This is a genomic window from Polynucleobacter finlandensis (genome assembly GCF_018881755.1).
GTDB classification, from domain to species: Bacteria; Pseudomonadota; Gammaproteobacteria; order Burkholderiales; family Burkholderiaceae; genus Polynucleobacter; species Polynucleobacter finlandensis.
This window is the reverse complement of sequence record NZ_JACVPS010000012.1, coordinates 1-54,009: the sequence shown is the minus strand read 5'-3', so window position 1 is coordinate 54,009 and position 54,009 is coordinate 1. Positions and strand designations below refer to the sequence as shown.

Annotated in this window: 60 protein-coding genes and 4 tRNA genes (1 of these 64 only partly in view); 32 read left to right on the top strand and 32 right to left on the bottom strand. The window is 45.3% G+C overall.

Annotation, left to right across the window (positions count from 1 at the left end):
* Window positions 1-333, top strand: partial view of a type II toxin-antitoxin system RelE/ParE family toxin gene (locus tag ICN49_RS09015; protein ID WP_216167695.1) — the 3' portion only. Its footprint begins 3 nt before the window's first position; only the last 333 of its 336 coding nucleotides appear in the window; its start codon lies off the left edge, out of view; its stop codon occupies window positions 331-333.
* 22 nt (window positions 334-355) lie between these two features.
* On the top strand, window positions 356-625 hold the full coding sequence (locus tag ICN49_RS09010; RefSeq protein ID WP_216167750.1) for a helix-turn-helix domain-containing protein: 270 nt from the start codon (window positions 356-358) through the stop codon (window positions 623-625).
* Window positions 626-658: 33 nt separating this feature from the next.
* Here the strand turns inward: ICN49_RS09010 and ICN49_RS09005 are convergent, their stop codons facing one another.
* The 3 genes from ICN49_RS09005 to ICN49_RS08995 form a co-directional block, all read right to left on the bottom strand.
* Window positions 659-1,051: a hypothetical protein gene (locus ICN49_RS09005; protein ID WP_216167693.1), complete on the bottom strand. Its 393-nt coding sequence runs from the start codon at window positions 1,049-1,051 to the stop codon at window positions 659-661.
* Entirely contained in the window at window positions 1,032-1,442 is a 411-nt protein-coding gene (locus ICN49_RS09000) for a surface-adhesin E family protein (protein ID WP_216167692.1), read from the bottom strand. Before ICN49_RS09000 ends, ICN49_RS09005 begins: the two co-directional genes overlap by 20 nt.
* A 65-nt stretch (window positions 1,443-1,507) precedes the next feature.
* Window positions 1,508-3,982 (bottom strand): penicillin acylase family protein, encoded by a 2,475-nt coding sequence (locus tag ICN49_RS08995; RefSeq protein ID WP_216167690.1) that lies wholly within the window; start codon window positions 3,980-3,982, stop codon window positions 1,508-1,510.
* Between the two features lie 133 nt (window positions 3,983-4,115).
* On the opposite strand from ICN49_RS08995, the gene ICN49_RS08990 reads away from it, so the two are divergent.
* Window positions 4,116-4,204: transfer RNA gene (locus ICN49_RS08990), tRNA-Leu, on the top strand.
* A gap of 46 nt (window positions 4,205-4,250) precedes the next feature.
* Window positions 4,251-4,694, top strand: coding sequence for a hypothetical protein (locus ICN49_RS08985; RefSeq protein ID WP_216167688.1), 444 nt, complete (start codon window positions 4,251-4,253; stop codon window positions 4,692-4,694).
* Window positions 4,695-4,706: 12 nt separating this feature from the next.
* On the opposite strand, the gene ICN49_RS08980 is transcribed toward ICN49_RS08985, so the two are convergent.
* The 5 genes from ICN49_RS08980 to ICN49_RS08960 are packed head-to-tail and all read right to left on the bottom strand — an operon-like array spanning window position 4,707 to window position 8,853.
* Window positions 4,707-5,120 carry an ExbD/TolR family protein gene (locus ICN49_RS08980; protein WP_216167686.1) on the bottom strand — a complete coding sequence of 138 codons (414 nt, stop codon included), beginning with the start codon at window positions 5,118-5,120 and terminating at the stop codon, window positions 4,707-4,709.
* Window positions 5,121-5,122: 2 nt separating this feature from the next.
* Window positions 5,123-5,815, bottom strand: a complete 693-nt coding sequence (locus ICN49_RS08975) for a MotA/TolQ/ExbB proton channel family protein (protein WP_216167684.1) — start codon at window positions 5,813-5,815, stop codon at window positions 5,123-5,125.
* 1 nt (window position 5,816) lies between these two features.
* Window positions 5,817-6,512: a TonB family protein gene (locus ICN49_RS08970; RefSeq protein WP_216167682.1), complete on the bottom strand. Its 696-nt coding sequence runs from the start codon at window positions 6,510-6,512 to the stop codon at window positions 5,817-5,819.
* The gene (gene murI, locus ICN49_RS08965; RefSeq protein WP_216167681.1) at window positions 6,509-7,315 is read right to left on the bottom strand and encodes a glutamate racemase; all 807 of its coding nucleotides are present in this window, start codon (window positions 7,313-7,315) and stop codon (window positions 6,509-6,511) included. Before murI ends, ICN49_RS08970 begins: the two co-directional genes overlap by 4 nt.
* 14 nt (window positions 7,316-7,329) lie before the next feature.
* Window positions 7,330-8,853, bottom strand: a complete 1,524-nt coding sequence (locus ICN49_RS08960; protein WP_216167679.1) for a fumarate hydratase — start codon at window positions 8,851-8,853, stop codon at window positions 7,330-7,332.
* A gap of 167 nt (window positions 8,854-9,020) precedes the next feature.
* Here ICN49_RS08960 and acs point away from each other — a divergent pair, with 167 nt between their 5' ends.
* The 5 genes from acs (at window position 9,021) to ICN49_RS08935 (ending at window position 12,342) form a co-directional block, all read left to right on the top strand.
* A complete protein-coding gene (gene acs / locus ICN49_RS08955) occupies window positions 9,021-10,994 on the top strand; it encodes an acetate--CoA ligase (protein ID WP_216167677.1) in 1,974 nt (657 codons plus the stop codon).
* Window positions 10,995-11,041: 47 nt separating this feature from the next.
* Window positions 11,042-11,132 (top strand) — tRNA-Ser (locus tag ICN49_RS08950).
* 125 nt (window positions 11,133-11,257) lie between these two features.
* A complete protein-coding gene (locus ICN49_RS08945) occupies window positions 11,258-11,560 on the top strand; it encodes a YciI family protein (RefSeq protein ID WP_216167675.1) in 303 nt (100 codons plus the stop codon).
* 81 nt (window positions 11,561-11,641) lie between these two features.
* The gene (locus ICN49_RS08940; RefSeq protein ID WP_216167673.1) at window positions 11,642-11,995 is read left to right on the top strand and encodes a toxin-antitoxin system TumE family protein; all 354 of its coding nucleotides are present in this window, start codon (window positions 11,642-11,644) and stop codon (window positions 11,993-11,995) included.
* The gene (locus tag ICN49_RS08935) at window positions 11,992-12,342 is read left to right on the top strand and encodes an HVO_A0114 family putative DNA-binding protein (protein ID WP_255535481.1); all 351 of its coding nucleotides are present in this window, start codon (window positions 11,992-11,994) and stop codon (window positions 12,340-12,342) included. The genes ICN49_RS08940 and ICN49_RS08935 overlap by 4 nt, the downstream gene beginning before the upstream one ends.
* Before the next feature lie 4 nt (window positions 12,343-12,346).
* On the opposite strand, the gene ICN49_RS08930 is transcribed toward ICN49_RS08935, so the two are convergent.
* Window positions 12,347-12,940 carry a 3-keto-disaccharide hydrolase gene (locus ICN49_RS08930; protein WP_216167671.1) on the bottom strand — a complete coding sequence of 198 codons (594 nt, stop codon included), beginning with the start codon at window positions 12,938-12,940 and terminating at the stop codon, window positions 12,347-12,349.
* Window positions 12,941-13,063: 123 nt separating this feature from the next.
* Between ICN49_RS08930 and ICN49_RS08925 the strand changes: the two genes are divergently transcribed.
* The 4 genes from ICN49_RS08925 to nadB all read left to right on the top strand — a co-directional run bounded on the left by ICN49_RS08925 (window position 13,064) and on the right by nadB (window position 19,939).
* Window positions 13,064-13,288 (top strand): hypothetical protein, encoded by a 225-nt coding sequence (locus ICN49_RS08925; protein ID WP_216167669.1) that lies wholly within the window; start codon window positions 13,064-13,066, stop codon window positions 13,286-13,288.
* A 160-nt stretch (window positions 13,289-13,448) separates the two neighbouring features.
* The gene (locus ICN49_RS08920) at window positions 13,449-15,251 is read left to right on the top strand and encodes an NAD(P)H-dependent oxidoreductase subunit E (RefSeq protein WP_216167667.1); all 1,803 of its coding nucleotides are present in this window, start codon (window positions 13,449-13,451) and stop codon (window positions 15,249-15,251) included.
* A 27-nt stretch (window positions 15,252-15,278) separates the two neighbouring features.
* Window positions 15,279-18,173, top strand: coding sequence for a formate dehydrogenase subunit alpha (gene fdhF, locus ICN49_RS08915; protein WP_216167665.1), 2,895 nt, complete (start codon window positions 15,279-15,281; stop codon window positions 18,171-18,173).
* Between the two features lie 104 nt (window positions 18,174-18,277).
* Window positions 18,278-19,939, top strand: coding sequence for an L-aspartate oxidase (gene nadB / locus ICN49_RS08910; RefSeq protein ID WP_216167663.1), 1,662 nt, complete (start codon window positions 18,278-18,280; stop codon window positions 19,937-19,939).
* A 6-nt stretch (window positions 19,940-19,945) separates the two neighbouring features.
* Here the strand turns inward: nadB and ICN49_RS08905 are convergent, their stop codons facing one another.
* Window positions 19,946-20,218: a BrnA antitoxin family protein gene (locus ICN49_RS08905; protein ID WP_255535480.1), complete on the bottom strand. Its 273-nt coding sequence runs from the start codon at window positions 20,216-20,218 to the stop codon at window positions 19,946-19,948.
* A gap of 129 nt (window positions 20,219-20,347) precedes the next feature.
* Here ICN49_RS08905 and ICN49_RS08900 point away from each other — a divergent pair, with 129 nt between their 5' ends.
* Window positions 20,348-20,728, top strand: coding sequence for a type II toxin-antitoxin system RelE/ParE family toxin (locus ICN49_RS08900; protein ID WP_216167661.1), 381 nt, complete (start codon window positions 20,348-20,350; stop codon window positions 20,726-20,728).
* On the top strand, window positions 20,721-21,059 hold the full coding sequence (locus ICN49_RS08895; protein WP_255535479.1) for a helix-turn-helix domain-containing protein: 339 nt from the start codon (window positions 20,721-20,723) through the stop codon (window positions 21,057-21,059). Before ICN49_RS08900 ends, ICN49_RS08895 begins: the two co-directional genes overlap by 8 nt.
* Before the next feature lie 17 nt (window positions 21,060-21,076).
* Here ICN49_RS08895 and nadC read toward each other — a convergent pair whose 3' ends face one another.
* The 4 genes from nadC to pgi form a co-directional block, all read right to left on the bottom strand.
* A complete protein-coding gene (gene nadC / locus ICN49_RS08890; protein WP_216167653.1) occupies window positions 21,077-21,931 on the bottom strand; it encodes a carboxylating nicotinate-nucleotide diphosphorylase in 855 nt (284 codons plus the stop codon).
* Window positions 21,932-21,936: 5 nt separating this feature from the next.
* The gene (gene nadA, locus ICN49_RS08885; protein ID WP_216167651.1) at window positions 21,937-23,064 is read right to left on the bottom strand and encodes a quinolinate synthase NadA; all 1,128 of its coding nucleotides are present in this window, start codon (window positions 23,062-23,064) and stop codon (window positions 21,937-21,939) included.
* A 302-nt stretch (window positions 23,065-23,366) separates the two neighbouring features.
* Complete coding sequence (locus ICN49_RS08880; RefSeq protein WP_216167649.1) at window positions 23,367-24,752, bottom strand: phosphomannomutase/phosphoglucomutase; 1,386 nt, start codon at window positions 24,750-24,752, stop codon at window positions 23,367-23,369.
* 39 nt (window positions 24,753-24,791) lie between these two features.
* Window positions 24,792-26,300: a glucose-6-phosphate isomerase gene (gene pgi / locus ICN49_RS08875; RefSeq protein WP_216167647.1), complete on the bottom strand. Its 1,509-nt coding sequence runs from the start codon at window positions 26,298-26,300 to the stop codon at window positions 24,792-24,794.
* 100 nt (window positions 26,301-26,400) lie between these two features.
* On the opposite strand from pgi, the gene ICN49_RS08870 reads away from it, so the two are divergent.
* Window positions 26,401-27,537, top strand: a complete 1,137-nt coding sequence (locus ICN49_RS08870; RefSeq protein ID WP_216167646.1) for an NAD(P)/FAD-dependent oxidoreductase — start codon at window positions 26,401-26,403, stop codon at window positions 27,535-27,537.
* A gap of 5 nt (window positions 27,538-27,542) precedes the next feature.
* Here the strand turns inward: ICN49_RS08870 and ICN49_RS08865 are convergent, their stop codons facing one another.
* Both ICN49_RS08865 and ICN49_RS08860 read right to left on the bottom strand, forming a co-directional pair.
* A complete protein-coding gene (locus ICN49_RS08865; protein WP_216167644.1) occupies window positions 27,543-27,953 on the bottom strand; it encodes a type II toxin-antitoxin system VapC family toxin in 411 nt (136 codons plus the stop codon).
* A gap of 8 nt (window positions 27,954-27,961) precedes the next feature.
* The gene (locus ICN49_RS08860) at window positions 27,962-28,219 is read right to left on the bottom strand and encodes a type II toxin-antitoxin system Phd/YefM family antitoxin (RefSeq protein ID WP_216167642.1); all 258 of its coding nucleotides are present in this window, start codon (window positions 28,217-28,219) and stop codon (window positions 27,962-27,964) included.
* A 156-nt stretch (window positions 28,220-28,375) separates the two neighbouring features.
* On the opposite strand from ICN49_RS08860, the gene ICN49_RS08855 reads away from it, so the two are divergent.
* A tRNA-Ser gene (locus tag ICN49_RS08855) sits at window positions 28,376-28,465 on the top strand.
* 68 nt (window positions 28,466-28,533) lie between these two features.
* Here ICN49_RS08855 and ICN49_RS08850 read toward each other — a convergent pair.
* A complete protein-coding gene (locus tag ICN49_RS08850; RefSeq protein WP_216167641.1) occupies window positions 28,534-29,250 on the bottom strand; it encodes a hypothetical protein in 717 nt (238 codons plus the stop codon).
* A gap of 78 nt (window positions 29,251-29,328) precedes the next feature.
* Here ICN49_RS08850 and ICN49_RS08845 point away from each other — a divergent pair, with 78 nt between their 5' ends.
* From ICN49_RS08845 to ICN49_RS08820, 6 genes are all read left to right on the top strand, one after another.
* The gene (locus ICN49_RS08845) at window positions 29,329-29,568 is read left to right on the top strand and encodes a helix-turn-helix domain-containing protein (protein ID WP_216167639.1); all 240 of its coding nucleotides are present in this window, start codon (window positions 29,329-29,331) and stop codon (window positions 29,566-29,568) included.
* 59 nt (window positions 29,569-29,627) lie between these two features.
* Window positions 29,628-30,023, top strand: coding sequence for a hypothetical protein (locus ICN49_RS08840; RefSeq protein WP_216167637.1), 396 nt, complete (start codon window positions 29,628-29,630; stop codon window positions 30,021-30,023).
* A gap of 380 nt (window positions 30,024-30,403) precedes the next feature.
* Window positions 30,404-30,877 carry a hypothetical protein gene (locus tag ICN49_RS08835; RefSeq protein ID WP_216167635.1) on the top strand — a complete coding sequence of 158 codons (474 nt, stop codon included), beginning with the start codon at window positions 30,404-30,406 and terminating at the stop codon, window positions 30,875-30,877.
* A 100-nt stretch (window positions 30,878-30,977) separates the two neighbouring features.
* A complete protein-coding gene (locus tag ICN49_RS08830; RefSeq protein WP_216167633.1) occupies window positions 30,978-31,265 on the top strand; it encodes a hypothetical protein in 288 nt (95 codons plus the stop codon).
* A gap of 128 nt (window positions 31,266-31,393) precedes the next feature.
* Window positions 31,394-31,828, top strand: a complete 435-nt coding sequence (locus ICN49_RS08825) for a hypothetical protein (RefSeq protein WP_216167631.1) — start codon at window positions 31,394-31,396, stop codon at window positions 31,826-31,828.
* 43 nt (window positions 31,829-31,871) lie between these two features.
* Window positions 31,872-32,681, top strand: a complete 810-nt coding sequence (locus tag ICN49_RS08820) for a hypothetical protein (protein WP_216167629.1) — start codon at window positions 31,872-31,874, stop codon at window positions 32,679-32,681.
* Window positions 32,682-32,696: 15 nt separating this feature from the next.
* On the opposite strand, the gene ICN49_RS08815 is transcribed toward ICN49_RS08820, so the two are convergent.
* A complete protein-coding gene (locus ICN49_RS08815; protein WP_216167627.1) occupies window positions 32,697-33,485 on the bottom strand; it encodes a hypothetical protein in 789 nt (262 codons plus the stop codon).
* Between the two features lie 132 nt (window positions 33,486-33,617).
* Here ICN49_RS08815 and ICN49_RS08810 point away from each other — a divergent pair, with 132 nt between their 5' ends.
* Window positions 33,618-34,487, top strand: a complete 870-nt coding sequence (locus ICN49_RS08810; RefSeq protein WP_216167625.1) for a hypothetical protein — start codon at window positions 33,618-33,620, stop codon at window positions 34,485-34,487.
* Here ICN49_RS08810 and ICN49_RS11745 read toward each other — a convergent pair.
* From ICN49_RS11745 to ICN49_RS08785, 6 genes are all read right to left on the bottom strand, one after another.
* Entirely contained in the window at window positions 34,476-34,664 is a 189-nt protein-coding gene (locus ICN49_RS11745; RefSeq protein ID WP_369411525.1) for an HGGxSTG domain-containing protein, read from the bottom strand. The two genes, ICN49_RS08810 and ICN49_RS11745, sit on opposite strands and share 12 nt — an antisense overlap.
* Before the next feature lie 22 nt (window positions 34,665-34,686).
* Complete coding sequence (locus ICN49_RS08805) at window positions 34,687-35,310, bottom strand: hypothetical protein (RefSeq protein WP_216167623.1); 624 nt, start codon at window positions 35,308-35,310, stop codon at window positions 34,687-34,689.
* A gap of 124 nt (window positions 35,311-35,434) precedes the next feature.
* Window positions 35,435-35,893 (bottom strand): hypothetical protein, encoded by a 459-nt coding sequence (locus tag ICN49_RS08800; protein ID WP_216167621.1) that lies wholly within the window; start codon window positions 35,891-35,893, stop codon window positions 35,435-35,437.
* Window positions 35,878-36,075 carry a helix-turn-helix transcriptional regulator gene (locus ICN49_RS11740; RefSeq protein WP_216167620.1) on the bottom strand — a complete coding sequence of 66 codons (198 nt, stop codon included), beginning with the start codon at window positions 36,073-36,075 and terminating at the stop codon, window positions 35,878-35,880. The genes ICN49_RS08800 and ICN49_RS11740 overlap by 16 nt, the downstream gene beginning before the upstream one ends.
* Window positions 36,076-36,136: 61 nt before the next feature.
* Entirely contained in the window at window positions 36,137-36,571 is a 435-nt protein-coding gene (locus ICN49_RS08790) for a hypothetical protein (protein WP_216167618.1), read from the bottom strand.
* An 11-nt stretch (window positions 36,572-36,582) separates the two neighbouring features.
* Window positions 36,583-37,782, bottom strand: coding sequence for a tyrosine-type recombinase/integrase (locus ICN49_RS08785; RefSeq protein ID WP_216167616.1), 1,200 nt, complete (start codon window positions 37,780-37,782; stop codon window positions 36,583-36,585).
* A 283-nt stretch (window positions 37,783-38,065) separates the two neighbouring features.
* Between ICN49_RS08785 and ICN49_RS08780 the strand changes: the two genes are divergently transcribed.
* Window positions 38,066-39,517, top strand: coding sequence for a sensor histidine kinase (locus ICN49_RS08780; protein WP_216167614.1), 1,452 nt, complete (start codon window positions 38,066-38,068; stop codon window positions 39,515-39,517).
* Window positions 39,518-39,526: 9 nt separating this feature from the next.
* On the opposite strand, the gene ICN49_RS08775 is transcribed toward ICN49_RS08780, so the two are convergent.
* Window positions 39,527-40,744: a CaiB/BaiF CoA transferase family protein gene (locus ICN49_RS08775; protein ID WP_216167612.1), complete on the bottom strand. Its 1,218-nt coding sequence runs from the start codon at window positions 40,742-40,744 to the stop codon at window positions 39,527-39,529.
* Window positions 40,745-40,847: 103 nt separating this feature from the next.
* Between ICN49_RS08775 and ICN49_RS08770 the strand changes: the two genes are divergently transcribed.
* Both ICN49_RS08770 and ICN49_RS08765 read left to right on the top strand, forming a co-directional pair.
* Window positions 40,848-41,846: a Bug family tripartite tricarboxylate transporter substrate binding protein gene (locus ICN49_RS08770; protein ID WP_216167610.1), complete on the top strand. Its 999-nt coding sequence runs from the start codon at window positions 40,848-40,850 to the stop codon at window positions 41,844-41,846.
* Between the two features lie 9 nt (window positions 41,847-41,855).
* On the top strand, window positions 41,856-42,629 hold the full coding sequence (locus tag ICN49_RS08765; protein ID WP_216167608.1) for an enoyl-CoA hydratase/isomerase family protein: 774 nt from the start codon (window positions 41,856-41,858) through the stop codon (window positions 42,627-42,629).
* A gap of 28 nt (window positions 42,630-42,657) precedes the next feature.
* Here ICN49_RS08765 and hemW read toward each other — a convergent pair whose 3' ends face one another.
* Genes hemW through rph form a run of 3 tightly spaced genes read right to left on the bottom strand, consistent with a single transcriptional unit; the run spans window position 42,658 to window position 45,201 of the window.
* Window positions 42,658-43,815 carry a radical SAM family heme chaperone HemW gene (gene hemW, locus ICN49_RS08760; protein ID WP_216167606.1) on the bottom strand — a complete coding sequence of 386 codons (1,158 nt, stop codon included), beginning with the start codon at window positions 43,813-43,815 and terminating at the stop codon, window positions 42,658-42,660.
* 39 nt (window positions 43,816-43,854) lie between these two features.
* A complete protein-coding gene (gene rdgB / locus ICN49_RS08755; RefSeq protein WP_216167599.1) occupies window positions 43,855-44,445 on the bottom strand; it encodes an RdgB/HAM1 family non-canonical purine NTP pyrophosphatase in 591 nt (196 codons plus the stop codon).
* 24 nt (window positions 44,446-44,469) lie between these two features.
* Window positions 44,470-45,201 carry a ribonuclease PH gene (gene rph, locus ICN49_RS08750; protein ID WP_216167597.1) on the bottom strand — a complete coding sequence of 244 codons (732 nt, stop codon included), beginning with the start codon at window positions 45,199-45,201 and terminating at the stop codon, window positions 44,470-44,472.
* Between the two features lie 52 nt (window positions 45,202-45,253).
* Here rph and ICN49_RS08745 point away from each other — a divergent pair, with 52 nt between their 5' ends.
* From ICN49_RS08745 to ICN49_RS08730, 4 genes are read left to right on the top strand one after another with little or no spacing between them, the layout of a single operon-like run.
* Complete coding sequence (locus ICN49_RS08745; RefSeq protein WP_216167595.1) at window positions 45,254-46,183, top strand: YicC/YloC family endoribonuclease; 930 nt, start codon at window positions 45,254-45,256, stop codon at window positions 46,181-46,183.
* A gap of 17 nt (window positions 46,184-46,200) precedes the next feature.
* Window positions 46,201-46,839, top strand: a complete 639-nt coding sequence (gene gmk, locus ICN49_RS08740) for a guanylate kinase (RefSeq protein WP_216167593.1) — start codon at window positions 46,201-46,203, stop codon at window positions 46,837-46,839.
* 45 nt (window positions 46,840-46,884) lie between these two features.
* Window positions 46,885-47,088 carry a DNA-directed RNA polymerase subunit omega gene (rpoZ, locus tag ICN49_RS08735; RefSeq protein ID WP_088527738.1) on the top strand — a complete coding sequence of 68 codons (204 nt, stop codon included), beginning with the start codon at window positions 46,885-46,887 and terminating at the stop codon, window positions 47,086-47,088.
* A gap of 15 nt (window positions 47,089-47,103) precedes the next feature.
* A complete protein-coding gene (locus ICN49_RS08730; RefSeq protein WP_369411523.1) occupies window positions 47,104-49,458 on the top strand; it encodes a RelA/SpoT family protein in 2,355 nt (784 codons plus the stop codon).
* A gap of 12 nt (window positions 49,459-49,470) precedes the next feature.
* On the opposite strand, the gene greB is transcribed toward ICN49_RS08730, so the two are convergent.
* A complete protein-coding gene (greB, locus tag ICN49_RS08725; RefSeq protein ID WP_216167591.1) occupies window positions 49,471-49,971 on the bottom strand; it encodes a transcription elongation factor GreB in 501 nt (166 codons plus the stop codon).
* A gap of 18 nt (window positions 49,972-49,989) precedes the next feature.
* Here greB and ICN49_RS08720 point away from each other — a divergent pair.
* Window positions 49,990-50,066, top strand: a tRNA-Arg gene (locus ICN49_RS08720).
* Window positions 50,067-50,139: 73 nt separating this feature from the next.
* On the opposite strand, the gene ICN49_RS08715 is transcribed toward ICN49_RS08720, so the two are convergent.
* The 3 genes from ICN49_RS08715 to ICN49_RS11665 form a co-directional block, all read right to left on the bottom strand.
* On the bottom strand, window positions 50,140-51,240 hold the full coding sequence (locus ICN49_RS08715; RefSeq protein ID WP_216167589.1) for a tyrosine-type recombinase/integrase: 1,101 nt from the start codon (window positions 51,238-51,240) through the stop codon (window positions 50,140-50,142).
* Window positions 51,241-51,453, bottom strand: a complete 213-nt coding sequence (locus ICN49_RS11735) for a DUF4224 domain-containing protein (RefSeq protein WP_216167588.1) — start codon at window positions 51,451-51,453, stop codon at window positions 51,241-51,243.
* A gap of 2,072 nt (window positions 51,454-53,525) precedes the next feature.
* The gene (locus ICN49_RS11665; protein WP_255535478.1) at window positions 53,526-53,651 is read right to left on the bottom strand and encodes a hypothetical protein; all 126 of its coding nucleotides are present in this window, start codon (window positions 53,649-53,651) and stop codon (window positions 53,526-53,528) included.
* Between the last annotated feature and the right edge of the window lie 358 nt (window positions 53,652-54,009).

Sequence of the window (54,009 nt, the reverse complement as noted above, 5' to 3'; positions counted from 1 at the left end):
GCATATTTAATCGAGTACTACAGCAAAGGAATTCAAGACGATATCTTAAATTTGCCAGTAACACTCCAAGCTCGCTATATTGGTTTGACTGATCGAATGATGGAGCATGGCCCACATTTGGGTCTGCCACATACCGATGCTTTTGGTGGCGGCTTATTTGAATTAAGGCTAAAGGGTGCCGAGGGAGTTGCGAGAGTCTTTTTTTGTACGATGTCAGGTCAAAAAATTGTAATGCTTCATAGTTTTATTAAGAAGACTCAAAAGACGCCAGAAAAAGAACTGAAGATTGCCAAGCAACGCATGAAGGAAATAAAAAATGACAACAAAAACTAACAAAACATTGAACCATAAACAGATGGTCGCCAAGATGCTGAAGAACTCTGCCGTTAAGGCCGAGGTGGATAAGCTCAATCGTGAAGAGTTCGCGATTTTAGATGAAATTCTTGCTGCGAGGAAAGAGGCAGGCCTATCACAGGCTCAAATTGCTAAGCGTATGGGGACTCAAGCTCCTGCGATTGCAAGACTCGAAAGTGCGCTGGCCACAGGAAAGCACTCTCCAAGTCTGAATACCCTAAGAAAGTATGCGGCGGCCTTGGGTAAAAGAGTCGAACTTCATTTGGTATAAAAAATATCCAAAGGGAGTATTCATAAAGGACCTCTATTTAATGGGTGCATCAGTCTTATCAGCTGGCCCTATATAAACCTCACTCTTATCGTTAATCGTTGGAATGGGAATATCTTCGCAGATGGGTTTTGGGCCGACAACATTGATAAAGCTACATTCCTTCTTAGTTGCTGCCGACGCTGCGTGCTCCAAAGGGGATTTGCCTGTCGTGGCTGTTGAAATAATGCTGGTCGCTGTCATAGGGTTGGCAACTGCAACTGTGGTGGCGGTAGTGCCAACAGAACTTGCTGCTGCGGTACCTGAGGCGCCTAGTGCTGCAAGTGGTGCAGCACAGCTAGATAAAAGCAGTGGACAAAAAATAAGAGGCCAAACCCAAAGGCTTGACCTCTTAAAGAGTGGGGCGAACTTATTTAGCTTTGCAAGCAAGGTTAAATACTCCAGCAGTCCAGGAGCCACTAACTACGGGTTCGAATGGGGCATCAGGAGATTTGTTATCTGTCACCACTTTACCGCTGCCCTTGTTTCCAGAAAATTCTTTAAATTCAATTGGACGGTAAGTTGCATTGGAGCAGTTGTATTCGTTAAGACCAATCAGGGAATTCACCACCTGTTTTGATGTTGGGTTAACTCCTGGTTTTTTTAAATCCAACATCGAAAGAATCTGGGCTTTATCCCCATCTTTTCTTAGGGTGGCCGTATCAACCAAAACACTCATAGCATCATTGGAGCCGAGTTCTGTCCAAGCTGCCAACGCATTCGTTGCTGGAAGAGCCATCAGGCCGACTGTGATTGTGATCAGGGCGGAGAGTTTTTTCATTGGTACTGTATTCCTATTGGTATCTATAGCTAATGTACTAGTAAATCATTCTAAACGGCTTGAGTCTATTTTTGTTTAGTGGTGAGATCAAGTTGGCGATTAATATTTTCTGGCTTCATTTGTAGTGGCAAGTACTCGTTTTTTGCCCATAAAGGCAGCATGTTCCGGTAGAGCTTGCTCTGGACCCAACCAGATTGACCAGACTGATAGATGAAGACGGATTTTTCGAGGTCGGATAGGTCGTAAACCGTGCGCAGGCTTGGTGCTTGTTTTGTTTCAAAAGGATTGCCCGCTTGGAGTAATTCAAGCCTTCCTACATTAACAGTGAAGCTATCCCCTGGGAAAGGAGCTTCTAAATTGAAGAAGCTCCCTAGCAGGGGCACCTTACTCAACGGGCGATGTTCTGAAATAGCCACATGCCCTTTGCCCCAAGACCATTTACTTGGCTCGTTGCCATAGCGCGAGCTTAATTCGTCAAGAGCTTTTGCATAAGCTTCATTTGAAGATTCTGCGCAAGTTTCTACTTTTTCTGTGCCGGGGTTATCGCACCAAGGACTATTGGGGTTGGTTAACTGCAAAATCAGTGGAGACCTAAAATTTCTAGCACCATAGTTTTCGGTAAATAAATAGCTCAGACGTGAGAAAAGATTGCGCGTCAGTTGATCAGCCCAAGCATTAAAGATGAGTGCTGCTGCACTATCAACGCGCATGTCGCCATCAAAATCTTTGCTAACTTCTAAAGCCTGTGGACCGAGCTTGTGATTGGGTATGCTTGCCTTAAAAAGTTCTAGTAAGGGCTTCGCTCCAAGCGATAAGGTATCGCCTTGCATAGTTTTCATGGAGTTGAAATCATGCTGACTCTTTGCCTGTATGAGATCCACAATGCGGTCGTAGCGGGTTGGCAGGTCCCAGTCAGCTGTGAGTGGATTGGCGTCATTACTGGCGATGATGGGTTGGTTTGCTGTTGCTATCCAACCCTGCTCAGGATTATTACTCGCTGGCAGTTGTTCAAAAGGCACGTATCCGGTCCAGTCATATTGCTTCTCCCAGCCTAGAGCCGGGGCGACGCCATACAGACCTTGATGCAGAATTCTCTTAGGTGCCATACCAGCAGCTTGGTATGAGATGTTGCCTTCTACATCAGCCATCACTACGTTTTGCATGGGCGCATAGTTTTTACGCAACGCCTTTTTAAAACCATCTAGATCCTCTGCGCGATTCATTTCTAATAGGCCTGCTACTGATTGATTTTCAATATCAAGAGCGGTCCAGCGTAATGCTAGTGCAAATTTTTCAGTATTAATCGCGCGTTTTGCACGTGAGTAGGCATCTGATATTACTGGACCATGCCTCGTCTCTTTTACCAAGAAGCGCAATGGTGCAGCATCTTTGATGTCGATGATTTCTTGGCGAACTTTAAAGGGTAGCGGGCCATCCGGTCCGCGATACATGCCCGGAGATTTGCTGTCTAGTTGCTCGATATATAAATCTTGTACATCAGGATTGGTGTTGGTGAAGGACCAGGCGTATTTATCTGTTCTACCTAAAACAACTGCTGGTATTCCAGGGAGTGTTCCCCCAATGACATTTATTCCGGGCGCTTCTAGGTGAGCAAAATACCAAACGGCTGGGGCAGATAGGCCTAGGTGAGGATCATTTGCCAGCAAAGGTTTCCCGCTGACGGTACGCTTACCGCCGAGCGCCCAATTGTTTGAGCCAATACCATCTTTACCACCTGGCAGGTCATTGGTAGACAGTTCAGATAGCTCATTAGTTGGCAGCTTATTTGATTTGCTTTCGCCTGCAGACGGTGCCGTATTAAATACTTTGTTATCCCGATACATTTTTGCAAAGTCCATCCGCGTTACTGGATCACCAGCAACAAATGGCGGTAGCACTTGCCAAACTTGTTCGGTTGTTAAGAATTGGGATAACTCTAAGCGTTGCAATTCTTTTTGCCAGTTACCACCCAAATCTAAGGCCATCATCAACATCCAAGCTACGCTGTCTGATGGTGACCAGTAGCCAGGCTTTGAACCGGTGAGGAAGTATTCAACAGGGAGCGCCCAACCCAAGTGTTGATTACCGGCATTCACGCCATCTGCATAAGATTGCAGCAAGCGTTTGGCAGCAATGGGATAGTGATCAAACTGATTTTCAGCGGCATGTTTAATGCCAAGTGTGCGCATAAAGCGATCAATCGCAACTGTTTCCGAACCAAGGATTTCTGAAAGTCGTCCACTGGCTAGACGACGATTGACTTCCATCTGCCAAGAACGTTCACTAGCGTGTAAATAACCTAGAGCGAAGAGGGCGTCAGTAGAGCTCTTGGCTTTAATGTGGGGGATGCCACTCTCATCAAAAGTGATCACCACGGCATCACCAAGACTTTGAATGGTTTGCTTGCCGGAGAGCGTAGTCTTTGCAGAGAATAGATAGATTAAGCAGGTGATGCCAATGACCAGTGAAAGACCGCCGCCAACCCAGAGGATGCCCCGTATCACTGGGCGCAGCCCTTGGATTTTGCTTATAAACTTCATGGGAATATTTTAGCCGTTTTGGACATTTCCCTCTTGGCGCCCCAATGGACCGAGTTCCAGGGCAATCATGCCCTCACATGTTAAAATTTCGCTTGTCTTGATTTATATAGCGCGGCAGTTACTGTTAGTGCGAGCCCGAGTGGTGAAATCGGTAGACACAGCAGATTTAAAATCTGCCGACTCAAAAAAGTCGTGCCGGTTCGATTCCGGCCTCGGGCACCAAGTTTTAATGATATTTACACATCCATTCCACTCATCGCGCCGGTTAATGTCCTTTGTGGGCTTAGCCATTTTCTCGGCTGCTATCAGCGCTGAAACGCTTTCTTTCAATTGTATTCGGGTTGAAAGAGACATGACTGAAGAGTATGTCTTAAAAGTAGCCTCGCCAACAGAGGGCTCTAAAAGCACAAAAGGCAAAGTATATTTTGATGAACGTGATTTAGATCAGGTGAGTAGTGGAGGCCTTCAAGAAATTAAAAATGTCTCTATCACTAGAGATAAGATTTCATTTTTGACAGACACATCTTTCCCGCCTGAAGAATTCGATGGTGTGCGCTATGGCGTTGGGACTGTGGTGTCAGTAACCACGATTAATCGAGTAACGGGTGAACTGAAAAAGATTGAAACGATTAAAGGTGGCATCTTGGCTTCCACCATGGGTGAGGGCACGAAGTCTTATACCGAGAAGTGCTCGGCGATCAAGGGCAATTAGACCGCCCCCAATTTAGTCTGGCTCAGTGACAAACCCTAACTTAGTAAGACCAGCACGGCGTGATGCCGCGAGCACTTGTGCGACATATTCATACTTCACAGACTTGTCGGCACGTAAATTAATTTCAGGCTGAGGATCTTTCTCCGCTGCTTTTTGAGCATAGCCATCAAAAGTCTTTAAGTCGATCGCCGAGCTATTCCAAAAGATTTGACCTTTGGCATCAATTGAGAGCTGCACTGATTCAGGTTTAACTTCATTGCGCACGCTATTGGCTTTAGGTAATTCCACCTTCACTGCTTGCTGGATCACCGGCAAAGTAATCATAAAGATAATCAGCAAGACCAACATGACATCCACCATGGGTGTCATGTTGATTTCGGCCATAATGCCGTCGTCGCTCTGGTCGTCTTGAATATGAAAAGACATGCTTATTCTCCGGAATCTACGCGAGCACCAGTCACAAAATACGCCAATAGATCATTGCCAAAGCGATTGAGATCGGCCACAAACAATTTATTAGCGCGATTGATGGCGTTAAAACCAAGCACTGCTGGAATAGCCACGGCCAAACCTAAGGCAGTCATGATTAAGGCCTCTCCAATTGGGCCGGCCACTTGGTCAAGCTGTGCGCTGCCAGAGCTGCTGATAGAAATTAAAGCATGGTAGATGCCCCAAACTGTCCCAAACAAACCAATAAATGGGGCGGTAGCGCCAGTTGATCCGAGGAAGGTCAACCCTTTTTGTAATTTGGCGGCGACCCCATCAATGCTGTACTTGAGACTTCTGGCCATCCACTCTGAGTAGTTCAATGTTTGCAAAAGCTCGCGATGATTGGTGGATTGGCTTTGGTGATGCGCGGATGCATCCAAGGCTGATTTTGCAATATGATAGTAAGGGTTCGTTCCATGATTTGTCAGGGAGTAGAGGCCTTGATCAAATGAAGTAGCGCGCCAAAACTTGTCTAGTTCTGGGCTAAGCTTACGGAGATTGCGCAGATCCCAAAAACGGGAAAGCAAAATCACCCAGGTGACGATTGAGCAGAGTAAGAGCGCCAGCGCTACAAAGCGGGTGATTGAATCCCCCTCGAGCCACAAATTTGCTAAGCCAAATGGTGTATTCATATTATTGGGTCTTTAGATTAAATTTAATTAACAGGTTGGTTGAAATTCGAGCGGGCGAACCGTTCACTAAAAATGGCTTGAAGCGATAACGTCTGCCAATGTCGGAGGCAGCGCGATCTAGTCGCGGGAATGTGCTCGATTTTAATAAAGCAATATCCTCAACGTTGCCACCTTCATCAATAATCAATCGCACTACTACTTCACCTTGCTCGCCTGATCTCTTCGAGAATGAGGGGTAATAGGCATCGGCATCCGGTTGGTATACGACGACCAGTTTACCAATATCGGTCTGAATAGGTGTGCCGCTAGCTCCCCCATTGGTGGCAGGGGCAACAGCAGCATTTGGGGTGGGTGCATCAGATTTGCTGGGCTGCTGACTGGGCGGTGTAGCGGCTTGTTGTTGAGACTGCGGGGGTGTTGGTGCTTGAGTGGATTTCTCGTTGACGGTCTTCTTTTTCTCTTCTTGCTTTGGCTTGGGTGGTGGTGGCGCTGGAGGCTGAGCTGGTTTTGCTGCTTCAGGGCTCACTAGATTGGCCATCACGCGGGAATCGTCTAGATTGTCAGGGGTGTTAGGCTGCATGCTCTTATGAAAGCCAATAAAAAAGATGGCATGCATTAGCAGAACAATACCAATGATGGTACGTTCGGTTTTATCAAACGGAAGGTAGTGATCTAGACGAGATATAAAAGTGTTCACTGGAGATCACCTAGATATTTAGCTGATATAGCATACGCACTTAAATCGCTAGACATCAGTTCTTGAGCCATGCGCAAGAGTGTAACTTCATCTTTGCTGCTCATGAAGAGCACGGAGCCACAAGTATCTTCAGAATGTGCAGTCTCCTTATCCTCTAACTGGCGCTTGAGTTGTCGTACTACTGCCTCGCTCGTATCAATCAGGGTAATGCTGTCACCTAGTAACTTTCGTATCGCTTTGCGAAGAAAAGGGTAGTGAGTGCAACCCAAAACTAAGGTGTCAGCACCCGCATCCTGAATCGGCTCTAAATGCTTGGCCAATAACTCTAGCGTTTCTTCACCATCCGCCTCTCCTGATTCAATTAATGGCACTAAGCCAGCACCCGCTTGCTTGATAAATTGGCAGTTGGCAGGAAGCGTTGCTAGTAGGGCATTGAACTTATCACTATTAAGTGTGGCTTCGGTGGCGAGTACACCCACAATCCCGTTCTGCGTTTGCATTGCTGCTGGCTTGATCCCTGGCTCAACGCCAATAATTGGAATATTCAATTTCTGGCGAATGTCTTTAATCGCTTCTGCGGTGGCGGTGTTGCAAGCCACCACAATCGCGTCGCAACCTTCTTCGGCAAGGTATTGGCATAAGGCAAGACTGCGAGCGGCAATCCATTCGCTCGACTTTTCACCATAGGGGGCATTTGCAGAGTCCGCAAGATAGATGTAATCGTGCTCGGGAAGTTGGTCTAGGGCCTCATCCAAGATGGATAAGCCCCCAACGCCAGAATCAAAAACCCCGATCAGTGCCAAGTAGTCAGCTGCGCTTAAACAATCTTGACCGGAATATTTCCGATCTTAGCTTGCCATTCTTTAGGGCCAGTCTCATGCATTGAGATGCCTTCAGAGTTGACCGCTACTGTGACTGGCATGTCTTTGACATCAAACTCATAAATCGCTTCCATGCCTAAGTCAGCAAAGCCAACCACTTTAGAAGTTTGGATCGCTTTAGAGACCAAGTAAGCAGCGCCACCAACAGCCATTAAGTAAGCAGACTTATGTTTCTTAATTGCTTCAATCGCAACCGGACCACGCTCTGCTTTACCAATCATGGAAATCAAACCCGTTTTTGCCAACATCATCTCAGTAAACTTATCCATCCGAGTAGAAGTAGTTGGACCTGCTGGACCAACAACTTCATTACGCACTGGATCGACTGGACCGACGTAATAGATCACACGATTCTTAAAGCTCACCGGTAACTCTTCGCCTTTAGCGAGCATGTCCTGAATGCGCTTATGAGCAGCATCACGACCAGTCAGAATTTTGCCGTTGAGCAACAGTGTTTCGCCTGGTTTCCAGCTCGCGACTTCTGCGGCAGTCAAGGTATCCAAATTGATCCGCTTGGATTTTTTGGTGTCTGGGGTCCAAGTGACATCTGGCCAGTCAGCTAGGGAAGGGATTTCTAATTTGGCTGGACCATCGCCGTGCAAATGGAAGTGGATGTGGCGAGTTGCAGCGCAGTTCGGGATCATTGCGACAGGGAGCGAGGCTGCATGGGTTGGGTAATCCAAAATCTTGACGTCCAGGACAGTGGCTAAGCCACCAAGGCCTTGGGCACCAATCCCCAATTGATTCACCTTTTCATAGAGCTCAAGGCGCAATTCTTCCACTTTGTTTTTTGGTCCGCGAGCAATGAGTTCCTGAATGTCTACAGGACCCATTAAAGACTCTTTAGCCATCAACATGGCTTTTTCAGGAGTACCGCCGATACCAATCCCGAGGATACCGGGTGGACACCAGCCCGCACCCATGGTGGGAACAGTTTTGAGAACCCAGTCGACGATGGAGTCAGAAGGGTTGAGCATGACCATCTTGGCCTTGTTCTCTGAACCACCACCTTTGGCGGCGCAGATCACTTCAACATCATCACCAGGGACGATTTCATAATGAATAACAGCCGGTGTGTTATCACCAGTATTTTTACGTTTACCTGCTGGATCAGTCAACACGGAAGCGCGGAGCATATTTTCTGGGTTGAGATAAGCACGGCGCACGCCTTCATTGACCATCTCGCTCACGCTCATCGTGGCATCCGACCATTGCACGTTCATGCCAATTTTGAGGAAAACGACTGCAATACCAGTGTCTTGGCAAAGAGGGCGATGTCCCTCGGCACACATGCGGCTATTGGTCAGAATTTGGGCGATCGAATCCTTAGCGGCTACGCCTTGTTCTAGCTCATAAGCCTTGCCCATCGCATCAATAAAATCCTTGGGATGGTAGTAGGAGATGAACTGGAAGGCATCCGCTACGCTTTGAATCAGGTCATTTTGTTTAATGTTTGTCATGTTTTTGGACTTAATTAGTAAAGGTTTGCCCTATTTTAAGGGTTTGCCATAGAGCAAATCCCCCGTGTTTTCACTTATCTTATTAGCTCTTGAGGGTGTAACCCCGTCATTCTGTGTTCATTATGCAGAAAATGAGTGGCTGATTATTAAAAAGAGGGCTGTAAAGCATGGAACCATTAAAGCAAGAAAACCGCGTATTTAACCCACCCGCAGACTTTGTTAAGGGTGCTGCTATTCCTGGAATGGAAGCCTATAACAAGCTTTGCGCAGAAGCCGAAAAGGACTATGAGGGTTTTTGGGGACGCCTTGCTAAAGAGAATATCTATTGGAAGAAGCCTTTCAGCAAGGTTCTTGATGAATCTAAGGCGCCTTTCTATAAGTGGTTTGAAGATGGTTTAACCAATGCTTCTTACAACTGCTTAGATCGCCAAATTGAAAATGGCTTGGGTGATAAGGTCGCTATCATTTTTGAAGCTGACGACGGTCAGGTGACCAACGTTACTTACAAAGACATGCTTGATCGTGTTTGCAAAATGGCAAATGCATTGCGCAAGATGGGCATCAAGTCTGGTGACCGCGTCATTATTTACATGTCAATGTCAGTTGAAGGCATTGTTGCCATGCAAGCTTGTGCTCGTATTGGTGCAACACACTCAGTAGTATTCGGCGGTTTCTCTGCTAAATCATTACAAGAGCGCATTGTTGACGTTGGCGCAGTAGCGGTGATTACTGCTGATGAACAAATGCGCGGTGGCAAAGCTTTACCACTGAAAGTAATTGTTGATGAGGCGCTTGCTTTAGGCGAATGTGAAAAAATCAAAAATGTCGTTGTGTACAAGCGTACCGGCGGCAATATTCCCATGACTACTGGTCGCGATTCTTGGATGCACGATGTTGTTGCTAATGAATCTTCCACTTGCGAGCCAGAGTGGGTGAGTGCAGAACATCCACTCTTTGTTCTCTATACCTCAGGTTCTACAGGCAAGCCAAAGGGTGTTCAGCACTCTACCGGCGGTTACCTGTTGTGGGCTATTTTGACCATGAAGTGGACCTTTGACATTAAGCCAAACGATGTGTTTTGGTGTACTGCCGATATTGGTTGGGTCACTGGACATTCCTATATCACTTATGGCCCGCTCGCAGTGGGCGCGACTGAGATTGTGTTTGAAGGCGTACCTACCTATCCAAATGCAGGCCGTTTCTGGGACATGATCCAAAAACACAAAGCAACGATTTTCTATACAGCACCCACAGCGATTCGCTCCTTGATCAAAGCATCAAGCAATGATCAAGCTATTCATCCTAAGAGCTACGACTTATCCTCTTTGCGTCTCTTGGGTTCAGTAGGTGAGCCAATTAATCCTGAAGCTTGGATGTGGTACTACGAAAACGTAGGCGGTTCACGTTGCCCAATTGCAGATACATTCTGGCAAACCGAAACTGGCGGCCATATGATTTCTCCATTGCCGGGTGCAACACCAATGATTCCTGGTTCATGCACCTTGCCATTGCCAGGCATCATGGCGGCGATTGTGGATGAAGTTGGCCATGATGTGCCAAATGGTCAAGGCGGTATCTTGGTTGTGAAGCGTCCATGGCCTTCGATGATTCGTAACATTTGGAACGATAGCGATCGTTTTGTGAAATCCTATTTCCCAGAAGAATTGGGCGGCACTTTGTATCTTGCTGGTGATGGCGCGATTCGTAATAAAGAGACTGGTTATTTCACCATCACTGGTCGTATCGACGACGTCTTGAACGTTTCAGGTCACCGTATGGGCACTATGGAAATCGAATCCTGCCTAGTGGCCAACCCATTGGTTGCTGAAGCTGCCGTAGTAGGTCGTCCAGACGATATGACGGGTGAAGCTATTTGCGTATTCGTAGTTCTTAAGGGTGGGCGCCCAACGGGCGATGAAGCCAAGAGGATTGCTACTGAGTTGCGCAACTGGGTTGGTAAAGAGATCGGCCCAATTGCCAAGCCAAAAGACGTACGCTTTGGTGATAACTTGCCTAAAACGCGCTCTGGCAAGATCATGCGTCGCTTGTTGCGTGTGATCGCTAAAGGCGAAGAGGTTACTCAAGATACCTCTACTCTAGAAAATCCAGCGATTTTGGATCAACTCAAAGAGGCGCTCTAAGCAAATCCACTTACACCCTTTTGTTAACCGTATAATCGATGGTTTCCGGAAGGGTGGATGAGCGGTTTAAGTCATACGCCTGGAAAGCGTACGTAGGTTAATAGCCTACCGCGGGTTCGAATCCCGCCCCTTCCGCCAAGTAGTTTCTAAACCACCTTCGGGTGGTTTTTTATTTTCAGGGCACACTTCATTTTGCAAGCTAGGCTAGTATTTACTATGTTTAATGTGGCACTTTTGTTTTTACATAACCAAGAGGAATCAATATGATTTTTGTATTCTGGCTAATGGACCGTCCTGGAACGGCCCAATTAAGAGATGAAGTGCGACCTATCCATCGTGAATATCTCGCCAAGTTATCTGATCACATGGCTTTCTGTGGACCGCTTACTTCTGAAGATGGTCAAACTACTGTCGGAAGTTTATTGGCCATTGATTTTCCGAGTCGCATTGCAGCTGAGGCTTGGATAGCAGCAGAGCCGTTCACGATGGCAGGGGTTTATGAAAAACCCATCATTCATGTTTTTCATAATAAGTGGCCGCAAAAGGTTGGGTTTCCTCCTGCGTAATAAACACCTTTAACCAATATCACCCTCAGTGGTAGTCAGGGTGATATTTTTGGTATATCATTTGTTGATATATTAAGGGTTATGTACACGCATGAAATTACTACCCTTTTGGATTTGCATGGACAGGTAATAGATCAGGAGGGCGGCTATTGGGTAAAGATGGAAGCGTGGCAGGTTCCCAAGAGTGAGGCAGTGCCACATGGCATTCGGTATTCCTTAACATTGCATGATCCCGCAGGAATTCGTATTTTGGGTTATGACAATGCCCATGCCCCGAAAAATCCTACTAAGTATGCAAATCGCACTTTACCTTATGACCACCGACATAGAAGTCCATCTGATTTAGGTATTCGTTATGAATACAAAAATGCTTATCAGTTGTTAATTGATTTTTTTGTGGATGTTGATAAAGCATTGAATTTGGCGAGGGAATGATGAAAGTAATCAAAATAGGAATTGCTCCTCAAGAAGAGATTCGTAGGCGTATTTTGTCTATTGCCAAGGGCGAGCTGAAGGTTAAATCAACGGATCCAAAAATATGGTTTACCTCAATGCGTTCGCTTGCCGAGGTTTTGAGTGATGAGAATCGCGCACTGCTTGATGTCATTAGAAAGTCAAAGCCAGTATCCATTTCTGAATTAGCGGAAATAACTGGTCGAAAGCAGGGGAATTTATCTAGAACCTTAAAAACAATGTCTCACTATGGGCTCGTGAAGATGCAAAAACAGGCGAGAGCCTTGCAGCCCATCGCCTGTGGTGATAGATACGAAATATTGGTTTAAGGCTTTAAATCGCTTTGATTTCTAGCTTTCTGAACTTGATAGTGCCACCAGCAGATTGAAGGCCAATAAGACCTTCTGAGAATTTACTATCTTCACCATCTGCCACCGTCACAACACCGTTCATCGTTACTTTGAAGTGGCTGCCATTAGCAACGATTTCCATCGTATTCCAGCGTCCGCCAGCCTTATGAATCGGATTCACTTTAGCGACATCGACGATGGCACCAGTTGAGTATTCTTGTCCAGGGCGTGTATCCCAAATATTGACTTCATAAGCATTGCCGGCGGTAACGAGGTTCGGGTTTTGGCAGCGAATAAAAATACCGCTATTGGTATTTGACTCAGCCCAAAATTCAGCGCGAACAATGAAGTTCTTATATTTTGCGGAGCTGACTAAAAAGCCCATGGGCTTGTCGCTCACAATCATACCGTTGCCTATCTGCCAATTAGCATTGCCAATAATGTTCCAGCCAGAAAGGCTGACGCCGTCGATCAGGGGGGTAAAGCCATCTTGATTCTGAGCGCTAGCAGAATTGCCAACTAGCAAAGCGCTTAGCAAAAAGCCTAGCGCGGCAAGTTTTTTGATAAATAACTTCATTGTTGTCTCCGGTTTTATTGATTTCTTGTTATTGAATGGGTGGTTATTTTTACTGGGAAACCCAAAGTTACACAAGTGGATGTTTTCCCTCGAACTCTCCCCAAAATCAAGTAGACTTACGGGATGAATTCACCTAAATTGCGCTCACTTCTCTTGGTTTCCATTCTTTCCGCCTTGGCCTTATCTGGCTGTGGAAGTATCGAGTCAGCAGCGCAACAGGATTGCACCTCGATTGGTTGGAATATTGGCAGCCAAGGCTATAACGACTGCTATAAGGCCCGGCTTTATGAGCGCAAGCTTGACTACTCACTTCCGCCTGGCGACAAGCCATCCCCATCCCTGCTATAGATTAGGGTAAACCCTAGTTTTAATCCCTTGAGCGCCGTCAAGGACTTAGAGGTCGAAATAACCCAAAATCACACGATGATTTTGCAGGTCGCTATATATGGCTAAATGCTTAAGAATCAACAATTCAATCGGCGCGACTAGAAATTAGAGACTACAAAATATGAATCACCCAAAACCCTCAGGAGAAGTCAAAGCCGTTGCTGTAGCAACTGCAGATGACTTAAGGGAAACCATTCGTCGCAAAAGTAAGCTGAAAGGCCGTCAAGCAGATGACGTTTCTTTGTCCGAAGTGCGTCAGTTGATTGGGGAAGCACCGCACCGTCGTGATTTATTGATCGAAAATTTACATAAATTGAATGATGAATATCGTGCTTTGCATGATCGTCATTTAGTTGCTTTGGCAAAAGAAATGAATTTGCCTATGGCTGAAGTTTATGAAGTTGCTACCTTCTACCATCACTTTGAAGTAGTGCGCGGTAATGATCCAGTAGCTGATATCACTGTGCGCGTATGCGATGGCTTGTCCTGCGAATTGGCTGGCGCCAAAAATCTCTTGGAAAAATTACCTGCGATCTTGGGTAATCCCAATGTCAAAGTAATTGCAGCCCCTTGCGTAGGTCGTTGCGAACAGGCGCCAGTAGCGGTAGTGCATCAGTATCCCGTCCTATTTGCTACAACAGATAAAGTCGCTGCAGCAGTCAATAACAAGATGACCACTCAGCCATTGGCAAAAGATGATGCAAGTTTTGATCCCGCAGCATTAGCTGAGAAGGGCGTTTCTCCTCAAGGCGAAAACCAGGCAGTTTCACCAAGCTATGTTGGTTACGAAGCCTATCGCGCTAAAGGCGGCTATGCCTTAGCAACAGACATTGCCCAAGGTAAGCTTGATGGCGAAAGCATCATTAAGGCTATGGAAAATTCTGGCTTGCGCGGTTTAGGCGGAGCTGGTTTCCCAGCAGGGCGCAAGTGGCGCATTGTTAAAGATCAAATCGCCCCTAAGCTGATGGCAGTCAATATTGACGAAGGCGAGCCGGGAACGTTTAAAGACCGCACGTATTTAGAGCGTGATCCGCATCGCTTCTTAGAAGGTTTGCTGATTGCGGCGAACGTTGTTGGAATTGATGCTTGCTACATTTACTTGCGTGATGAATATCACGGTTGCCGTGAGTTGCTTGAAAAAGAATTAGCCAAGCTCAAAGCTAACCCGCCATTCAAATTACCTTCGATTGAATTACGTCGTGGCGCCGGTGCTTACATCTGCGGTGAAGAATCCGCCATGATTGAGAGTATCGAAGGCAAACGTGGTGAGCCACGCATGCGTCCTCCCTACATTGCACAGGTTGGCCTATTCGGACGCCCAACACTTGAGCATAACTTTGAAACTTTGTATTGGGTGCGCGATATTGTGCAGCGCGGACCAGAGTGGTTTAGCTCTTATGGTCGTCATGATCGCAAAGGCTTGCGTAGCTATAGCGTCAGTGGTCGTGTGAAGAACCCTGGTGTGAAATTAGCTCCAGCAGGTATTACTATTCAAGAGCTCATTGATGAATATTGTGGCGGCATGCAAGACGGTCACCAGTTCTACGGCTATTTACCGGGTGGTGCATCGGGTGGCATCTTGCCAGCTACGATGAATGACATTCCTTTGGACTTTGATACCTTGCAGCCTTATGGTTGCTTCATTGGTTCTGCTGCTGTGATGGTGTTTAGTGATCAAGACAAAGCTAGAGATATGGCATTAAATGTCATGCATTTCTTTGAACATGAAAGCTGCGGTCAGTGCACACCGTGCCGCGTTGGCACGGGTAAGGCTGCTAAGTTGATGCAAGCTAAATCCTGGGATCAAGAAACCTTAGAAGATCTAGCGACGGTGATGGTCGATGCTTCGATCTGCGGTCTAGGTCAAGCCGCACCCAATCCGATTCGTTGTATCCATAAATATTTCCCGCAAGAAGTTGCTTGATAGAACTTAGGGAAAAATAAGATAAATATGAACGCACCAACCAATCCTAAAGAGCTCGAACTGCAAACAGTCGAGTTCAAGCTTGACGGAAAAACCATCGTTTCCTATGAGGGTGAAACTATTCTCAAGGCTGCCAAACGCCATGGCGTGGATATTCCGCATCTGTGCTTTAAAGACGGCTATCGTCCCGATGGTAATTGCCGTGCTTGCGTCGTTGAAATCAATGGCGAGCGTACTTTGGCGCCTAGCTGCTGTCGTAGCGCTACACCTGGCATGGAAGTCAAAGCCAATAGCGAACGCGCTGTTAAGAGTCAAAAGCTAGTGTTAGAGATGTTGCTCTCCGATATGCCGGATGAGGGCTTCAAGTGGGTAGGCGATAGTAAGGAAGAAGAGCAACAGAATCAACATGGTGAGCTAAGCACTTGGGCTGCCCGTATGGACGTGACTGTTCGACCAGAGCTCAAAGCATTACGCCGCGCGAAGGTTGCTAGCGATATCTCCCATCCAGCGATGGCAGTGAACTTAGATGCCTGCATTCAATGTAATCGTTGTGTGCGTGCTTGTCGTGAAGAGCAAGTTAATGATGTGATTGGCTACGCCATGCGTGGCGGCCATAGTGAGATCGTATTTGATCTCAATGATCCAATGGGCGATAGCACCTGCGTTGCATGTGGTGAGTGCGTGCAAGCTTGCCCAACTGGCGCTTTGATGCCAAAAGGTTTGATCGGTTCACAAACCGTCGACCGTAAGGTGGATTCAGTTTGCCCATTCTGTGGCGTAGGCTGTCAAATTACCTATAACGTAAAAGATGAAAAGATTGTTAGCGTAGAGGGCCGTGATGGACCCGCTAATCACAACCGCCTTTGCGTTAAGGGCCGCTTTGGGATGGATTACATTCATAACCCACAGCGCTTAACAAAACCTTTGATTCGTAAGGCTGGCGTTCCCAAAGATGAGAATGCTATTCAGAATCCACAAGACTGGTCAAGCGTCTTTCGTGAAGCGACCTGGGAAGAGGCTTTGGAAGTTGCTGGTGGTGGACTTAAAAAACTCAAAGACAAGCATGGTTTAAAAGTATTGGCTGGCTTTGGTTCAGCCAAGGGTAGTAACGAAGAGGCCTATTTATTCCAAAAGTTGGTCCGCACTGGTTTTGGTAGTAACAACGTTGACCATTGCACGCGTCTTTGCCATGCATCTTCTGTCGCAGCATTACTTGAAGGCGTTGGCTCTGGCGCAGTAAGTAATCAAGTCAATGATGTTGAGCACTCCAGCATGATTTTCTTGATTGGCTCAAATCCAACTGCCAATCATCCAGTAGCGGCAACTTGGTTTAAAAATGCCGCTAAACGCGGCGCAAAAATTGTGCTGTGCGATCCTCGTAGCACTGAGATTAGTAAGCATGCTTGGCGCACCATGCAGTTCAAGCCAGACACTGACGTGGCCATGCTCAATGCCATGATCTATACGATTATTGAAGAAGGTTTGGTTGATCAAGACTTCATTGAAAATCGCGCCAATAACTTTGAAGCCCTAAAAGAAAATATCAAAGGCTATAGTCCTGAGGCAATGGCTCCTGTCTGCGGCATTCCAGCGGAAACTTTGCGTGAAGTTGCTCGTGAATTTGCTACCACTAAGTCGGCGATGGTCTTGTGGGGCATGGGCGTTAGCCAGCATGTACATGGTACCGATAATGCACGTTGCTTAATTGCCTTAGTGAGCATTACCGGTCAAATTGGTAAGCCTGGTTCTGGCTTGCATCCATTACGTGGCCAGAACAATGTACAGGGCGCCAGTGATGCAGGATTGATTCCGATGATGTTCCCGAACTATCAACGGGTTGATAATCCTGCAGCACATGCATGGTTTGAAAAATTCTGGGATACCCCATTAGATAAGAAACCTGGCTACACAGTAGTTGAGATCATGCATAAGATCACGGCACCCGATAGCGATCCCGATAAGATTCGTGGCATGTATGTCGAGGGTGAGAATCCCGCAATGAGCGATCCTGATTTGAATCATGCGCGACATGCACTGGCTTCTTTAGAGCATCTTGTTGTGCAAGACATCTTTATGACAGAAACTGCGCTTCTAGCGGACGTCGTTTTACCAGCAAGCGCTTGGCCTGAGAAAGTTGGCACCGCCAGTAACACTGACCGTATGGTGCAGATGGGCAAGAAGGCGATCAATCCTCCTGGCGAAGCAAAGCCTGATCTGTGGATCATTCAGCAGATCGCTAAACGGATGGGCTTGAACTGGAACTATCAAGGTCCTGATGATGGGGTTGCAGAGGTCTATGACGAAATGCGTCAAGCCATGCATGCAGCGATCAATGGTATTACTTGGGAGCGTCTCGAAAAAGAATCTAGCGTGACCTATCCTTGTTTATCTGCTGAAGATCCTGGTCGCCCAATCGTGTTTGATGATCATTTTGCAACAGTTGATGGCAAAGTCAAACTCGTACCTGCTGACATCATTCCGGCTAATGAGCGTCCAGATGCAGATTACCCATTTGTATTGATTACAGGCCGTCAGTTAGAGCATTGGCATACTGGCAGTATGACGCGCCGTGCCACTGTGCTCGATGCGATTGAGCCATTGGCTACCGTCTCTATGAATGGTGAGGATATGACCCAGCTAGGCGTTTCTGCTGGCGATGTGATTACCGTTCAATCAAGACGTGGCGAGGTGGGGATTCATGTGCGTAGAGATGATGGCACTCCGCGTGGTGTAATCTTTATTCCGTTTGCTTACTATGAAGCTGCGGCAAACTTGATTACCAATGCTGCCTTAGATCCATTTGGCAAGATTCCAGAGTTCAAGTATTGCGCCGTCAAGCTAGCTAAAGGCGGGAAAGCCGCTGCAGTAGTAGGCTATGGCACAAATGATCCAGCTAGACAGAAGGTTGTCAGTACGGCATAAGTACCATAATTTTTAATGACAAATGTAAAAGGCTCCCCAGTGGAGCCTTTTAAGATCAGAAGCCACCTTCAAGACCAAAATCACATTGCCCTTTAGAATGAAGCATGGCTAGTTCAAAACCTTCATCATCAACCTCTGACGCAAAAGCTGAGTTACCAGTTCTCATTATTGGAGCAGGCTTAGCTGGCTTAACGGTGGCTTTGCACATGGCTGAGACTCAGCCAGTCATTATTATGGCCAAGCGTGCTCTCGGTGAGGGTGCCACAGCGTGGGCGCAAGGCGGCATTGTTGGGGTCGTTGATAAAGAGCATGACAGTATTGACGCTCACGTAGAGGACACCTTAAATGCGGGGGCTGGACTCGTAGTCGAGTCAACGGCTCGGTATATTGCGGAAGAAAGCTCTGATGCAATCCAATGGCTGGTCGATCAAGGCGTGCCATTTACTCCCGATGAATCTGGTCCGATGGGTTTGCACTTAACCCGTGAGGGTGGTCATAGCCAACGTCGCATTGCGCATGCGGCTGATTCAACTGGTAAGGCTATCCATGAAGTGCTGCTCGATAAAGCGCGCGCGCATAAAAATATTCAACTACTAGAGCATTGGATTGCTCTAGATCTCATTACCAATCGTCATTTAGATGTTAAGACTGCGCGCACTAAGCCAAATCGTTGCTATGGTGTGTATGCACTGGATATTAAAAATAATCGCGTTGAAACCATTGAGGCGAAGTCTGTAGTTCTAGCTACTGGTGGCGTTGGTAAGGTGTATCGCTACACCAGTAATCCTGACACCGCTACTGGTGACGGTATTGCCATGGCTTGGCGAGCGGGTTGTCGCATTGGCAATATGGAATTTATTCAGTTTCATCCGACATGCCTGTATCACCCCAGCGATCGCACCTTCCTCATTACTGAGGCAATGCGCGGTGAGGGCGGTTTACTCAAGCTGCCTGATGGCACTCGTTTTATGCCAGAGCATGATGAGCGTAATGAATTAGCTCCGCGCGATATTGTTGCTAGAGCCATTGACTTTGAGATGAAAAAGCATGGCCTCGACTATGTGCACCTAGACGCTACTCATCTAGGTGAAGCGTTTATTAAAGAACACTTTCCAATGATCTATGCGCGTTGCATGAGTTTGGGTCTAGATATCACTAAAGAGCCTATACCAGTTGTGCCAGCAGCGCATTACGCTTGTGGTGGCGTGGTCACCGATCTCAAAGGCCGCACTGATTTAGCGGGCCTCTATGCAGTGGGCGAGGCAACCTACACCGGTTTGCATGGCGCCAATCGTTTGGCCAGCAATTCCTTGTTAGAGTGCATCGTGATTGGTAAAGCTGCCGCTGCTGATATAGCAGAGCTTAAAACACCAATTCTGCCAAAACTTCCTCTATGGGATGAGAGTCAGGTAGAGGATGCTGATGAACAAGTGGTGATTGCCCATAACTGGGATGAGTTACGTTCTTTGATGTGGAACTATGTCGGTATTGTGAGAACCAACCGCCGATTAGAGCGGGCATTGCATCGCATCAAGCTATTAAGGTATGAGGTGCAAGAGTATTACGCTAACTTTAAAGTCACGCGAGATCTGATTGAGCTACGTAACTTACTAGAGTGTGCAGAGTTGATCGTACGTTCAGCTTTAATGCGCAGAGAAAGTAGGGGGCTGCACTACAGCCGTGACTACCCAGGCACTTGGGCGGTTTCTTATCCTACGATTTTGACCCCTCAGGCAGAAGGAACTTCTGAAGCCCCCGAGACCTAAATCGATTTACAGAGAGCCTTTTAGAACTGCCTCTTTTATATGTTTGCTTAAGCGGGTTTGCCATCCCTTACCACTTGCACGTAATTTTTCTAACACATCAGAATCTAATCTAAGGCTAAGCATTTCCTTTGCATTTTTAATTGGTGGGCGACCAACACCTCTTTTGATGAGGGTGTCACCAATATAGACGTGGGCATTTTTGAACCACTCTTCATCTGCTTCTGGTGCGTCATCTGGATCAACCCATTCTTCTTTCATATTTTTTGATTTTTTACTCAACTGCTGTCCTCTTTTCTTTTACTGTTGGTCTAGCTGATTATTTTTGTATAAAAACAACTGATAAACAACCTTAAATCATTGCCGACTATAATGTTATAGCACTCAGTGCAATAGTTTAATATTTTGGTTATGAAGAAAATTGTCATGAAAACCAAAACATTTGACCGATGGGCGAAAAAAATTGTCAGCTCAACACAGTTGTGTAAAGCAGCAAGAGAGATTGAACTCGAATATTACGAGGCTGATTTAGGGGGAGGGGTATGCAAAAAGAGAATACCAATCTTAGGCCAAGGGAAAAGTGGAAGTATTCGTACGATTGTGGCAAAGAAAAATAGGGATGCAATTATTTTTATTGTTGGCAGAGAGAAGAGTGACTCAGGGTCTGACTTTACTAATAATGAGCAAACAGCTGCAATTATCCTTGCCAAGACATTTGAAAAAGCTGATCGATCTAAATTACAAGATTTAGTTGATGCGGGGATATTAAAGGAGTTAATTTGCAATGATTAAAAAATTAAAAGCAGAAGAAAAAAGAGTGCTAGACGAGCTTTTAGAGATGGCAGAAGCCCTTGATGGTTGTGGCTTATTAACTAAACATGACTTTGCCAAAATGAAGGCCTTGTGTTTGGAAAAGCCGCCGATCTTCACCCCAAGAAAGGTGACGAATATACGTATCCGTCAAGCCAAGATGAGCCAATCTATTTTTGCATCCCTCTTGAATGTGAGTGTTTCAACCGTTCAGAAGTGGGAGTCTCCTAGTTCTGGTAAGCACCCTAGCGGAGCTGCAGCAAAGTTACTTCAAGTGATAGAAGTTAGGGGAGTCCAGGCCCTACTATTTTGATTATTATTTTGAAAGCACTACAAAATGCGCATTGAAAAATCCACCGCATTGACATCCTTGGTGAGCTTTCCAAGGGAGATGCGATCAACACCCGTAGCAGCAATTGCTCGCATCTGATCTAAGTTAATTCCACCGGAAGCTTCTAGCAGAGCGCGGCCAGCAGTAAAGGTAACGGCCTCTTTCATTTGCTCGGTAGTGAAGTTATCAATCAAGATGCTTTTTGCACCTGCAGCTAGAGCTTCTTGTAGCTCCGCAAAGCTTTCTACTTCAATCTGAATATCCACCCCAGAATGTAATTCTGCTGCAGCTTTGAGTGCAGCAGCAATGCCACCGGCAGCAGCAATATGATTCTCCTTAATCAGAATGCCGTGCCATAAGGCAAGGCGTTGATTTTGGCCACCGCCAACTCGCACTGCATACTTTTGCGCCTGACGTAATCCAGGAATAGTTTTGCGCGTATCTAATACAGCGCAACCCTGAGGATTTGGGCTTGCCCCTGCAATCGCATCAACATGTTGGCGGGTAATGCTGGCAGTCCAAGATAAGGTTTGCAGAAAGTTAATGCAAGGGCGTTCAGCAGAGAGTAGAGCTCTTGAATCAGCTGTAATGTCGCAGACTTTGGTATCGGGCGCCATCATATCGCCCTCCATGTAGTGCCAAGTGACGGTTGCATTCGGATCTAATTTCTTGAGCGTGCCTTCGAACCAGTCAACACCACAGAGCACTGCTGCTTGACGCACGATGAGCTGTGCTTGCACGGACTTATTGGGTACCAACTTAGCCGTCCAATCATTCTGACCAATATCCTCCATCAGCGCATCATGAATATTGCGTTGACGGGCTTGCTCTAAGGTTTCGTTGTAATCAAACATATTTTTTAAGCTGCACCAATGTTTTTCACAAAGCCATGCTGGGCTTTTGCTAGGAGATTAGGATGGTTAGTTGTGAAGTCCAGCATCCGCTCAATACAGCCCAGCGCCTTGATTCGAGTGGGTTCTTCGATGAAGATTTCACCAGAAGCGTTTTCTAGGCAAGCCAAGATCCCTTGTAAACCATTCATTGCCATCCAAGGACAGTGGGCGCAACTTTTGCAGGTCGCGCTATTGCCTGCAGTAGGAGCTTCAATCAGTTTCTTATTGGGGGCAAGTTGGCGCATGCGATGCAAGATGCCCTTGTCAGTGGCTACGATGTATTCAGTAGCAGAGCCTTCAACCACCGCTTTAATCATGGCAGAGGTAGAGCCTACAACATCGGCAAGTTCTACGACTGCTTGAGGTGATTCTGGGTGAACCAAAATCATGGCTTTTGGATGGGCAGCCTTCAAAAGTTGTAACTCGACTGCTTTAAATTCATCATGAACAATGCAAGCGCCATTCCATAACAACATATCGGCACCAGTTTGCTCTTGGATATAGCGGCCCAAATGACGATCAGGTGCCCACAGAATTTTTTTACCCTCAAGCTTGAGTTGATGAACGATCGCTAATGCACATGAACTGGTGACCATCCAATCTGCTTGTGCTTTGACAGCTGCGCTGGTGTTGGCATAGACAACGACTACCCGATCAGGATGTAAAGATCTAAACGCAGCAAAGTCAGTAGCATCACAACCTAAATCTAAAGAGCAAGTTGCATCTAAATCCGGCATAAACACGCGCTTCTCGGGACTGAGAATCTTGGCGGACTCTCCCATGAAGCGTACGCCCGCAACAATCAGGTTCTTGGCAGGATGATTTTTGCCAAAGCGTGCCATTTCTAATGAGTCAGCAACATAGCCACCAGTCTCCATTGCGAGATCCTGAATATCCCCATCGACATAGTAGTGAGCCACTAAAGCGGCATCTTTCTCTATCAAGAGCTGTTTAATGCGCGCAATCACAGTAGCTTTTTCAGAATCACCCAAATGAGCGGGGGTTTTGGCCCAGGCTTGAGCGGTGCAGGTTGTCCCTTCCGCATTTTGCTGGGGGTAGTCAAACGCAATGGAGGTGCTAATGGTTGAATTCATACGAAATCTTAATCGAGAGAGGGTATTTTCGTGTAATTTTTGATTTTTGTGGCCATGTTTACTTCTAGGCTCTTGGAGGGTTTAACTCAAAAGAGGTGCAATTGGGTTAAGGGCTTCAGAGGGTTCTCCACTTGTCCAGTGGCAAAACTTCTTTCTCGGTTATAAGGTTGTAGGCATTAATAAAGTTTGAATACCTTTGGGACCAAGAATGATTTGGAAAATTTATTTATTGATCACCCTCAATTACATCATTTAAAGAGTATTTGAGAGATCGTTAATATGTAAGTAAGCAAAGTGGGTTTTTAGAACGGCAGCTTTGCCCCTGGCTTCGCAGCCAACAGCACAGCCTTGAATTCCGCCTGGATTCTCTTAATTGCCTCCTCACTATCTGCCTCAAAACGCATGACTACCACTGGAGTGGTATTGGATGGTCTAGCTAGGCCAAAGCCATCGGCGTACTCCACACGTACTCCATCAATCGTATTAATAGACTCAGAAGTGGGGAACGTGGCATTGGCTTTAATGGTTTCTAGCAATGCAAATGGTTCACCTTCAGCGCACGCGAGTTGTAATTCAGGGGTGCAAATTGCGTTAGGTAGATTGTTGAGGGTGTCGCTCGGATTCTTTTCTTTGCTGAGGATTTCTAACAAGCGAGTACCAGTGTAGAGGCCATCATCAAATCCAAACCAACGGTCTTTGAAGAAGATATGACCACTCATCTCACCAGCGAGTGGAGCGCCAGTTTCTTTTAACTTAGCTTTGACTAAGGAGTGACCGGTTTTCCACATCAGTGGCACGCCACCATGTTCTTTAACAAAGGTAGCCAGGTTACGGGTGCACTTCACATCATAAATAATCTGGCCGCCAGGATTTCTGGACAGAACATCTTTAGCAAAGAGCATCATCTGACGGTCCGGGAAAATCACTTGACCATCCTTGGTGACAACACCCAAACGATCAGCATCACCATCAAAGGCGAGACCTAATTCATTATCGGTAGTCTGTAGGTTCTGAATGAGATCTTGTAAGTTCTCAATATGGGCTGGGTCTGGATGGTGATTCGGAAAATGACCATCGACTTCACAGAACAACTCCTGGACTTCACAGCCTAAGGCCCTAAATAACTTACCGGCAAATGCACCACCAACACCATTGCCGCAATCGACTGCTATTTTCATCGGGCGAGCGAGCTTGATATCGCCAACGATGTACTTGAGGTACATCGGAAAAATATCGAAAGTGCTGCGCGTGCCTTGGCCCGTGACAAATTTCTTGGCTTCGATGCGTTTGCGCAGATCTTGAATCTGCTCTCCATAAATAGCAGCGGTACCCAAGACCATCTTGAAGCCGTTGTAATTAGGCGGGTTATGGCTACCGGTAATCATGATCCCAGACTGAGGGGTCTTGCCATCAATCGTGTGGTTGGCAGCAAAGTAAACCATCGGTGTTGCCACCATCCCCAAATCAATGACGTTAATGCCGGTAGAGAGTAAACCTTCAGTCAGTGCTTCAATCAGGCTAGGGCCAGATAAGCGTCCGTCACGACCAATCACGATGTCGGTCTCACCCAGTTCACGCATTTCAGTGCCAAAAGCTTGACCGATCAGTTTGGCGATTGAGGGATCTAAAGTCTCATCAATAATGCCGCGGATATCGTAAGCCTTAAAAATCGATGGAGACAATTGCATTACAAATCCTTCAGGAAAAATGCTTGGGGGGTTTATTAATTAATTCTTTGCGTTTAAGAAGTTGATTCTGGCAGCAGTTACCGCATCAATATTGTCGCTGGCGGCAATGTCAGCTTGGTTGCTGGCTAAGGCTTGTTCAATTGGTTTGGCTAGAACTTTGCCGTATTCAACGCCAGGCTGATCAAAGCTATTGATATTCCAAAGGGCGCCCAGTGTAGCGGCACGATTTTCATAAAGGGCAAGAAGAGTGCCTAGGTAAAACGCATTGAGCTCTGGCAGGAGCAGGAGATTGCTTGGGCGCTTGCCTGGGTAAACATTGTTAGGGTTGGCATCATCTTTCCCATTGGCTAGTGCTTGAGCTTGAGCTAAGCAGTTCGATAGCAAGATGCGGTGATGCGCAACAGCCTCTGGGCGATCACTCATGGGTTCACGCACAGCAATGAAGTCAATGGGGATGATTTCTGTACCTTGATGCAGGAGTTGGAAGTAAGAATGCTGAGCATTACTGCCGGCGCTGCCAAAGACAATTGGAGAAGAGTGCTTTACCGGCTTACCATCCCGATCTACGCTCTTGCCATTACTTTCCATATCGAGTTGTTGCAACCACTTCGGAAACCAATCCAAAGCATCCGCATAAGGAATAACAGCATACGCCTTGACCTTATTCTTTTCCTGCTGATAGAGCAGGGTCAAGGCCATGATGACAGGTAGATTTTCTTCTAGAGGTGCATTCTTAAAATGCAAGTCCATCGCATGTGCGCCTGCTAAGAAGTCTTGGAAAGTTTTAAAGCCGTATTGCAGAGCAATCGGCAGTCCTACCGCAGACCATACAGAGTAACGGCCACCAACCCAATCCCAGAAGGGGTAGATATTCTCTTCCTCAATGCCAAAATCTTTAGCCGCAGGAATATTGGCTGTGACTGCAAAGAGTGAGCGTGCAATTTGTCCCTTAGTGCAACCACTATTCTGAAGCCAGGCTACAACGGCCTTGGCATTCATGGTGGTCTCTAAAGTGGTGAATGACTTAGAAACAATAATGACTCGGGTGCTATTGGGTTGCGCACGCGCCAAAATGCGTGCTAACTCAGCGGTATCAATGTTGGCTAAGAAGTGCATGCGCATGCCGCGACTCTCAATGCCGGGGACATGAGCCAGTGCTTCAATGGCTAAGCGTGGACCAAAATCAGAGCCACCAATGCCAATATGAATCACATCAGTAACGCCAACCCATTTATTACAGAGCGCATCAATCCGTTGCCATACTTCGGAGACGGCAGGCATCACATCTTGCCCATCTACTAAAACTGGTGACTTAGAGAGATTGCGTAATGCCGAATGCAGGGCGGGTCGATCTTCGCTTTGATTGACATGTTTACCAGCAAACATATCGGCAATGAATTCTTTTACCTTGGATTGACTCGCAGTAGCAAATAGCTCAGCCCATTCTGATGCATTGATATTTTGGTAGGCGGTATCGAGCACTACATCAACTGCCGTATGGGTGCTATTGGGCGAATAATCTGAGTTTTGCAAAGGTCTAGAAGACATTTCTAGATTTTATCAATAAGGGCTGACAAAACCTCTAAAACACTGAAAATGTTAGGATTTCAGTATATTCATACTAATAAATACTGGGTGAGACAAATAGATGGAGCAAGTTGACTGTGTCGTCGTAGGGGCTGGGGTAGTCGGGCTGGCCGTTGCACGAGAAATGGCCTTACAAGGCCGTGAGACGATTCTGCTCGAGCGTGAGGCAGCTTTTGGCACCATCAGTAGCGCTCGCAATAGTGAAGTGATTCATGCTGGCATCTATTACCCCAAGGATTCTCTGAAAGCCAAGCTTTGCGTTGCAGGTAATCGACTCTTGTATGAGTACTGCCGCAGTCATCAAGTAGCTACTCAAGCCTACGGTAAGCTCATCGTAGCTGCCGATGAAACGCAAATCGATGACCTGCAAGCGATTCTCTATAAAGCTCAAAATAATGGCGTACCTGAGATCAAAATGATTTCCGGGGATGCCGCTAAAGCATTGGAGCCAAACCTGCAATGTTCAGCCGCCATGCTGTCTTCATCCACTGGCATTGTGGATAGTCACGGTTATATGCTGTCTTTATTGGGTGGCTTTGAAGATGCAGGCGGCATGGTTGCCTATCAATCCCCATTAATCAGTGCAAAGCCCATTGGCAATGATGCAGAGGGTGGTTTTGAGTTGGAAATTGGTGGCGCCGATGGGATGCAAATTCAGACAAAGTTACTCATTAATTGTGCAGGCATGAGTGCGCCAGCGCTTGCTCAAAAAATTGAAGGCTTGGCAAAGGAGCAAATTCCGAAGGCGTATTTTGCTAAGGGCAATTACTTTTCGCTCTCAGGCAAACCTCCATTTAGTCATTTGATTTATCCAATCCCAGAGCCCGGTGGCTTAGGGGTGCATCTCACTCTTGATATGGGTGGACAAGCTAAGTTTGGCCCCGATGTGGAATGGCTCGATATTGAGCAAGAAGATCAAATTGACTACACCGTTGACTCAAAACGAGGCGAGGGCTTTTATGCTGCGGTTCGTCGCTATTGGCCCGGCCTTAAAGATGGCGCTTTGCAGCCTGATTATTCTGGTGTGAGGGCAAAAATTGTTCCCTCGAATGCGTCAGCAGGGGATTTTTATTTTGATGGCCCGCAGCAGCACTCTTTGCACGGCCTCTTTAATTTATATGGCTTTGAGTCCCCAGGCCTAACCTCCAGCTTAGCAATTGCTAAGCATTTAGAGATGTTAATTAAAGACTCGCTTTAAAGCTTTTAATGCAGAGCATCAAATGGGTTTAGTAGTGGAATTCTGAAGCGTTTAAAGTCTTTGGTGTTGCGAGTAACTACTGTCAGTTTTTTTTCAATGGCTGTTGCCGCAATCATGGCATCTTCTCTGACGGTATTTGCTTGGGCATGCATCATTTTTGCCCATAAGATAAAGGTAGTACCAGTCATTGGTAAAACATTATGAATGCTAGCAATACTTTGTAGCCATAATTCTAAAGACTCAGCTTTTTTCTTGTCTTGCTCGCGAGTTATCTCAATGCCCGCTTGAATCTCGCCTATCGAAACTGCTGAGATGTAGAGATCTTCTTCGGCAATATTTTTATACCACTCCAACACGGCTCCATGTGGCTTTGGTCTACGTAATTCAGAAATAATATTTGTATCAAGTAAGTACATACAGGTGCTCACAGTTTGACTGGCTTGCGAGATACGCCTTGGCCGCGTTTTGGCACAACTAGCTCTCCTCTGGCTTCTTCTGATAGAAGAAGGGTTTTAAGCGAGGGTTTGGCTAACTTTTTCAATGTATTCCACTCCTTAATGGTGATGAGAACCGCTGTTTCGTGACCGCGCTTCGTAACTACTTGAGGCCCTTGTTCTAAGCAAGCATTCAGTAGCTCACTAAATTTTGCTTTGGCATCCTGTACTGCCCAATGATTATTCATGTCTATTGCTCCTGACTAGATATCTGACTAGTTTAGCAGAATAGAACGTGACTGTGACGCATTAAATCAACAGAACAAAACCGTGAAAGTCAGGAGAAATGCGTTTTTCTGAAAGTGCTTACTGATTTCCTTATAATCTAGCTCTCAATACGCATAGGAAGAGTGGCAGAGCGGTTGAATGCACCAGTCTTGAAAACTGGCGAGGATGAAAGTCCTCCGTGAGTTCGAATCTCACCTCTTCCGCCAATATGTCAAGCAAAAAGAGGCTTTAATGCCTCTTTTTTCTTTTGTTCCCTCAATTGTTCCCTCAATGGTCATTTACAGCCTGGCCCTAGACAGCTTGGAGATGAATCTAGCCATTGTGGCTTAAGAGAATCATTAATGTCTTTCCACAACAGTCTATCATTTGCTCGTTTTGTGGCTTCCACTTGGGCCTGTTGTGCTGCAACACCTTGTTGCTTAAGTGCCAGAATTGTTTCTTGCTGTTGCATTGCGCTTAATTCACTGGTTATTTTCAGTCTTGCCTCATTTATGTTGACATTTCTTTCCTGAAGGAAATTCACAGATTGTTGATTAGCCTCCCCTATAGTTATTTTCTTTGAGAGCAATTGAGAGCTAAGACCATCCATTTTTTTATAGTATTCAATCCATACGGTCGGAAGGAAAGGAACCTTATTTAGGGCATTCAGACGAACTCCTCTACAACTCTTTTGCCCAATAATGTATTTCTCTAGGGCTACAGTCTGCTTCGAATTTAGATGCTGTTTGGAGCCCATTAACCCTTGGGCGTATTCATCTTTTTGGTTGGCAAATAAAATTTCTTTTCGAACTAATTTGCCTTCATCGCTGTTACCAAGCGTATCCGAGCACTGTTTTGCTTGTTGATTGGAGTTTTTAATGGCCTCTGAATATGCATTGCTTAGCTTTTGAGAAGGGCTAAGTTTTGGGGCAAGCTTTTCTTGTTGATAGCCATCTCCACCGCAACCAGCCAGTGCAAATCCTATTAGTAGCGCAAGAGAATATCTTTTCATTGTTTGATTGTAGGATAGCGACAGTTATGGGTATCTTATCCCGTGGATTCATATCCCGCATAAATCCAGTATTGGGGTATGGCAAAACCATCCCCAACCCATGCGGGTAATCCAATCTTAATAAAGCTCGGTAAGCGCATTCGTCAGCTTCGTGAGAGTCAGGGGCTCTCCCAAGAGTCAGTAGCCCTCGCAAGCGGTTTAGACCGCTCTTATTTTGGTGGAGTTGAGCGTGGGGAACACAATGTAGCTGTAATTAACCTAGAAAAGATAGCTTTAGCTCTAGATATCAAAATCGTAGACTTATTTGAACGCAAATAATCGCTCTTAAAAGTAAAGCTAATTGGGTATCATATCCCTCATATAGGGGGCATGAGCTCATGTTATTAATAATTCAGGCTGCGCTGGTTTGCACAATTATTTCGTTCATTGTGACGAAGATTTATATCGAGCGAGCAATCAATTACTCTCGAAGACAGGCTTTAAGTTTTGCCAATAAAAAGCTTAAAGTTGTCGATGAAAAAATCATCCTTATTCAAGAGAAGGGGGCCAAAAACCCAAGCTTACTTAAGCCTATTCATGATGAATTCGGAAACCTAATTAGCTTTGCTGAGTATGAAGCCCTAAAAAAAGAGTTCCCACATCCAAACTACGATATTGAAGAATCAAAAAACCTTAGGAATGAATACTTCCTTCTTAGTCAAGAGCGTCACATCCTAAGCCAAGAAATTAAATACTTGAGTGAGCGTTATAAAGTTCGTCTGTTCGAGGTCTAGATGAGCGCCATACAAAAACCACGCAAGCATTTTTGGTTAATTATTATGTGGGCGCTTGGGCGTCCAATACAAGAGCGTTATGGGTGGTATGAAGATTGGATTGATTGTGCTCATGAGTCCAACTTTGAAAGCGGAAATTATTGGGGACTACCTAACTGGGGAGACCCAGATTGTAAATTTCGATTAAAGCCGAATGCCAAGACTCCAATTAGGATGCATGAACACTTTTGGCTTATTCTATTGTGGTCATTAGGTTTTCACATCCAAGAGCGTAGTTATTGGAATAGAGAGTGGCAGGACATTGGCTCCCCTTCAGACTGGCTTGACTTACATAATCAAACAAAATTCAGATTAAAGTTGTTTAGAAGGTCATCGCCAAAGTGAGCCAAGACATTCAAGCCCTAGCTGGCGAAAACCCCATTTTTAAAAAAAGTATAGAAATATATTTTGGGTCTCCAAACTCTGATGACTTTTTGGAAAAATTAGAAAAGCGAGCAATAGAGTGGGATTCGTCGGTCGAGGCTATCTTGCTTGGAGAATTTGAGTATATGTGTAACTCCATGCAAAAGAAGAGAGTCCTGAAGTATGAAGAGAAAGATTACAGCTTGAGTGGTTTTGATAGCCACTGTGTTGTTCATGCTGATACGGAGGGGGTCTTCTTTTCACCATCTGTAGAATTTGGTAAATACACCCATAACGGTTACACATATCCAAAACTTATACTTAAAGACGGATATTTACGAAATCAGAGCAAGAGGAAGGAGTTCCCCCTTACCGACTTGCTAATTGATAAGATTGGCAGAGGGTACGAGCAATATTTCAACTTTCAGTTTATTGGATTTAAGCGTCTCTAATGCCATCTAACTACATTTCTGTACTCTTATGAACCCGCACCTGAGAAGAGGGCTTATTGCCTTCCTAATCGCTTTTGGAGTGGTAGTTATCTATGGGGCAATGGATATTTTCTTTGACCCGCCAGTTGATGTGCCATCAGTGGGTTATTGGGGCTACTGGTTATTGGTTAAAGCAGTGCTGGCTATAGGAATAGGTTTTGGCTTAACCGTCTTCGCTTTTATGAGCATTGGGTCATGGTTAATTGCCAACATCAAAAGAAAGTCAGTAAAAATTGGGCTTTTAGTGTTGATACTCCTTATTGCATTACCCGCTAGTTTTCTTGTGGGTTATAAGCTCCAAAATACATATACTCGTTGCGACTACCCATTGCCACCAGCATATAAGTAATCTAAGGGGTGAGCCCACTAGTTTGATTAGTCTTCAATAGGAGATAAGCTAAATGGATATTGTGGTGAAAATTGATCTGACCTTTGAGCCCCTGAAACCAAAATAAAAATATAAGCATTCCTAAACTAATGAATAATCAAATAGCTATGTACTTTGGGCATGCGTTGTCCAATAACCCTCGTCATAAGGAAATTGAGGATAGGGCTATTGAATGGGGTTGCACCATAGATTTTGCAATCTTAGAAGACTTCGATTGGACATTTACTCGTTTGCATAAAATTCACGAGAATAATGAGATTTTTAATTTGTTATTTCAGATTGTTACTAATAAATCTGTTCAAGCCCCAATAGTAGAGGTGAAATATGGAAAGGACAACACATCAGAGGTTCCCACTTTTCTTTTTTCGGATAACTTTTTAATTGACCTAAAAAATATGAAAAGGATTGAAATTTCATACGAAATGTTAGATCAAATTGGTTTAGAAATTGAGTCTATTTACGGTTTTGAATATTTAGGGTCAAGAATACTGTCTCATGGACAGAGTTGGGTACTGACTAAATAAGGGAACGCACTAGGGACTAATATATTTCAGTGAACTAAAAAGCATGCCAAAGACAAAACTAACTCATGAGCCCATACCCGAATGGCTAAAGAATGCAAATTCAGAAACAAAATTTGATAGAAATTTGGTTCTTCAGGATTCGGTGTATTACCCAGGATCAGCTTTAGATGGTCGATTTCTAAAATACTATTTAGGCTTCTCGCACAGTATGGTTTATGTAGATGCTGGAGTAAGCAAGGAGGAATTGCTTAAGCATATCAATAGGATTGGTGGCTATGACGTATTGTTCTTAAAAGACGTAACTCAGGCAGAGTTAAGCCCTTCGCCAAATCTTAATGTTGAACTATTTCCAGAGGATTTTTATCATGAGCTTCAGTCTAGAGAGCAAATTCCCAATGCATTACAAGAGGCTCATGTAAATCTGACAGGTTATGGATATAAATCCTATAAAGAACCCTATGCTGTATGGGCAGTTTTTCAACGGCGAACTCGCACCAACCCCAGTCATGGCCCAGAACGCTTCTCGCTCCTCTTTATTGCTGGCGAAGGAGTGGCTACATATTCTGCAATCTATAACTCTAATTGCCTATATCCAAAATCTATTGTTTTTTGCGGTGCTGATATTGGCTTTGGAAGAAATTGGACTTTTTTTGAAAAAAGAGGAGGAGTTTTTGAGAGAGTAGTTATGGCAAATAAAGTTGGTATTCCAAAATATTTACTTGCTTGGAGTAGGTACGATCCATCTGGAAGTAGTCACTGGATTACAGAGCAGGGCATAGAATTGTATTGGGAAAAATATACAGTTAGGGTTCAAGACGCTGGCTTTCTGAATGTATGGACAACCGAGAATTAACAGATAATTCTCGCCTTATCCAACCCATTCAATTATTTTTGTTTGGTGAGGCTTTAGTATCACTTTTTTATTTAATACCACGCCAATTAAGTTGTTGGCTCTATTATCTGAGAGCGGAAAATTAGTCAACTTAAAGTCCTCTATAGGGTCAGGAATAAAAACCTCTGACTCATTTGGTAAGTTCTTTGGAATTAAATATGCAGCAATAGGCATTTCTTGGTAGTAAGGATAATACGAGACATCATTAATTATCTCTACCCAATCAAGATCAAGGATTTTTCTCCCGCGATGAAACTTAGTCAATTGAACTTCGCCTGTTTTCATATTTTGACTAATATCAAGTCTCTGAGATAAGTCGTCGACGTTGGGTCTCACTAATCTTATGTCTACCCAAAAACCAAGCTTGATTGCTCTTTGCATGTCCTCGAAGTTGCGAACAGTATTAATTAAGGGCAAATCATGGCGATATTCATTTTCAAAACTTCCGTGTAACCCACTTCTAATCTTAGGATTTTCTGGATTTTTATCATCAATCAAGGAGATGACATGGCAACTATTCCTGGTAGCATAAACACAGGTATTGGGATGGCTCTTTAGCTTGGCTAAAGCATCTTTAGGAGGCGTTATATCAAGATTTAGAACCCTATCATCGCAGTGGGTGCAACCCCTGGAGCTATCATCAATCTCATCAACTAGAAGCTGATTCCAGTGCACTGCTTTCGGGCAGTCAATTTTTTTGATGTATTCTCCATCTGGAGAATACAGAGAAGATGTTTTTTCATCGTAAACAAATGGTTTGGTCATAACTTACATTTTTTTGCACAATTTAAGCCGTGTCTTGCTGTCTTTTATATAGTAGCATGTGTGCACTATCTATATTTAATTGATGGGCTTTATCATTCAAAAGAAATGGGTTACCCAAGCAATGAGGAGATTATGAAAAGACCATACCCTATAAAAGAATTTGAAGTTTCTAACAAGGTTATTGGCTTATTTTCGTCATTGATAGAATTTGCTAATGGAATTGCCGCTTTAGGATTCTTCTTGCTATCACTTAGTATTATTTTTAGTTCAAATAACTCAATCTTAAGCAGGCTAAACGTATTTGATTTCGATATTAGTTACTTTATAGGAAGAATACTTCTACTCCTATTTTTGGGCTTTTTATATATATGTACTATGGGCTTTATTACAACCTTTGTAGTAATGGCTCATCATATTTCTGAGATCAGATTAAAGATGTTGTATTTACCGAATCCGCAAAAACCTTTTTTGCGAGAAGTGGTGAATGATTTCAATGAAATATTTAAAAAAGAGGACAAAGTAGTTGCAGTAAATTTTGAGGTGAAATCAATTGGTGTAAATGAACCATTCGAAATTAATTTTGATAATAGATTTAATCAAATTACCAAAACCATAAAATTCCATACATCATTATCTATAGATACAAAAGAGAAAACGCCTAAATACCTGAGAAACCTTGCTCCGATTAAATGTACATTAACCCTAACTTTTTTGAGCAATGTAAATGACTTTCTCGAAGCAACTGGTGCATTGGGCAATATATATATTGGCGAGTATTGTACGGGTGAGTTTTTTCTTCCAATAGAGGATTACGGCTTATACAATCAAATTCTTATCGATGCTGATAAGTCAGGAATCGATTGGTCTGAGAAATGGTATAAAAAGTTTTATATTATTGGGAGTGTTAATTCAACCAATAAAAATATTACACACCTTAAAGTGGACTCCCTCCACCTTACATTTTTTGATTTTTTATCTTCAGATTTGACATCATTTACCTAAGATTCTTAATAAGCCTCTCATTTCGTGCTGTTTCTTTTTAAATAGCCTTGACCTCAAGCCATGCTTGATGGGAGTTCTACCACCGTGCATTCGACATCTTCCATTGGGCATAGCAGGTGACTTACAAGGTTTTCCTGTGGTTCTGGCATGAGCACCGCATCTAGGGGAGCAGTGCATGGGGTATGTCACTTTTCCTTCGTTATCCATTTGAATGACCCCCTGTTTGTAAAGAGCCAGTAATTACAGCCTGACCCTGAACATTCACATGTTGGACGGTCATCGTTTGGGTATTACCGTTCTGAAGCTTTTGTAAGGTTAGTGCGCCACGACTAAACGCTTCCATGAGTCTTACAGCAAGATTGCCGAACTTCACTTTGGTTGCTGGATCTTTGTAAGTCTCAGAGCTTTTAAAGCTTTCCATGGCGTATTTATGAGCTGCCGCCAACTGATGTGAAAGCATCTGTTGGACGCTGTTCGATGCTTTAGCTTCATGCGCTGTTGATAGAGCTAGGTCAAGTAGGTTGGTTTCTTTAAGCATCTCCATTCGGTCAATGCTGGCATTTAGAGCAACCTTATTAGGAGACTTTAGAGCCTCATTCACTCCGTCACTTGATAACTCATAAGGCTGTATCAATTCGTTGCTTGTACCCTGTTCTGGTGGGTTTTGGAGGATTAGAGATTGAATTGCTTCGGCTTTAGCAAATTTTGCGGAAGAAGAATTAATCTCATAACGCACTGGGTCTATAGATGGGTTAGCAAGTGTCTTGTCAGCACGGTAGAGGTCTACGATTGCTTGGGCTGTTTCAGGATGTTTCTGTTTCATGGTTGCTCAATGTTTGTTGTTTGTCTCTTCGCTCTTGCTTTGGGCAAGCTTCGAGACTGGTAACCCAATACCAATTCATTTAAATCCATGGATAAGACCAGCCAGTCAGTATCCAAGTTCATTCCTAGCCTTTTGCGCAAACACCCAAGAGGAAGCTTTCAAAATCCCCCTTACATATGTAACGCAAAAATGGTGCGCTTGTGTATTTACTGATATGAATCGTGCCCATTCCCCAATCCATTCTCCTAAACACATCTTGAATTAATTGATGAAACTTATGATTGCTGAGGTGAGCTGGGCGCTCAATTGCAAGATGAAAATGTGGTCTATCAGTTAATCCACCACGCTCGTAGGCAATGGCTACGGCTAGGCGTTTATGGCCACTAGCGTACTTCCTTCCAAAAACCTTTTTATTTAGGCGGTCTACGAACCACTTTGCAGTAGGTTCAGCCATATCATCACGCCACCATATATGGTGAGTGGGGTGCCTTGATTTCAGGAGCATTGTGACGGCATCAGTGAATTTACCAAGACCATTAATGAACTCTTGGTAGCTATGCCGTTTACTCAAGAATGCTTGCATTTCTCAAGCATCCAATTGGCGATGTCAGATTGCAACCAAACTCTTTTCGTTGGAGATAGTCGTATGGCTCTTGGAAATTTACCCTGAGCCTCCCATGCTAGGACAGTGGATTTTCCAAGGCTTGTTTGTCTGGCAACTTCACCCAAATTGGTGAACTGTGGGACTTGATTTACATCATTCATCGGCATCTTTCATCGGCTAGTTGTTCTATACCGATGTTATAAATGCCAATAAGTTCTTAGTCTATTTGGAAATATCACCTTTGCTAGTATGGTACTTATTAAACTCTGTTAGCCATCTACTAACCCCTATGCTTTTTTTAAATTGAATTTTTGCACCAGCTTCCACTCGCTTCATACCAGCCCCAAGCCACTCAATTTCAGGACGAGCCTTTGCTAAAGTCTTGCTGATATCTGAGAATCTCAACTTCTTATTCTTAAATTCTGATTTGCTGGCAGTTTCAAAGCAGATTTTCATAAATATCTTTTTTAATTCACTAGATTCAGCATGTTTTTTCATCGCCCCCATGACCCGCTGGGCTTGTGATTTTGTAATTTTTGACGAAAGTTCAAAATAAGAATCAAGATAGTATTCAATGATTTGCTCTTTGCTCATTTGCTCTAGTTGGTCTTTAACTACTGCAAACAGTGCTCTGAATTGTTCTTTAGTAACAGCCATATCCTGCCTTTCTAAGCTACCTTAAGTTCAATGATGTTGTCTATAGCGGCAGAGGCGCAGAAACCTTCCCACAGGTTCATTAGCTCACGTCTTCTTGCTAGTAAATCACCTCTTCGATAAGAGGATTCAGTTTTATTGCTAATAGCGTGCGCCAAAGCCATTTCTGCAACTTCTGATGGAGTTGATGTTTCTTCCGAAACCCAGTCCCTAAATGTGGAGCGGAATCCATGAACGGTAATGCCTATTTTTAGCCTCCGTAAAACCATTGTCATTGCCATGTTCGATAAAGCTTTACCATTTTTTGAAAACAAGTACGGACTATTTGGGTCAAGCATGCTTGCAATAGCAAGGATTTCAATTGACCTTGTACATAGCGGAACACGGTGCTCCCGATTGCCCTTCATTCGTTCAGCGGGAATTATCCACACGCTCCCATCTACTTCGCTCCTTAGGCCGCCAATCACTTCACCCGTCCTTGATGCATTGAGTATCGTGAACTCAAGGGCAAGCGCAGAGATACCTTCCATTGATTTTAATTTGAGCATTAGCATTGGAAGTTCCTTGTATTGAAGTGCAGGGTGATGCTTGGTCTTTGCTGTTTTATTTGGAGCGGAAAGAATTGTCTGAAGGTGCCCTCGCCAAACTGCTGGGTTGTTTTGAGTGAAGTATTCTCTAGCTATAGCGGACGAAATTATCCACTCAAGTCGCCCCCTTAATCTGGATGCAGTATTTGTTTTAGTTTTCCATATGGGCTTAAGTATTTTTAAAATATCCTCAGTATTAACTTGTTCTATTGGCTTATCTCCAATAACTGGAAAGGCAAACTCCTTTAGGGTGTAAAGCCATTGGTCATGGTGTTTCGAGCTTCGCCATTCGTGGCTTTTCGATTCTACGCATTCAAGTGCAAAATCCTTGAATTGAACTTGAGCCTTTTTACTTTCAATTGCCTTCTTATTCGCTTTTTTCTTCTCAAGAGGATTTATGCCTTGGGAAAGCTCTATTTGGGCTTCCAGAGCTTTTTTTCTAGCCTCCTGAAGGGGGACTACATTTATTGAGCCTAAGCTCATATCTTGTCTTTTGCCTCTAGCCATATAGCGCAGAATCCAGTACTTCTGAGTAGGGCTTTTAACCCATAAGTGCAGACTGCTGGCATGGTCAAAATATCGCCCAGATTTGGTTATTTTGAGGGCCGATTGGTATGTTAGCTTCATTTACATTCATCCTTTAGTTACCTCAAACTTTCCCTCAAAGGAGGGTTGTAAGAGGGGAGTTAATTCAAGAATTCAATGTAAGGTCTAAGAAGCCTCATTGGAAGCAATGAAAATTGACTTTGCTAGCATATGCTATATTTCATATGCTTTAGATGTGTTCTCAGGGGCGCTAACTTTGTCTAAGAGCTTCTCTAACCTAACATTAGCTCTAATAGACACCTCTTCCGCCACTAGCCCGCTAATTTCATTTCCCCTGAAGCTGGAGCGTTGTACGATAGCTTTTATGAAGCTTTTGATCTCCATCTATTTCTACATTCTTGCCACGATCCAGTTTGGCTTGTTATTGGGCGTTTATCACTACTATCGCTCTCAGCATACGATTAGGCCTAGTCTTTATTGGATGAGCTCTTTGGTTGTCAGCATTGTCGGGCTGATCACGTTTGGCACCGGCATCGTGACACTCACTGATATTGCACATCCAGAATTTAATTTCACGGTAGCCAATACACTTTTCTTTATAGCGGCGACTTTGCAGTTTTTATTTTGCAGATCTCTGGTGCATTCTATTGGCAGGCGCTTACAAGTATTTTTTATCGTTTTGACCATTATTTTTCTGCTCGTCTTTGAATATATGCGCGCATATGGAAGCTTTGAGATGCGTACTGCTTTGATGTGTTTTATTTCAATCACCTTCTTTATTTTTCAAATTATTCAGCTCAGAAAAAAAAGAAAATCTACCCCTTCGCAGCAGTTGGCTTATTTGCAATATGCGACAACGGCAGAGTTATTATTTGCTTTAGGGCGCTTCTTGGTTCTGGTTGCTAGCAGCGTTTCCATTAGTCGGGTTGATCAACTCCCCCAGATTCTCATTCTCTTTACGGTTGCTCAAATGGTGATGAGCGCACTGTCCTATATCGCTATTGGCGGTTATTGGGCCGAGCGCATTGCAAAAGAAAGCGCTAGAGCAGGGCTTGAGAACGAAGAAATTCGGGGTTTATTGATTGAAAGAGAGGGCCTCATTGCTTCACTATTGAAGGCCAATAAAACTACAGCCACTGGCGCGCTCTCCGCATCTATCGCGCATGAGCTTAATCAGCCCTTGGGGGCAAGCAGCTTAAATATTCAGTTTTTACAAAAGAAATTAGCTGAAGGTGGAATTGATCCGGGCTTAGAAAAAGATATTTTGGAAACCTTGCTTGCTGATAATCAGCGTGCTGCCAATATTATTAAGTCTTTACGCGCCATCTTTTCTGAATCTCAGTTGGATGCTGAAAGGGTGGATCTGAATGAACTCATAGACTTAGTACTGCAGATTACTAAGCCTGAGATTCAGTCAAAAAATATTCAAATAGTTCTGAAGAGTGGCTCTAATGTCATAGCCAATGTGAATCGTGGCGAAGTGCAGCAGGTTATTCTGAATCTGATCAATAACGCCATTCAAGCCTTAGAAGATTCGACTCAAACCCATCGAAAAATGACTATTGAAACTCAAGCTCAATCGAATGGTCTTGAGTTCAGCATTGCCGATAATGGCGAAGGTGTTTCTGTTGAGCACCAATCCCACCTGTTCGAGCTTCTGAGTGGTAGTAAAAAAACAGGCATGGGCTTAGGTCTTTGGCTTTGCCAGCACATTGTGACTCGACATGGTGGTCGCATCAGTTACGCAGATGCCGCTGGTGGTGGGGCTAAGTTCACCATCTTTTTGCCAAATGAACCTATTGAGATTTTTGGCTGATCACTATGCTTATGGCTGAAAGGCGCCACCTTCTTCAAGCGCCTTTAGTTCATCACCTGAAATTTCCAGTTCTGCCAATAACTCGCTAGTGTGCTCACCAAGCAAAGGCGGATGTTTTCTGACTTGTTGAGGTGTCTCACTTAACTTCACTGCGAAGCCAATGTTAGGCACCTTTCCTTCGATCGGATGATCAATTTCCATACGCATTTGGCGATGTTTACCATGTTCGCTATCAAACGCTTGTGGGTAGGTATTGATGGGGCCTGCAGGGATACCTTCCGCTAGCAATAGATCAACCCATTCTTCGCTGGTTTTTGTAACAAAAGTTTTTTCTAGTTCACTCGCAAGCTCTAATCGATTGGCTAAGCGCAGTGGATTGGTCTTAAAGCGCGCATCTTCAAATAGTTCTGGGCGAGCAATGTTGTCGCATAACAGTTTCCAGAGTTTTTGATTGGTGGCACCCATCACAAAGTAGCCATCAGAGGCTTTCATGGCTTGATAGGGTGCACTCATGTGATTGGCAGTACCTAGCTTGTATGGTTCAACACCAGTGCCCCAGTACTGCGCTGTGTCCCAAATAGAAAATGCTAAAGCAGAATCAAATAATGAAGCATCAATAAACTGACCTTCGCCAGATTTCGTTTTACCAATGTAGGCGGAGAGGATGCCATACACGGCAAAAAGAGCGCAACCAATATCAGCAACCGGTACACCTGCTTTGACTGGTGGACCATCAGGGTAGCCAGTCACGCTCATGACGCCAGACATGGCTTGTGCCATCAGATCAAAACCAGGCCTGTCAGACCAAGGACCAGTTTGACCAAAGCCAGAGATACTGGCATAGACCAAGCCTGGGTTAATGGCTTTGAGAGATGAGTAGTCGATTCCAAGCTTTTTCATGACACCGGGGCGATAGTTTTCGACCAGGATGTCGGCAGTCTTGACTAGTTTGAAAAAGACCTCTTTGCCAGCTTTGCTCTTCAGGTTTAAGGTCACACTGCGTTTGTTGCGATTCATGTTCAGAAAGCCCATGCTATCTGAGCCTTTCATCTTGAATCCCATGGCGCCACGGGTTTGATCTCCCGTTCCTGGAGGTTCAATTTTAATCACATCAGCCCCTAGGTCAGCCAGGAGCATGCAGCAGTAAGGGCCAGCCATGACTTGGCTGACATCTAAAACGCGGACTCCGGCAAGCGGTAAAGGTTTGGCGCTAGGGGTTTTCGGCATTGTCTCTATTGTTTTTATATGTTTAGAATGAATCACATAATATCAAGCAATAGCTAATAGGCTGTCTTGATAGATATATAACTAGAACAGTATTGGAGATTTCATGTTGATTAAGTCCCCCAAATGGATTGCACGAAGCTTTGCTTTGGCAACCGCTTTTGGTCTTTGTGCTACGCCTTTTTCCGTGTCCGCTCAGCAGGCATACCCCACTAAACCGATTCGCTTAATTGTTGGGTTTGCTCCTGGTGGAGGAACAGATATTGTGGCGCGTGCGCTTGCTCCAAAAATGGGTGAGATCTTGGGGCAGACCGTGATTGTGGAAAACAAATCTGGTGCTGCGGGAACTATTGCTGCTGATCAAATTGCAAAGTCAACGCCAGATGGCTATACCTTGTTGGTAGGCCATTCAAATTCAAATGCAATTGCGCCATTCGTACTGACCAGTGTGCCTTATAACGCTGCAACGGATTTCACGCCGATTACTTATCTGGGTTATGTACCCAATGTGTTGGTGGTAAAAGCTTCCTTGCCGGTGAACTCGGTAGCGCAATTGATTGCCTTGGCTAAAGCTAACCCTGATCAAATGACGTATGGATCTTCCGGCATTGGTAGTACTCAACATTTGGCTGGTGCACTCTTTGCCAAAATCGCTGGGATCTCTTTAAACCATGTCCCTTATAAGGGGAGTGGTCAGGCGATTATTGATTTGCTCGGCGGGCAGATTACGATGAACTTTGATACTTTGCCACCCAACTTGCAGCAAATTAAGGATGGTAGCCTCAAGGCCTTGGCGATTTCTACGCCTAAGCGTTTGTCGATTCTGCCAAACGTGCCAACCTTTAATGAAGTTGGCATTGCAGGATTTGATGTGACAAACTGGTATTCCATCATGGGCCCTAAAGGCATGGATCCTGCTGTCGTAAACAAGATCGATCAAGCAGTCAAAGCCGCGATGGCTGATCCGCAAATTAAGAAGACTTTAGATTCTCAAGGCTTGCAACCTGAAGGCCCGACCACACCAGCGGCGTTCAGCTTGTTTTTAACTGGAGAGTTGGCTAAATATCAACGTCTCGTTAAAAGCTTAAATATTAAGGCTGAGTAATTACTAGGTATGACTGCTCAAGTCTTATGTGAGATTGATGATGGCATTGCGCATGTGACTTTTGATCATGTGGCAGCGCGCAATGCCATGACGGTAGGCATGTATCAAAGCCTAAAGAACATTTGTCAGGATCTTGCGCAAAACCCTCAGGTTCGCTTAGCCATCTTTCGGGGTGCGGGTGGGAAGTCTTTTGTTTCTGGCAGTGATATCGCCCAATTTTCTGACTTTAAAACGGGCGCCGATGGCATAGGCTATGAAGAGGGAATCGATGACTACTTGAGTCCCCTGGCAACCTTGCCAATTCCAACGATAGCAGCGATTGATGGGATGGCAGTAGGGGGTGGTTTAGCGATTGCCAGCTGCTGTGATTTTCGTATTGCTACTCACGATGCGCGCTTTGGCGTTCCGATTGCCAAAACCTTGGGTAATTGCTTGTCGGCTGGAAATGTCGCTTGGTTGGTTGCTCATCTGGGTGTCAATATCGTCAAGCGTATGCTTCTCTTGGCTGAAATGGTTCCTGCAGCTGAGTTGCAACAGCAAGGCTATTTACTGAGCACTCATCAACCCGAAGAGCTTACGCAAGCATCTCTGGATTTAGCAGGGCGTCTCATGAAGTTGGCGCCGATCACTCAAAAGGTTTCAAAACTAACTCTGGCACGTTTGATGAAAAGCAATCTTCCCGATTGTTCAGATCTGATTGCTGAGTGTTATGGCAGTGCAGATTTTCATCATGGCGTTGCTGCATTTCTGGAAGGAAAACCGCCAACCTGGAGCGGCAAGTAGAAAACCAGTAGGTCTATCTATTCTTTATTTACTCCAAGAACATCTCTTGGAGGTTATTCAAGTAGCGCAAGCCCAAGTCTGTCGCTTTCAGAGCTGTAGGATTGTCATCGAGCAATCCTTTTTTACTGGCCTCTTCAAGACCTTTAGAGATGACGTGGAGTGGTAAGCCAGTTCGCTCGCTAAAGGTTTTCGTTTCAACACCATCTGTTAGTCGCAAGGTATTGAGCATAAATTCAAATGGCAGATCTTTGGCGGATACATCACGCGACTCAATCAATGCATTACCTTTGCTTTCCATCGCTTGCATATAAGTTTCTGGATGGCGCTCACGCACTTGTCGGGTCACTTTATCCGGGAAGGAAATCTTCCCATGCGCACCGGCACCAATGCCGATGTAATCACCAAAGCGCCAGTAGTTCAGATTGTGTTTGCACTCTTGATCTTTTTTGGCGTAGGCGGAAACTTCATAGCGCTTGTAGCCAGCCGCAGTCAGGAGCTCCAGATTTTGTTCAAAGATCGCATCGATTTCATCTTCGCTAGGTAACTTAGGTGGAAAGTTCGCGAAATACGTATTGGGTTCTAGTGTGAGGTTGTAGAGCGAGAGATGTGGTGTCTTAAAAGAGAGTGCGGTCTCAATATCTGCTTTGGCAGCTGCCAAACTTTGATTGGGTAGGCCGTACATTAAATCAATGTTCACAGACTTAAAGTTCTCAACTGCAATGGCAATGGCCTGTTTAGCTTCTTCACCGTTATGAATACGCCCCAAAGCTTTGAGCTGTTCATCCTGAAAACTTTGTATGCCTAAAGAGACACGATTGATTCCAGACTTAGCAAAGGCAGCGAATTTATCCGCCTCCACTGAACCAGGATTAGCCTCCATCGTGATCTCGGCACCGGGCTCTAGGTTGACGCGTGCCCGAATGGCTGAGAGCAGATCATTCATTCCTGTGGGTGAGAGCAGGCTAGGCGTGCCACCACCAATAAAGATGCTGTGAACTTGACGGCCCCAGATGCGCGGTAATTCTGTTTCTAGATCGGTAATGAGTGCTTTGATGTAGCGCTCCTCATCAAAGCCCTGAACGCCATCTTTCACTTGATGTGAGTTGAAATCACAATAAGGGCATTTCTTTTCACACCACGGAAAATGAATGTACAGCGCTAACGGCGGTAGCGCAGTGAGAGTCATTTTATTAGGGCTGCTGTTAAGCACTGTTATTAAGCGCCATTAACTACGACTTTTTAACTGCGTAATGAGTTCACGCAACGCTTGTCCGCGATGGCTGATGAGGTTCTTTTGGACAGGATCTAATTGCGCGGCTGTTTGTGCTAGCTCTGGCAAAAAGAAGTAAGGGTCATAACCGAAACCATTTTCCCCTATTGCTTGGTCAAGGATCTGACCATACCAGCGTGTTTGCACAATCAGTGGTTCTGGATCATTTGTATTTTGTACTAGTACTAAAGCACAAACATAGTGAGCGCCTCTATCACTTTTGCCACTCAAAGCTTTAATTAACTTACGATTGTTGGCGGTATCATCGCAAGCTTCCCCTGCGTAGCGTGCCGAGTAAACGCCTGGTGCGCCATTGAGTGCATGGGCGCAAATGCCGGAGTCATCAGCCAGTGCAGGCATGCCACTCGCAGCACTTGCATGACGAGCCTTGGCAAGGGCATTCTCAACAAAGGTATGGTGTGGTTCCTCCGCCGACGCAATACCCAACTCACCTTGAGGAATGACTTCAAAGTCGAGTGGCGCTAGTAGGGCTTGAAACTCACGAACCTTGCCAGCGTTATTCGAAGCGAGAACCAGTTTTTGCATGATCTTAATCAGTCATCGATTGGTTTACTGGAGGGCTTCTAATTGCAACTTCGTTAGATCATGAATACCTTGCTCTGCGAGGTCTAGCAGGGCAGTGAGTTCAGTGCGTGAGAAGGTCGCGCCTTCGGCTGTGCCTTGCACTTCAATCATGCCGCCTTTGCCAGTCATGACGACGTTCATATCGGTATCGCAAGAAGAGTCTTCTGGGTAATCTAAATCGAGCACTGGTATGCCTTGGTAAATACCCACCGAGATCGCAGCAACGCTATCGATGATCGGATCTTTAGTGAGGACACCACTTTTGAGTAATTGGTTCACTGCGTCTCTAGCAGCAACATAAGCGCCAGTAATGGAGGCCGTACGCGTTCCACCATCGGCTTGCAAGACATCGCAATCTAAATGAATGGTGCGCTCGCCTAAAGTTTCTAGGTTGAAGACGCTACGCATGGCGCGACCAATGAGGCGTTGGATTTCTTGGGTGCGGCCAGATTGTTTGCCACGAGCGGCTTCACGATCGCTACGGGTATGGGTGGAGCGGGGGAGCATGCCGTATTCAGCAGTAACCCAACCTTCGCCAGAGCCCTTTTTATGAGGTGGGACGCGCTCAAGGATGCTGGCTGTACATAAAACCTTGGTATCGCCAAAGGCAATGAGGACTGAGCCTTCCGCATGCTTGGTAAAGGCACGGGTAATCGTGACAGGGCGTAATTGTTTTGCGTTACGACCGCTTGGGCGGCTGACATTCGAGGTGCTCATGGGGTTTGGTCCTAAGTTTGGGCTGGATCTATAAAGAATCTACAATGTTCACATGATATCGAGCATGACTGGTTATGGCAGCGCTTCTCGCCAAGTCTCCCTAGGAGCTGGTGTAGTTGCTGATCTGCAGGTGGAATGTAGGGCTGTGAACAGCCGCTTTCTGGATTTGGGCTTTCGTCTTCCGGACGAGTGCCGTGGGGCTGAGCCCGCTCTTCGAGAAATGGCTACTTCGGCCCTCTCTCGGGGAAAAGTCGAGTTTCGAGCTGCTTGGCGGGTCAATGCCGGCGCAGCTGGTGCCGCTAAGAGCAATCCTCACGCCCTAGGTGCGCTCAATAAAGATCGCTTGGACGCTTTGTATACCTTGCAAGAAAAAGCTCAAGAGGCCTTTCCAAAGGCGCAGGCTTTAGGGATTGCTGACATCTTGCGTTGGCCGGGCATTGTTTCTGAGCCACGTGGTGAGGAAGAGGGGTGGATTGCTGCGACGGTAGAAGCTGGCCGTGCTGCTTTGGCTGCCTTGACGGAAAGTCGTCAGGCCGAAGGTAAAGCGCTAGTCGGTGTGCTGACTAGCATCACTGGCAAGATGCGTGAGATTGTGAAAGTGATTGAACCCAAGGTGCCCGAGTACGTCACCCAGTATCAAGAAAAACTCTCTGAGCGTTTGGCAGAAGCATTGGCTAGCCAAGAGCAATCTAAAGGCGGCCCTGAGTTGATGGAACGCATTCGTCAAGAGGTAGTGCTCTATGCGGTGCGCATTGATGTTGCTGAAGAGTTTGCACGCTTGAAGACACATCTCCAGGCGGTTGATAATGCCTTGGCCGGTAAGGGGCCAGTTGGCAAGCGATTGGATTTCTTAATGCAAGAACTCAATCGTGAAGCCAATACACTGAGTTCTAAGTCGGTTTCAGAAGAATGTACTCAAGCTGCTTTAGAGTTAAAGCTCTTTATCGAGCAAATGCGTGAACAAGTTCAAAATTTAGAGTAAATCTTTAATCCACTGATATGACTAGCCAAAACGCCACACCCGCTTATCAAGGCAGTATGCTGATGATTGTTGCGCCTTCGGGCGCAGGCAAATCTTCTTTGGTTGACGCTTTATTAAAGAGTGACCCCAGTCTCAAGTTATCCCTCTCGACTACTACTCGTGCACCAAGACCTGGTGAAGTGGATGGTGTGAACTATCGCTTTGTGGCTAAAGAGGCGTTCATCGCTGAGCGCGACCAAGGGCAATTTTTAGAATGGGCAGAAGTGCATGGCCATTTTTATGGCACCTCACGTACTTGGATTGAATCGCAGATGCTCTCCGGTAGTGACGTCATGCTGGAGATTGACTGGCAGGGCGCGCAACAGATTCGCAAACTCATTCCTTCAGTGCAGTGGATCTTTATCTTCCCACCCTCGATTGAGGCCCTAGAGGAGCGTTTACGCAAAAGAGGGCAGGATGATGAGGCGACGATTGAAAGACGGGTGGCAGCGGCTCATATAGAGCTCCAGCATGCCCATGAGGCCAATTACATTGTCATCAACGACCTTTTTGATCAAGCCTTGGTCGAATTACAAAATATTATCGCTGCCAGCCGCCTGCGCTCAGGCCCTGTCATGGCCCGTAATCCAGCGCTTTTAAGGCGCCTTGGGGTCTAATCAGTTATCCTATAGGTATTGAAGCTAAATTTAAGTGAGTACAGCATGGCCCGTATTACTGTAGAAGATTGTTTAAAAACCATCCCTAATCGTTTTGAACTAGTGTTGGCTGCGACTTATCGTGCTCGCCAATTGGTTCAAGGTCATTCTCCACGTGTCGAGGCTAGAGATAAAGCCACTGTTGTTGCGTTGCGCGAAGTTGCTGCTGGCGTAACCGACCGTGACATGTTGACCAAGGTACCTCTCTAATTTAGGAGTTCCGGTGTGGAGCTCCCTTTAAACCTAGAGACCTCATCGGAAGCATCTAGCGTTGGTTCGCCCGACGCAAACAAAAATACTAAGCAAGGCAGTAAACAGTCGATCATCGCCACTCTGTTGGCGCAATCGAGTCGACATTTATTTGGGCCTACATCTGCGCCCACATTACCCCTCAAGCATCAAGTCGTTTCGATTGAACGTTTAATTTCTAAGCTGACTTATCTCAAGCCAGATGAAATCATTCAAGTCAAAAAAGCATTTCAGTTTTCAGATGCGGCGCACTTAGGTCAGTACCGCCATAGCGGCGAACCTTACATCACCCATCCCGTAGCGGTTGCAGAGCTCTGCGCCACCTGGCGCCTTGATGCGCCATCCATCATGGCCGCTTTATTGCATGATGTGATTGAAGATACTGGTTGCACTAAAGCCGATCTAGTAGAAAAATTTGGTAGCAAGGTAGCTGAGCTCGTCGAAGGCTTAACCAAACTGGATAAGCTGGAGTTTCAAAGTCATGCAGAGGCGCAGGCAGAGAGCTTTCGCAAAATGTTTATGGCAATGGCGCGCGATGTCCGGGTGATTTTGGTGAAGTTGGCTGACCGTACGCACAATATGCGCACCTTGGATGCCGTGCCAATGGAAAAGCGTCGTCGGGTGGCCAGAGAGACGATTGAGATTTATGCCCCAGTGGCGCACCGTCTTGGTTTGAACATCATCTATCGCGACTTGCAAGATCTCAGCTTCCGCTACTCCATGCCGATGCGCTTCCGAGTGATCGAGGGCGCGGTGAAGCGGGCGCGTGGTAATCGTAAAGAAATAGTCGAAAAGATTCTGCAAGCCACACGTATGGCTTTTGCTAAATCAAATTTAGAAGTGGATTTACAGGGCCGTGAAAAAACGCTCTTTAGTATTTACAACAAAATGCGTGCGAAGCATTTAACCTTCTCACAAGTGTTGGATGTCTACGCATTCCGCGTCACCGTGCATTCGATTGATGAGTGCTACCGTGCCCTCGGTATTTTGCATGCCATCTACAAGCCCATGCCGGGTAAGTTTAAGGACTACATTGCGATTCCCAAACTCAATGGTTATCAGTCTTTGCACACCACCTTATTAGGCCCTTCTGGTGTGCCTGTGGAATTTCAGATTCGTACGAGCGATATGCACGCTATCGCAGAGGCAGGCGTTGCAGCACACTGGGCATATAAAGATGGTTCACCTGATATGAGCGAGGTCCAAAACCGTGCACATCAGTGGCTGCAATCCTTGATTGATATTCAGGATAGTAGCGGTGACTCTCAAGAATTCTTAGAACATGTCAAGATTGATTTGTTCCCTGATGCTGTTTATGTCTTTACCCCCAAGGGTCAGATTCGGGCTCTGCCACGCGGTGCTACTGCGCTCGATTTTGCTTATTCCATTCATAGTGATTTGGGTAATACCTGCGTGGCGGTCAAAATTAACGGCATGCAATTACCTTTGCGCAGCGAGTTAAAGAACGGCGACATTATCGAAGTAGTGAACTCTGCCAACTCACAACCCAATCCAGGTTGGTTGGCATTTGTTCGTACCGGTAAGGCTCGCGCCTCAATTCGGCATTCCTTAAAAACCAAGCATTACGCAGAATCTTTGCAGCTTGGTGAGCGTCTATTAGCTAGTGCATTACGTCAACAAGGCGTCGATGCTGGTTTGCTCACTCCTGAAGTTTGGGAGAAGCTCATGCATTGGACAGGTGACAAGACTCGTGAAGAAGCCTGCGTCAATATCGCTTTGGGACGTCGTTCGCCCCAAGAGCTAGCAATTCGGTTAAATATTTTGATTAACGACGAAGGTGGCGGCGAGCAAATGCGCCTTGGTGCGGGCGACTGGGTTTCACCACAGCAAGAATCAATCCCCCATCACCACCAGCGTCAGGCCATTTTGGTCGATGGGCGCGAGGGTAACTCGATGAGCTTCCAAAGCTGTTGCCATCCGATTCCGGGCGATAACATCATCGGCTACTTAGGCAAAGGCGAGGGACTGCAAATTCATGCAAATGATTGCCCTGTTGCCTTACGGATGCTCTCAAAAGATGGTGACAAGTGGGTTGAGGTGGAGTGGGGCAAGGATGTTAACCGCGAGTTTGAGGTTGATCTGGCGATTGATACACGCCAAGGTAAGGGCGTTCTCGCACGTGTTGCTAGTAGCGTGACTGCTGCTGATTCAAACATCATGAATGTATCAATGGAAGATCGCTACAAAGAAGACTCTGTCACGATTCGTTTTACGATTCAAGTTTCAGATCGTCTGCATCTTTCGAAGGTGATGCGCAGTTTGCGCACCAATCCGGATGTGATGCGCGTTACTCGGACTAGGTCCGTATAGTCACTGTTCTTCTTAGTTGTACTGCACATCCAGAATTTCAATTTCAGTAGGACCGGTCGGCGTTTGAATTTTGACGCAATCACCAATGCGCGCTTTGATCAAGGCTTTGGCAATCGGGGAGACCCAGCTCACATGACCTTGATCGAGGTCGACTTCATCCACTCCCACGATGGTGATGGTGGTCTCTTTACCGCGCTCAGGACCCTCTAGATTCTCATAAGTGACGGTTGCCCCAAAAAAGACTTGCTCGGCATCTGCTTCACCCTTTTTTCGGGCGGCATTGTCAACAATGACGGCAAATTCCAGGCGTTGATTGAGGAAGCGAATCCGTCTATCGATCTCACGCAGACGCTTTTTTCCGTAGATATAGTCCCCGTTTTCAGACCGGTCGCCATTGGAGGCGGCCCAGTGGACAACCTTGACAACCTCCGGCCGATCAAGGTTTAGGAGCTGTAGAAGCTCGCTTCTAATGCGTTCGTGGCCAGCCGGTGTGATGTAGTTCTTCTCTTCCATGGCATAATTATGGCTGTTGCGGCTGTAGCTCAGTTGGATAGAGTACTTGGCTACGAACCAAGGGGTCGTGGGTTCAATTCCTGCCAGCCGCACCAACTATAAGGGCCTCCTGTCGGGGGCCCTTACCTTTTGTACTACTGAAGGCAATTTGTACTACTGAAATAAAGTTTAAGATGCCTTTTGGGCGCCTAAAGATGCAACCTTTTCGGGTTTCCGGCGGTAGATTTTGTCAGTAGTTCTGGCATCGGCATGACTTAATAAGGCCCTGGCATGTTCCAAAGTCTCGGCATCGGAAGCGCATTTTGCTCGTAAATCATGCTCAGTAAATTTTATTTCAACCTTAGTCTCCTTAAGTACGCGAGCACAAAATCGTTGCCACATTGAATCCCATCCATCTGCCTTGCCCGTTTCTTCATTAATATAGCCATGACCACCCCTCTTACAAAATAGAAACGCAGACAGGGCAGGGCGAGCCGCCTTAGCCTTTTCTACGCAATCCTTAAGCTCTGCATCCCAAGCGTAAATCGTACGCTTACCGGTTGATTTAGCCGTTTTGTGGCGCTGGATGTGGATGCCATCTTCTTTAAGGTTGGACATAGTGAGGCGCAGAAGATCAGATCTGGCCATACCAGTAATGATCTTAAGCCGAATATATGCCTGGATTGCGCGGACGCTCCCCTTTTTTCGGCGAGATTTCATTAGGAGCATTTCTACAATCTCCCAATCCTCGATATATCTATCCCGTGAATTTTCACCCTTGAGGCGGACTTCATTTTTAAAGGGATGACGGTTGATATAACCCCATTCAACTGCCTTAGTAAAGGCATGAGAAAGTACTTCAATCTCGCGATGCGCGGTTATTTCGCCCCCGGTGGTTCTGCCATTCTCATTTAATTTCTTTTTACTGCGTATCTCTACGTATTTATAAATGTGTTGAGGTTGAATATCTTTTAACTTTATGGGTTCAAAGATTACTCGGATTTGTTTAATCCAAATTTGATTTGATTGATGACTTGAAATGGCCTTAGTTGGAACAACTTCTATGAGATAGCGGTCTAGCAACTCACCTATGGTTTGCGCTTTATCCGGACTAACAAAGCGTTCGGCCCATTTTTTGTACGCTTCTGTCAAAGATTTTCCAAGTCTAAATAATTTTTTTCCATCCCAACTCGCTTCTTGGCCTGGAGGTACTTGAAAATAAAAGGCACCATGAACGCTCCTCCAGCGTGCCGGGAGTCCTTTGTTCTCCTTATTTCTTGGTGTTGACATTTAAATTAAACTCCAATTTGGCTCAATAGGTTTTGTATTTCGAGTCTTTGGTTCACTCAAACCATGTAATTGCTCGATATATAACCTCAGCACGACGACGCTACCATCAGGCCGTAATGTATGTTCAATTCCCATGAAACGCAGAACACATACTTGTGCATTACGTTGAATTTTTCCAGTTAGCTCCCTCAACTCTAAAATGGTTAAAAACATTTCTTATTTTCCGAAGTTATTTGTTTAGCTATATCCACAAGAGTGAGATTTTTTTTGCTCGGGATTTGGTTTCTTGAGTTCATAAAAACCATTCTCCGCTACGAAAACAATTTAAGTTAGGGCAAAAGAAAAATAAATATTGCGATTAGTAAATTCTTGGAAAGTGAATTTAATTCCCTGAGATGTAAACAAAAACGAATAACCATCATGTTTCTATCGATTTATTCAAATTTATTTTATAAGTCACATAACTGAGATGTTTGGTGTTGCTTATTTCGATCTGACAGCGTGGGAAGTTGTCCTTAATAAAATATAAATAAAGCCTGCTTAAAGACTGATGCAAGTAAGCGGGTAATTTCCGCCTTAGCTAGGGCAGCGGGGCACTCTTTTATTTCCCAGCATATTTTGGAATGCTGTTGGCTGGAACCTTAATCGCAACTTTAAGAATTTCTGTACTTAATTAGGAAAGTCCAATGAAAAGACCTATAAAAGCCAGTTATTGATCGAAATACAATAATCATCACGTAATCATCACCAAATCATCGAACAATCATCAGCTTCTAATAAGACCTCCAGCGAAGCTTTTGCAAGAGACATATAAAAAACGGCAATAAGGGCTCATAGCTACTGGAATGAAACCAGTTCCAAGGAAGGAGAAGCGGAGCTTTTAAACGCGATCTAAGCACTCTCAAACAATTGCAAGGTCAGCACATCAGATCCAAAAAGAGCCGCAACCTTGCTACTTCTCAACGTCTTGAGTGGCATCTGGAGGGTGAAAAGCCGCCACTTCCTAACTTCCTTCTTATCCAACCTCGGTAGCGGGAAATCGCCCCAGTACCTTATCCAACCTCCCCCGGGAATTACTCGGATATTTGCCCTATCAACAAGACTCTAAAGCGAGGAAATTTTTGTTTTCTTCTTATCCGCACCCTAATACGGGAAATTGCACCAGTACCTTATCCACACTCCCCCGGGAATTAGGCCCCTAAAAAAGGCTCTCAAGAGAGGCAATTTTTGTTTTCTTCTTATCCTGACATGGTCACGGGAATCTGCCCCTGTACCTTATCCTGACACCCCTGGGAATTAGGCCCCTAAAATATGCCCAGTATTCCCCTCCAAAGTAGCTGACGCTGAACCTCGAATCCCATCTGCGCCGCCCGATCCTTGGAAGACCCCAAGTTGACCTTTCCGCAGTCCTCGATCTGTTGATCTCATCCTGCTAGCAGTGTTAATTCCTAGCCAGTCGCTCGGTTGCATAATTTGAGTTTGTCTCCCGCCGGTAGCCAAACTCAAATCATTGACGAGACTCCTTCTGAACAATCCGTCTCCCTTTGAGGGATCCGTCTTTTGCAAAATCACGCACGCTATCTACTTTCCATTCGGAAAGTATTCATCTCCCGATTCCTAGTTGGTCTTTATTAAGTCTTTTGGATATCCCCAACTTGAAATCGATACCTTTAATTACCCGATCGATAGTTGGTAAATGAGCATGCGCTAGCAGATCAAGACGGCTGCCCAAATTACATAATCGACGAATTATGCGTAGGGTAGGGTGGATGAGAATATTGATAGTTACCTCGCATAACTAGTCATTATGCAAAATGTCCTGCCTTGGATAGGGTAGAGGATGACTCCGTCAGTCATCCCCACGGTCTATAGGCGAGTAAAGACCCTCGCCTAGGGCTGCATTGCATTGGCCCGAGACCTTCCCCTTACCACTTGACTGAGTGCTCTTTGTTCTCTCGGTGACTCCTTAGGTCGCCCAGGCGGGCTCACTAAGTCGGGGCGATTGCCCAAGACCGCAAGGGCCTTCCCCATGCCTGCTATCCGCTCGGGCAAGTCGTTCCGCCGAAGAACTAAAGCGACAAGTCGCTAGTTCTTACGCGGTAAAGCGAATGCAGTCATGTGAACCCGCAAAGTCAAAGTCAAAGTTATTAGATTTACAACAAGATGAAATCAAAGTTATGAGATTTACACCATAGTTGGAGCATTTATGGGCTGTGGAGTAAATGGGGATAGGGCAATGGAGCCTTGAATTGGCCATGAAGCGATCCGAATAGGGGGAAATGGCCCTATAGAACAAAGTTGTGAGATTTACCCATAGTTGGGAAAACTTGCGGGATTGAGCGTGCAAGTAAAGGCTTTCTTTTGCCATAGAAAACATAGGCAACGCTAGCAACAGTAGAAGGCAAACTCATTGAGCAAAGTCTTTTGGAGTCTCCCTGAACTACTACTCGTTGCTAATTGTGAGATCAAACTGTGGGATAAGTGTTTTGGTATGTTGGTTTTTAAGGATGAAAATAATGACGCAATTAAAAATATTTAATCAATTGCCCTCAAATTTCTATTATTTAATTCATTGCTTACATATCCTTTGTAGTGATGGGCAGAAAGCTCAGCAATAGCCTAATCTGTGCCAATGGCATATGGGGAAAAAGCTGAATTGGTGTGCTTCACTTTTCTTTTTTGTCTAAGTGCTTTGGTTTATTAATTTAATTGTTTGAAATCTAAAATAGGGTGTTATTAATCAAATCGGTTATATATCCCCTGTAGTTA

What these genes read in the sequence shown, in the direction of transcription:
- ICN49_RS09010 (WP_216167750.1), top strand. Translation starts at nt 356, where the DNA reads ATGGTCGCCAAGATGCTGAAGAACTCTGCCGTTAAGGCCGAGGTGGAT.
- ICN49_RS09000 (WP_216167692.1), bottom strand. Translation starts at nt 1,442, where the DNA reads ATGAAAAAACTCTCCGCCCTGATCACAATCACAGTCGGCCTGATGGCT.
- ICN49_RS08995 (WP_216167690.1), bottom strand. Translation starts at nt 3,982, where the DNA reads ATGAAGTTTATAAGCAAAATCCAAGGGCTGCGCCCAGTGATACGGGGC.
- ICN49_RS08985 (WP_216167688.1), top strand. Translation starts at nt 4,251, where the DNA reads ATGTCCTTTGTGGGCTTAGCCATTTTCTCGGCTGCTATCAGCGCTGAA.
- ICN49_RS08980 (WP_216167686.1), bottom strand. Translation starts at nt 5,120, where the DNA reads ATGTCTTTTCATATTCAAGACGACCAGAGCGACGACGGCATTATGGCC.
- ICN49_RS08975 (WP_216167684.1), bottom strand. Translation starts at nt 5,815, where the DNA reads ATGAATACACCATTTGGCTTAGCAAATTTGTGGCTCGAGGGGGATTCA.
- ICN49_RS08960 (WP_216167679.1), bottom strand. Translation starts at nt 8,853, where the DNA reads ATGACAAACATTAAACAAAATGACCTGATTCAAAGCGTAGCGGATGCC.
- acs (WP_216167677.1), top strand. Translation starts at nt 9,021, where the DNA reads ATGGAACCATTAAAGCAAGAAAACCGCGTATTTAACCCACCCGCAGAC.
- ICN49_RS08945 (WP_216167675.1), top strand. Translation starts at nt 11,258, where the DNA reads ATGATTTTTGTATTCTGGCTAATGGACCGTCCTGGAACGGCCCAATTA.
- ICN49_RS08940 (WP_216167673.1), top strand. Translation starts at nt 11,642, where the DNA reads ATGTACACGCATGAAATTACTACCCTTTTGGATTTGCATGGACAGGTA.
- ICN49_RS08935 (WP_255535481.1), top strand. Translation starts at nt 11,992, where the DNA reads ATGATGAAAGTAATCAAAATAGGAATTGCTCCTCAAGAAGAGATTCGT.
- ICN49_RS08930 (WP_216167671.1), bottom strand. Translation starts at nt 12,940, where the DNA reads ATGAAGTTATTTATCAAAAAACTTGCCGCGCTAGGCTTTTTGCTAAGC.
- ICN49_RS08925 (WP_216167669.1), top strand. Translation starts at nt 13,064, where the DNA reads ATGAATTCACCTAAATTGCGCTCACTTCTCTTGGTTTCCATTCTTTCC.
- ICN49_RS08920 (WP_216167667.1), top strand. Translation starts at nt 13,449, where the DNA reads ATGAATCACCCAAAACCCTCAGGAGAAGTCAAAGCCGTTGCTGTAGCA.
- fdhF (WP_216167665.1), top strand. Translation starts at nt 15,279, where the DNA reads ATGAACGCACCAACCAATCCTAAAGAGCTCGAACTGCAAACAGTCGAG.
- nadB (WP_216167663.1), top strand. Translation starts at nt 18,278, where the DNA reads ATGGCTAGTTCAAAACCTTCATCATCAACCTCTGACGCAAAAGCTGAG.
- ICN49_RS08900 (WP_216167661.1), top strand. Translation starts at nt 20,348, where the DNA reads ATGAAGAAAATTGTCATGAAAACCAAAACATTTGACCGATGGGCGAAA.
- ICN49_RS08895 (WP_255535479.1), top strand. Translation starts at nt 20,721, where the DNA reads ATGATTAAAAAATTAAAAGCAGAAGAAAAAAGAGTGCTAGACGAGCTT.
- nadC (WP_216167653.1), bottom strand. Translation starts at nt 21,931, where the DNA reads ATGTTTGATTACAACGAAACCTTAGAGCAAGCCCGTCAACGCAATATT.
- nadA (WP_216167651.1), bottom strand. Translation starts at nt 23,064, where the DNA reads ATGAATTCAACCATTAGCACCTCCATTGCGTTTGACTACCCCCAGCAA.
- ICN49_RS08880 (WP_216167649.1), bottom strand. Translation starts at nt 24,752, where the DNA reads ATGCAATTGTCTCCATCGATTTTTAAGGCTTACGATATCCGCGGCATT.
- pgi (WP_216167647.1), bottom strand. Translation starts at nt 26,300, where the DNA reads ATGTCTTCTAGACCTTTGCAAAACTCAGATTATTCGCCCAATAGCACC.
- ICN49_RS08870 (WP_216167646.1), top strand. Translation starts at nt 26,401, where the DNA reads ATGGAGCAAGTTGACTGTGTCGTCGTAGGGGCTGGGGTAGTCGGGCTG.
- ICN49_RS08865 (WP_216167644.1), bottom strand. Translation starts at nt 27,953, where the DNA reads ATGTACTTACTTGATACAAATATTATTTCTGAATTACGTAGACCAAAG.
- ICN49_RS08860 (WP_216167642.1), bottom strand. Translation starts at nt 28,219, where the DNA reads ATGAATAATCATTGGGCAGTACAGGATGCCAAAGCAAAATTTAGTGAG.
- ICN49_RS08850 (WP_216167641.1), bottom strand. Translation starts at nt 29,250, where the DNA reads ATGAAAAGATATTCTCTTGCGCTACTAATAGGATTTGCACTGGCTGGT.
- ICN49_RS08845 (WP_216167639.1), top strand. Translation starts at nt 29,329, where the DNA reads ATGGCAAAACCATCCCCAACCCATGCGGGTAATCCAATCTTAATAAAG.
- ICN49_RS08840 (WP_216167637.1), top strand. Translation starts at nt 29,628, where the DNA reads ATGTTATTAATAATTCAGGCTGCGCTGGTTTGCACAATTATTTCGTTC.
- ICN49_RS08830 (WP_216167633.1), top strand. Translation starts at nt 30,978, where the DNA reads ATGGATATTTTCTTTGACCCGCCAGTTGATGTGCCATCAGTGGGTTAT.
- ICN49_RS08825 (WP_216167631.1), top strand. Translation starts at nt 31,394, where the DNA reads ATGAATAATCAAATAGCTATGTACTTTGGGCATGCGTTGTCCAATAAC.
- ICN49_RS08820 (WP_216167629.1), top strand. Translation starts at nt 31,872, where the DNA reads ATGCCAAAGACAAAACTAACTCATGAGCCCATACCCGAATGGCTAAAG.
- ICN49_RS08815 (WP_216167627.1), bottom strand. Translation starts at nt 33,485, where the DNA reads ATGACCAAACCATTTGTTTACGATGAAAAAACATCTTCTCTGTATTCT.
- ICN49_RS08810 (WP_216167625.1), top strand. Translation starts at nt 33,618, where the DNA reads ATGAAAAGACCATACCCTATAAAAGAATTTGAAGTTTCTAACAAGGTT.
- ICN49_RS11745 (WP_369411525.1), bottom strand. Translation starts at nt 34,664, where the DNA reads ATGCACTGCTCCCCTAGATGCGGTGCTCATGCCAGAACCACAGGAAAA.
- ICN49_RS08805 (WP_216167623.1), bottom strand. Translation starts at nt 35,310, where the DNA reads ATGAAACAGAAACATCCTGAAACAGCCCAAGCAATCGTAGACCTCTAC.
- ICN49_RS08800 (WP_216167621.1), bottom strand. Translation starts at nt 35,893, where the DNA reads ATGCAAGCATTCTTGAGTAAACGGCATAGCTACCAAGAGTTCATTAAT.
- ICN49_RS11740 (WP_216167620.1), bottom strand. Translation starts at nt 36,075, where the DNA reads ATGAATGATGTAAATCAAGTCCCACAGTTCACCAATTTGGGTGAAGTT.
- ICN49_RS08790 (WP_216167618.1), bottom strand. Translation starts at nt 36,571, where the DNA reads ATGGCTGTTACTAAAGAACAATTCAGAGCACTGTTTGCAGTAGTTAAA.
- ICN49_RS08785 (WP_216167616.1), bottom strand. Translation starts at nt 37,782, where the DNA reads ATGAAGCTAACATACCAATCGGCCCTCAAAATAACCAAATCTGGGCGA.
- ICN49_RS08780 (WP_216167614.1), top strand. Translation starts at nt 38,066, where the DNA reads ATGAAGCTTTTGATCTCCATCTATTTCTACATTCTTGCCACGATCCAG.
- ICN49_RS08775 (WP_216167612.1), bottom strand. Translation starts at nt 40,744, where the DNA reads ATGCCGAAAACCCCTAGCGCCAAACCTTTACCGCTTGCCGGAGTCCGC.
- ICN49_RS08770 (WP_216167610.1), top strand. Translation starts at nt 40,848, where the DNA reads ATGTTGATTAAGTCCCCCAAATGGATTGCACGAAGCTTTGCTTTGGCA.
- ICN49_RS08765 (WP_216167608.1), top strand. Translation starts at nt 41,856, where the DNA reads ATGACTGCTCAAGTCTTATGTGAGATTGATGATGGCATTGCGCATGTG.
- hemW (WP_216167606.1), bottom strand. Translation starts at nt 43,815, where the DNA reads ATGACTCTCACTGCGCTACCGCCGTTAGCGCTGTACATTCATTTTCCG.
- rdgB (WP_216167599.1), bottom strand. Translation starts at nt 44,445, where the DNA reads ATGCAAAAACTGGTTCTCGCTTCGAATAACGCTGGCAAGGTTCGTGAG.
- rph (WP_216167597.1), bottom strand. Translation starts at nt 45,201, where the DNA reads ATGAGCACCTCGAATGTCAGCCGCCCAAGCGGTCGTAACGCAAAACAA.
- ICN49_RS08745 (WP_216167595.1), top strand. Translation starts at nt 45,254, where the DNA reads ATGATATCGAGCATGACTGGTTATGGCAGCGCTTCTCGCCAAGTCTCC.
- gmk (WP_216167593.1), top strand. Translation starts at nt 46,201, where the DNA reads ATGACTAGCCAAAACGCCACACCCGCTTATCAAGGCAGTATGCTGATG.
- rpoZ (WP_088527738.1), top strand. Translation starts at nt 46,885, where the DNA reads ATGGCCCGTATTACTGTAGAAGATTGTTTAAAAACCATCCCTAATCGT.
- greB (WP_216167591.1), bottom strand. Translation starts at nt 49,971, where the DNA reads ATGGAAGAGAAGAACTACATCACACCGGCTGGCCACGAACGCATTAGA.
- ICN49_RS08715 (WP_216167589.1), bottom strand. Translation starts at nt 51,240, where the DNA reads ATGTCAACACCAAGAAATAAGGAGAACAAAGGACTCCCGGCACGCTGG.
- ICN49_RS11735 (WP_216167588.1), bottom strand. Translation starts at nt 51,453, where the DNA reads ATGTTTTTAACCATTTTAGAGTTGAGGGAGCTAACTGGAAAAATTCAA.
- ICN49_RS11665 (WP_255535478.1), bottom strand. Translation starts at nt 53,651, where the DNA reads ATGAGTTTGCCTTCTACTGTTGCTAGCGTTGCCTATGTTTTCTATGGC.